The organism is Bradyrhizobium sp. AUGA SZCCT0222 (assembly GCF_018130205.1).
GTDB lineage: Bacteria > Pseudomonadota > Alphaproteobacteria > Rhizobiales > Xanthobacteraceae > Bradyrhizobium.
This window is the reverse complement of sequence record NZ_JAFCLX010000048.1, coordinates 1-54,812: the sequence shown is the minus strand read 5'-3', so window position 1 is coordinate 54,812 and position 54,812 is coordinate 1. Positions and strand designations below refer to the sequence as shown.

At 62.9% G+C, this 54,812-nt stretch carries 47 protein-coding genes; 22 read left to right on the top strand and 25 right to left on the bottom strand.

Features of this window, described 5'->3' with window-relative positions:
- Positions 1-494: 494 nt before the first annotated feature.
- Entirely contained in the window at positions 495-2,816 is a 2,322-nt protein-coding gene (locus JQ629_RS30005; RefSeq protein ID WP_212415676.1) for a xanthine dehydrogenase family protein molybdopterin-binding subunit, read from the top strand.
- A gap of 224 nt (positions 2,817-3,040) precedes the next feature.
- Positions 3,041-3,913, top strand: a complete 873-nt coding sequence (locus JQ629_RS30000) for a division plane positioning ATPase MipZ (RefSeq protein ID WP_212415675.1) — start codon at positions 3,041-3,043, stop codon at positions 3,911-3,913.
- A gap of 92 nt (positions 3,914-4,005) precedes the next feature.
- On the opposite strand, the gene JQ629_RS29995 is transcribed toward JQ629_RS30000, so the two are convergent.
- From JQ629_RS29995 to JQ629_RS29985, 3 genes are read right to left on the bottom strand one after another with little or no spacing between them, the layout of a single operon-like run.
- Positions 4,006-5,202 (bottom strand): acyl-CoA dehydrogenase family protein, encoded by a 1,197-nt coding sequence (locus JQ629_RS29995; RefSeq protein WP_212415674.1) that lies wholly within the window; start codon positions 5,200-5,202, stop codon positions 4,006-4,008.
- Positions 5,203-5,214: 12 nt separating this feature from the next.
- Complete coding sequence (locus JQ629_RS29990; protein WP_212415673.1) at positions 5,215-6,360, bottom strand: acyl-CoA dehydrogenase family protein; 1,146 nt, start codon at positions 6,358-6,360, stop codon at positions 5,215-5,217.
- Between the two features lie 4 nt (positions 6,361-6,364).
- On the bottom strand, positions 6,365-7,216 hold the full coding sequence (locus JQ629_RS29985; protein WP_212391412.1) for an enoyl-CoA hydratase: 852 nt from the start codon (positions 7,214-7,216) through the stop codon (positions 6,365-6,367).
- Between the two features lie 199 nt (positions 7,217-7,415).
- On the opposite strand from JQ629_RS29985, the gene JQ629_RS29980 reads away from it, so the two are divergent.
- The 3 genes from JQ629_RS29980 to JQ629_RS29970 are packed head-to-tail and all read left to right on the top strand — an operon-like array spanning position 7,416 to position 9,436.
- A complete protein-coding gene (locus JQ629_RS29980; RefSeq protein ID WP_212415672.1) occupies positions 7,416-8,027 on the top strand; it encodes a LemA family protein in 612 nt (203 codons plus the stop codon).
- A 20-nt stretch (positions 8,028-8,047) separates the two neighbouring features.
- A complete protein-coding gene (locus JQ629_RS29975; protein WP_212415671.1) occupies positions 8,048-8,938 on the top strand; it encodes a TPM domain-containing protein in 891 nt (296 codons plus the stop codon).
- Positions 8,939-9,436, top strand: coding sequence for a TPM domain-containing protein (locus JQ629_RS29970; protein WP_212415670.1), 498 nt, complete (start codon positions 8,939-8,941; stop codon positions 9,434-9,436).
- Between the two features lie 137 nt (positions 9,437-9,573).
- Here JQ629_RS29970 and JQ629_RS29965 read toward each other — a convergent pair whose 3' ends face one another.
- The 3 genes from JQ629_RS29965 to JQ629_RS29955 all read right to left on the bottom strand — a co-directional run bounded on the left by JQ629_RS29965 (position 9,574) and on the right by JQ629_RS29955 (position 11,550).
- Positions 9,574-10,185, bottom strand: a complete 612-nt coding sequence (locus JQ629_RS29965) for a glutathione S-transferase family protein (RefSeq protein ID WP_212415669.1) — start codon at positions 10,183-10,185, stop codon at positions 9,574-9,576.
- Positions 10,186-10,366: 181 nt separating this feature from the next.
- Positions 10,367-11,179: an MBL fold metallo-hydrolase gene (locus JQ629_RS29960; RefSeq protein ID WP_212032766.1), complete on the bottom strand. Its 813-nt coding sequence runs from the start codon at positions 11,177-11,179 to the stop codon at positions 10,367-10,369.
- Positions 11,176-11,550: a Crp/Fnr family transcriptional regulator gene (locus JQ629_RS29955; RefSeq protein ID WP_212415668.1), complete on the bottom strand. Its 375-nt coding sequence runs from the start codon at positions 11,548-11,550 to the stop codon at positions 11,176-11,178. The genes JQ629_RS29960 and JQ629_RS29955 overlap by 4 nt, the downstream gene beginning before the upstream one ends.
- A gap of 251 nt (positions 11,551-11,801) precedes the next feature.
- On the opposite strand from JQ629_RS29955, the gene JQ629_RS29950 reads away from it, so the two are divergent.
- The 3 genes from JQ629_RS29950 (at position 11,802) to JQ629_RS29940 (ending at position 14,715) form a co-directional block, all read left to right on the top strand.
- Complete coding sequence (locus JQ629_RS29950; protein ID WP_502753460.1) at positions 11,802-12,821, top strand: hypothetical protein; 1,020 nt, start codon at positions 11,802-11,804, stop codon at positions 12,819-12,821.
- 90 nt (positions 12,822-12,911) lie between these two features.
- Positions 12,912-14,468 carry a hypothetical protein gene (locus tag JQ629_RS29945; RefSeq protein ID WP_212415666.1) on the top strand — a complete coding sequence of 519 codons (1,557 nt, stop codon included), beginning with the start codon at positions 12,912-12,914 and terminating at the stop codon, positions 14,466-14,468.
- A 79-nt stretch (positions 14,469-14,547) separates the two neighbouring features.
- Positions 14,548-14,715 carry a hypothetical protein gene (locus JQ629_RS29940; protein ID WP_212415665.1) on the top strand — a complete coding sequence of 56 codons (168 nt, stop codon included), beginning with the start codon at positions 14,548-14,550 and terminating at the stop codon, positions 14,713-14,715.
- A 130-nt stretch (positions 14,716-14,845) separates the two neighbouring features.
- Here the strand turns inward: JQ629_RS29940 and JQ629_RS29935 are convergent, their stop codons facing one another.
- The 4 genes from JQ629_RS29935 to putA all read right to left on the bottom strand — a co-directional run bounded on the left by JQ629_RS29935 (position 14,846) and on the right by putA (position 20,949).
- A complete protein-coding gene (locus tag JQ629_RS29935; RefSeq protein ID WP_212415664.1) occupies positions 14,846-15,490 on the bottom strand; it encodes a glutathione S-transferase family protein in 645 nt (214 codons plus the stop codon).
- Between the two features lie 53 nt (positions 15,491-15,543).
- Positions 15,544-16,500 carry a phosphotransferase gene (locus JQ629_RS29930; RefSeq protein WP_349631347.1) on the bottom strand — a complete coding sequence of 319 codons (957 nt, stop codon included), beginning with the start codon at positions 16,498-16,500 and terminating at the stop codon, positions 15,544-15,546.
- A 133-nt stretch (positions 16,501-16,633) separates the two neighbouring features.
- Positions 16,634-17,839: a CaiB/BaiF CoA transferase family protein gene (locus JQ629_RS29925; protein ID WP_212391391.1), complete on the bottom strand. Its 1,206-nt coding sequence runs from the start codon at positions 17,837-17,839 to the stop codon at positions 16,634-16,636.
- A 98-nt stretch (positions 17,840-17,937) separates the two neighbouring features.
- Positions 17,938-20,949: a bifunctional proline dehydrogenase/L-glutamate gamma-semialdehyde dehydrogenase PutA gene (putA, locus tag JQ629_RS29920; RefSeq protein WP_212415662.1), complete on the bottom strand. Its 3,012-nt coding sequence runs from the start codon at positions 20,947-20,949 to the stop codon at positions 17,938-17,940.
- Positions 20,950-21,063: 114 nt separating this feature from the next.
- Between putA and JQ629_RS29915 the strand changes: the two genes are divergently transcribed.
- Together JQ629_RS29915 and JQ629_RS29910 are read left to right on the top strand one after the other, a co-directional pair.
- Positions 21,064-21,525: an Lrp/AsnC ligand binding domain-containing protein gene (locus JQ629_RS29915; RefSeq protein WP_212415661.1), complete on the top strand. Its 462-nt coding sequence runs from the start codon at positions 21,064-21,066 to the stop codon at positions 21,523-21,525.
- 141 nt (positions 21,526-21,666) lie between these two features.
- A complete protein-coding gene (locus JQ629_RS29910; protein WP_502753456.1) occupies positions 21,667-22,317 on the top strand; it encodes a hypothetical protein in 651 nt (216 codons plus the stop codon).
- 137 nt (positions 22,318-22,454) lie between these two features.
- On the opposite strand, the gene JQ629_RS29905 is transcribed toward JQ629_RS29910, so the two are convergent.
- The 4 genes from JQ629_RS29905 to JQ629_RS29890 form a co-directional block, all read right to left on the bottom strand.
- Entirely contained in the window at positions 22,455-22,655 is a 201-nt protein-coding gene (locus JQ629_RS29905; RefSeq protein ID WP_027539571.1) for a cold-shock protein, read from the bottom strand.
- 480 nt (positions 22,656-23,135) lie between these two features.
- Entirely contained in the window at positions 23,136-23,396 is a 261-nt protein-coding gene (locus tag JQ629_RS29900) for a hypothetical protein (RefSeq protein WP_212263461.1), read from the bottom strand.
- A 462-nt stretch (positions 23,397-23,858) separates the two neighbouring features.
- Positions 23,859-24,104: a hypothetical protein gene (locus JQ629_RS29895; RefSeq protein ID WP_212263462.1), complete on the bottom strand. Its 246-nt coding sequence runs from the start codon at positions 24,102-24,104 to the stop codon at positions 23,859-23,861.
- Positions 24,105-24,454: 350 nt separating this feature from the next.
- The gene (locus JQ629_RS29890) at positions 24,455-26,188 is read right to left on the bottom strand and encodes an adenylate/guanylate cyclase domain-containing protein (RefSeq protein WP_212415660.1); all 1,734 of its coding nucleotides are present in this window, start codon (positions 26,186-26,188) and stop codon (positions 24,455-24,457) included.
- A gap of 315 nt (positions 26,189-26,503) precedes the next feature.
- Here JQ629_RS29890 and JQ629_RS29885 point away from each other — a divergent pair, with 315 nt between their 5' ends.
- A complete protein-coding gene (locus JQ629_RS29885) occupies positions 26,504-28,153 on the top strand; it encodes a glycosyltransferase family 39 protein (RefSeq protein ID WP_212415681.1) in 1,650 nt (549 codons plus the stop codon).
- A 3-nt stretch (positions 28,154-28,156) separates the two neighbouring features.
- Here the strand turns inward: JQ629_RS29885 and JQ629_RS29880 are convergent, their stop codons facing one another.
- Positions 28,157-29,188: a YcjF family protein gene (locus JQ629_RS29880; protein ID WP_212415659.1), complete on the bottom strand. Its 1,032-nt coding sequence runs from the start codon at positions 29,186-29,188 to the stop codon at positions 28,157-28,159.
- On the bottom strand, positions 29,185-30,648 hold the full coding sequence (locus JQ629_RS29875; protein ID WP_212415658.1) for a YcjX family GTP-binding protein: 1,464 nt from the start codon (positions 30,646-30,648) through the stop codon (positions 29,185-29,187). Before JQ629_RS29875 ends, JQ629_RS29880 begins: the two co-directional genes overlap by 4 nt.
- A 232-nt stretch (positions 30,649-30,880) precedes the next feature.
- Here JQ629_RS29875 and JQ629_RS29870 point away from each other — a divergent pair, with 232 nt between their 5' ends.
- A complete protein-coding gene (locus tag JQ629_RS29870) occupies positions 30,881-31,675 on the top strand; it encodes an SDR family oxidoreductase (RefSeq protein ID WP_192736602.1) in 795 nt (264 codons plus the stop codon).
- 114 nt (positions 31,676-31,789) lie between these two features.
- On the opposite strand, the gene mdlC is transcribed toward JQ629_RS29870, so the two are convergent.
- From mdlC to JQ629_RS29850, 4 genes are all read right to left on the bottom strand, one after another.
- Entirely contained in the window at positions 31,790-33,409 is a 1,620-nt protein-coding gene (mdlC, locus tag JQ629_RS29865; RefSeq protein ID WP_212415657.1) for a benzoylformate decarboxylase, read from the bottom strand.
- Positions 33,410-33,523: 114 nt separating this feature from the next.
- On the bottom strand, positions 33,524-34,378 hold the full coding sequence (locus JQ629_RS29860) for an HTD2 family dehydratase (RefSeq protein WP_212415656.1): 855 nt from the start codon (positions 34,376-34,378) through the stop codon (positions 33,524-33,526).
- The gene (locus JQ629_RS29855) at positions 34,375-35,502 is read right to left on the bottom strand and encodes a CaiB/BaiF CoA transferase family protein (protein ID WP_212415655.1); all 1,128 of its coding nucleotides are present in this window, start codon (positions 35,500-35,502) and stop codon (positions 34,375-34,377) included. Before JQ629_RS29855 ends, JQ629_RS29860 begins: the two co-directional genes overlap by 4 nt.
- 9 nt (positions 35,503-35,511) lie before the next feature.
- Entirely contained in the window at positions 35,512-36,681 is a 1,170-nt protein-coding gene (locus tag JQ629_RS29850; protein WP_212001354.1) for an acyl-CoA dehydrogenase family protein, read from the bottom strand.
- A gap of 110 nt (positions 36,682-36,791) precedes the next feature.
- On the opposite strand from JQ629_RS29850, the gene JQ629_RS29845 reads away from it, so the two are divergent.
- The gene (locus tag JQ629_RS29845) at positions 36,792-37,715 is read left to right on the top strand and encodes a LysR family transcriptional regulator (RefSeq protein ID WP_212415654.1); all 924 of its coding nucleotides are present in this window, start codon (positions 36,792-36,794) and stop codon (positions 37,713-37,715) included.
- Between the two features lie 165 nt (positions 37,716-37,880).
- On the opposite strand, the gene JQ629_RS29840 is transcribed toward JQ629_RS29845, so the two are convergent.
- The 4 genes from JQ629_RS29840 to JQ629_RS29825 all read right to left on the bottom strand — a co-directional run bounded on the left by JQ629_RS29840 (position 37,881) and on the right by JQ629_RS29825 (position 41,872).
- Positions 37,881-38,471 (bottom strand): thiamine pyrophosphate-dependent enzyme, encoded by a 591-nt coding sequence (locus tag JQ629_RS29840; protein WP_249135372.1) that lies wholly within the window; start codon positions 38,469-38,471, stop codon positions 37,881-37,883.
- Positions 38,471-39,037, bottom strand: a complete 567-nt coding sequence (locus JQ629_RS29835) for a thiamine pyrophosphate-binding protein (protein WP_212415652.1) — start codon at positions 39,035-39,037, stop codon at positions 38,471-38,473. The genes JQ629_RS29840 and JQ629_RS29835 overlap by 1 nt, the downstream gene beginning before the upstream one ends.
- A gap of 173 nt (positions 39,038-39,210) precedes the next feature.
- The gene (locus tag JQ629_RS29830; RefSeq protein WP_212263472.1) at positions 39,211-40,482 is read right to left on the bottom strand and encodes a cytochrome P450; all 1,272 of its coding nucleotides are present in this window, start codon (positions 40,480-40,482) and stop codon (positions 39,211-39,213) included.
- 103 nt (positions 40,483-40,585) lie between these two features.
- A complete protein-coding gene (locus JQ629_RS29825) occupies positions 40,586-41,872 on the bottom strand; it encodes a cytochrome P450 (RefSeq protein ID WP_212415651.1) in 1,287 nt (428 codons plus the stop codon).
- 233 nt (positions 41,873-42,105) lie between these two features.
- Between JQ629_RS29825 and JQ629_RS29820 the strand changes: the two genes are divergently transcribed.
- The 3 genes from JQ629_RS29820 to JQ629_RS29810 all read left to right on the top strand — a co-directional run bounded on the left by JQ629_RS29820 (position 42,106) and on the right by JQ629_RS29810 (position 45,639).
- The gene (locus tag JQ629_RS29820; protein ID WP_212415650.1) at positions 42,106-43,278 is read left to right on the top strand and encodes an isovaleryl-CoA dehydrogenase; all 1,173 of its coding nucleotides are present in this window, start codon (positions 42,106-42,108) and stop codon (positions 43,276-43,278) included.
- Positions 43,279-43,350: 72 nt separating this feature from the next.
- On the top strand, positions 43,351-44,511 hold the full coding sequence (locus tag JQ629_RS29815) for a DUF898 family protein (protein ID WP_349631346.1): 1,161 nt from the start codon (positions 43,351-43,353) through the stop codon (positions 44,509-44,511).
- 3 nt (positions 44,512-44,514) lie between these two features.
- Positions 44,515-45,639 carry a M48 family metallopeptidase gene (locus JQ629_RS29810; RefSeq protein WP_502753450.1) on the top strand — a complete coding sequence of 375 codons (1,125 nt, stop codon included), beginning with the start codon at positions 44,515-44,517 and terminating at the stop codon, positions 45,637-45,639.
- Positions 45,640-45,660: 21 nt separating this feature from the next.
- Here JQ629_RS29810 and JQ629_RS29805 read toward each other — a convergent pair whose 3' ends face one another.
- A complete protein-coding gene (locus JQ629_RS29805) occupies positions 45,661-46,659 on the bottom strand; it encodes a LysR family transcriptional regulator (protein ID WP_212415649.1) in 999 nt (332 codons plus the stop codon).
- 159 nt (positions 46,660-46,818) lie between these two features.
- Here JQ629_RS29805 and JQ629_RS29800 point away from each other — a divergent pair, with 159 nt between their 5' ends.
- From JQ629_RS29800 to JQ629_RS29775, 6 genes are all read left to right on the top strand, one after another.
- Entirely contained in the window at positions 46,819-47,820 is a 1,002-nt protein-coding gene (locus tag JQ629_RS29800; RefSeq protein ID WP_212415648.1) for a Bug family tripartite tricarboxylate transporter substrate binding protein, read from the top strand.
- A 13-nt stretch (positions 47,821-47,833) separates the two neighbouring features.
- Positions 47,834-48,676 carry an alpha/beta fold hydrolase gene (locus JQ629_RS29795; RefSeq protein WP_212415647.1) on the top strand — a complete coding sequence of 281 codons (843 nt, stop codon included), beginning with the start codon at positions 47,834-47,836 and terminating at the stop codon, positions 48,674-48,676.
- A gap of 171 nt (positions 48,677-48,847) precedes the next feature.
- The gene (locus JQ629_RS29790; RefSeq protein WP_249135370.1) at positions 48,848-50,605 is read left to right on the top strand and encodes an adenylate/guanylate cyclase domain-containing protein; all 1,758 of its coding nucleotides are present in this window, start codon (positions 48,848-48,850) and stop codon (positions 50,603-50,605) included.
- A gap of 674 nt (positions 50,606-51,279) precedes the next feature.
- Entirely contained in the window at positions 51,280-51,990 is a 711-nt protein-coding gene (locus JQ629_RS29785) for a class I SAM-dependent methyltransferase (RefSeq protein ID WP_502753463.1), read from the top strand.
- Between the two features lie 343 nt (positions 51,991-52,333).
- Positions 52,334-53,572 (top strand): acyltransferase family protein, encoded by a 1,239-nt coding sequence (locus JQ629_RS29780; protein ID WP_349631345.1) that lies wholly within the window; start codon positions 52,334-52,336, stop codon positions 53,570-53,572.
- A gap of 213 nt (positions 53,573-53,785) precedes the next feature.
- Positions 53,786-54,739 (top strand): alpha/beta hydrolase, encoded by a 954-nt coding sequence (locus JQ629_RS29775; protein WP_212415645.1) that lies wholly within the window; start codon positions 53,786-53,788, stop codon positions 54,737-54,739.
- Positions 54,740-54,812 lie beyond the last annotated feature (73 nt).

Below are 54,812 nucleotides of genomic sequence, written 5' to 3'. Positions count from 1 at the left end.
ACGGTGGCAATAGAGGCCGTCTCACCGGGGAGAGCGCGTTATAAGCCGTAAAGCCATTGCGCAGGGAATGTCGGATGTTCTCCGCTGCCCTGTATGCTCATGTGCAGCTTCTTAGCACAATTCGCACATGAGACCGCGGGTGCAGCGCGCATCCGGCATTCCCTGCGCCCTCTGATTGGAGGGCAAGGAATTTCTGACAAAACTCGGGCGCAATGTGCCGCGAGATCGTGAGCGCATGTTTTCGTCGTCCCGGCGAAGGCCGGGACCCATACGCCGCGGCCCATCGATAGAGACACCGGCGTCAAAGACCTTCTGCAACAACAACCGCCGCGGAGTATGGGTCCCGGCTCAAGGCCGGGACGACGATCGTAGGGCCGGGACGACATCGAGCACGAAGAATGCCTATTTCCCAGGCGCTTCCGTAGGGTTGGCTCACCCCCCATCTATCCGCTAGAACCCATCCAACTTTACCAAGAAGCTCGAAGGACCAACTGTTGAACATTCTTCCCGGCAATATGCGTTTTGGTGCGGGCCAGCCGGTCAAGCGTTTGGAAGACCAGAGACTGCTCACCGGGAAGGGGCAGTTCATCGACGACAAGCCGGAGGAGGGCGCGCTGTGGCTGCACGTGCTGCGCTCGCCCCATGCCCACGCCAAAATCGTCGCGATCGATACCAAAGCCGCGGCGGATCTGCCGGGCGTGGAAGCGATCTATACCGGCGCCGACCTGGTCAGGGACGATATCGGCACCATCCCGACGCTTTCGATCTTCAAGCGGCCGGACGGCACGCCGATGACGGTGCCGCCGCGCCGGCTGCTGGCGCATGAATTCGTGCGCTTCGCCGGCGAGCCGGTCGCGGCCGTGGTTGCGACCTCGCGGGTGCTGGCGCAGAACGCGGCCGAAGCGATTGTGGTGGACTACGAAGTGCTGCCGTCGGTGGTCGATCCCGTCGAGGCGGTCAAGCCGGGCGCGCCTGTGGTATGGCCCGAGGCGCCCGATAACATCGTCGGCGCGATGAGCTATGGCGACGCGGCCAAGGTCGAAGCTGCCTTCGCCAGCGCCGCGCATACCGTGTCGCTCGATCTGGTCAGCCAGCGGCTGATTCCATCCGCGATGGAGCCGCGCTCGACCATTGCCGAGATCGAGAAGAAATCCGGCCGGCTGATCCTGCACGTGCAATCGCAAACGCCGGGCTCGACCCGCGATTTGCTCGCCGAATCGATTTTGAAGCGGCCGAAGGAAAGCGTGCGCGTGCTGGTCGGCGATATCGGCGGCGGTTTTGGGCAGAAGACCAGCCTTTATCCGGAAGACGGCGTGGTGGCCTATGCCGCGACCAAGCTGGCTAAGAAAATCCGCTGGCGCGGCGATCGCACCGATGAATTCGTCGGCGGCACCCATGGCCGCGACCTGACCTCGACCGGCGAATTCGCGCTCGACGCCAAGGGCCGCGTGCTGGCCTATCGCGTGCGTTCGATCGGCGGCACCGGCGCGTATAGCAGCGGCGCAGGCAACATCATCCCGCTGGTACTGGGGCCGTTCGTGCAGACCGGCGTCTATGATCTTCCGCTGGTGCATTTCGAAGTCAAATCCGTGATGACCAACACCGCGCCGGTTGGCGCCTATCGCGGCGCGGGCCGGCCGGAAGCCGTGTTCATCGTCGAGCGGCTGATGGACGCCGCCGCGCGCCAGATCGGGATGGACCCGCGCGCCATCCGCAAGGTCAATTACATCAAGCCCGCGCAACTGCCCTACACCAACGCCGCCGGCCAGGTGTACGATTCCGGCGCGTTCGCGCACATGATGCAACGCGCCTCCGATCTTGCGGATTGGGACGGCTTCAATGCGCGCAAGAAGGCCGCGAAGAAGAAGGGCCTGCTCTACGGCCGCGGCCTCACCAGCTACATCGAATGGACCGGCGGGCGCGCGCACACCGAAAAGGTCTCACTGCACGCGACGGCTGAGGGCCGCATCATCCTGCATTCCGGCACCATGGCGATGGGGCAGGGGCTGCAGACCACCTACACCCAGATGGTGTCGGATACGCTCGGCATTCCCATGGACAAGATCGACGTCGTGCAGGGCGACACTGATCTTGCGACCGGTTTCGGCAGTGTCGGGTCGCGCTCGCTGTTCGTCGGCGGCACGGCGGTGGCGGTTTCCACCAACGACATGATCAACAAGGCGCGCGAAAAAGCTTCCAGCGTGCTGGAGACCTCGGTCGAGGATATCGAGTATCAGGGCGGCTTCCTCACCGTGGTCGGCACCGACAGGCGCATCAGCCTGTTCGAGATCGCCAGGAAGGAAGACGGCGCGCGGCTCAGCGTCGACAGCGAGGGTGAAGTCGACGGTCCGAGCTGGCCGAACGGCACGCATATCTGCGAGGTCGAGATCGATCCCGAAACCGGCGTCAGCAAGGTGGTGCGCTACACCACCGTCGACGACGTCGGCATCGCCGTCAATCCGATGCTGGTCACCGGCCAGGTGCATGGCGGCGTCGCGCAGGGCATCGGGCAGGCGCTGTATGAAGGCGTGTCCTACAACGAGGAAGGCCAGCTCCTGACCGCGAGCTATCAGGATTACTGCGTGCCGCGCGCCGACGACATTCCGCCGATCGAGGTGACGCTGGATGATTCCGCACCGTGCCGCACCAATCCGCTGGGCGCCAAGGGCTGCGGCGAATCCGGCGCCATCGGCGGCCCGCCCTGTATCACCAACGGCGTGATGGATGCGCTCAGCGAGCTCGGCATCAAGCAGCTCAACACCCCGCTGACACCGGCCAAGGTCTGGCAGGCGATCAGGGATGCGAGGGTGGGGTAGTTAGTTGTCATTCCGGGGCGCGTCGAAGACGCGAACCCGGAATCTCGAGATTCCGGGTTCGATGCTTCGCATCGCCCCGGAATGACAGGTGATTGTCGCAAGCTGCGACTCAAAGCAGCACGCCTCAAAAATCAGCAGCCCGCACCGTTGCGGGAATCCGTCGAATCAAGCCCAATGAGCCCTGCAAGAAGCAAGAACGTAATCAGACTCTCGGGGGCGATCCGATGTCGATTGAAGGTGCGATGCGCGCGCTGTCTGCTCGTGTGATCGTCGTCGGCAATGAGAAGGGCGGGTCGGGAAAATCCACCGTCGCCATGCATATCGCGATCGCCCTGATCAAGTCGGGCCAGCCGGTTGCCACCATCGATCTCGACACAAGGCAGAAAAGCCTCACCCATCACATCGAGAACCGGCGCGCCTGGGCGCGGCATGTCGGCCGCGACCTCGGCATGCCCCAGCATTTCTGCTTCCAGCAGCTCGATTATCCCTCGGCTGATGAACAGGCCGCCGGCTGCCGGGCGCTCGAGAAGACCGTCGAGACACTCGCCGGCCGCTATGGCGTCGTTATCATCGACACCCCCGGCCATGACGATTATCTGACGCATGTCGCGCATGCGATGGCGGACACCTTGATCACGCCGCTCAACGACAGCTTCGTCGATCTCGACGTGCTCGGCACCGTCGATCCCGAAACCTTCCGCGTCACCGGCACCAGCCATTATGCGGAGATGGTGGAGGAAGCGCGCGGCAGGCGCCGCGTACGCTATCTCGGCGTCACCGACTGGATCGTGTTGCGCAACCGGCTCTCGACACTCGGCTCGCGCAACAAGCGCCTTGTTGGCGAGAGCATCCAGCAGCTGTCACAGCGGCTGAACTTCCGCTGCGTCGAGGGGTTGGCCGAACGGGTGATATTCCGCGAATTCTATCCGCGTGGACTGACGGCGGTCGATGATCTCGACGAGATAACGCTCGGCAGCCGCCCCACCATGTCGCACGTCACCGCGCGGCTGGAGATGCTGAAGCTGCTCACGGCGATCGGATTGGGCAACGCCGCAACGGCCCACGAGATTGTGGGCCGCCGGCAGGAGGTGGCGTAAGTCGTCATTCCGGGGCGCGCGTCAGCGCGAACCCGGAATCTCGAGGTTCCGGGTCTGGTGCTAACGCACCATCCCGGAACGACGGTGCACATTCAAAGCCCCAGCACCATCTTGGCGATAATATCGCGCTGGATCTCCGACGAGCCGCCGAAGATCGTGTACGCCCGACTGTTGAGATACTCCGGCACCACCGGCAGCATCTCCTCGGGAATTCCTGGCGCCTCGTTGAGCCTGTAGAACGGCCGCATCGGCTCGACATAGAGCCCGTCATGGCCGATCACCTCGACGCCGAGCCGCGTCACCGCTTGCCTAATTTCGCTGTTGCGCAACTTGAGCAGCGACGATACCGCGCCGGGATTCTGCCCGGTCTGCAGCGCCGACAGCACCCGCAATTCGGTCATCTCGAGCGTGTCGATATCGACCTCGATCTCCGACATCCGCATCGAAATATCGGGATCGTCGATAGCGCGGCCGGTGGCCTCGGATTCGGCGAGGTCGGATACCGTCTTCAGCGCTTCGCGCAACTTGGCCGAGGCGATGCCGGAGCCGCGTTCGAATTCGAGCAAATATTTGCCGTAAGTCCAGCCCTTGCCTTCCTCACCGACCCGGTTGGCGACCGGCACGCGGACGTCGTCGAAGAACACCTGGTTGACTTCGTGATCGCCGCCGATCGTGAGGATCGGCCTTGTCGTGATGCCCGGGCTCTTCATGTCGATCAGGATGAAGGAGATGCCGTCCTGCTGCCGCTCGGTCTCATTGGTGCGCACCAGCGCGAACATGCGGTTGGCGTGATGCGCATGCGTGGTCCAGATCTTGGTGCCGTTGATGATGTAGTCGTCGCCGTCGCGCACCGCGCGCGTCTTCAGCGAGGCGAGATCGGAGCCGGAGCCGGGCTCGGAATAGCCCTGGCACCAGTAATCCTCGCCGGAGCGAATCCGCGGCAGGTAAAAATTCTGCTGCTCCGGCGAGCCGAAGCCGATGATGACGGGGCCGACCATCTTGACGCCCATCACATTGACATTCGGCGCCCCGGCACGCGCGCATTCGGCTTCAAAAATCCAGCGCTGCGCCGGGGTCCAGTCCGGCCCGCCATGCTCGACCGGCCATCCCGGCGCGCCCCAGCCCTTGGCATGCAGCGCCTTCTGCCAGGCGATCCCGATATCCGGATCGGAAAACACCGATGGGGTCAGCGACTGCGCGTGCTTCATTTCCGCCGGCAGATTCTGCGCGATGAAGTCGCGGACTTCCTGTTCGAAGGCGCGCTCCTCGGCGCTGAAGGTGAGATCCATGTGGCGCTCCCGCTAGGCTTGAATGGTTCGGCCGCCGAGGGCGGCGTGGCGGCGATAATGATGGGCGCTGCCGCCGAACAACGTGTCGAAGGCGAGCAGCCGCTTGAAGTAGGAACCGATGTCGAGCTCTTCGGTGACGCCCATCGCGCCGTGCAGCTGCACGGATTGTTCGGCGACGAAGCGGGCGCATTTGCCGATCTTGGCCTTGGCGCCCGAGGCAGCGCGGCCGCGCGCGATAGGTTCGGCATCGATCATCAGCGCGGCGCGCAGCGCCATCGAGCGGGCCTCGTCGCAGTTCATCGCCATGTCGGCCAGCCGATGGCGGATCACCTGATTGGCGGACAGCGGCCGGCCGAACTGTTTTCGAATCTTGGTGTATTCGAGCGTCTGATCCAGCAGCGTCTGCATGATGCCGACGGCTTCCGCGCCGAGCGCGGCCATTGCGCGGTCGACCACGGCCTCGATAACAGGCAGCGCATCGCTGCCGTCGCCGAGCACGGCGTCGGCGCCCACGTGGACGCCGCGAAGTTCGAGGTTGCATGCGCGGCCGCCGCCGAGTCGCGGGAAATCGCGCTTGGTGAGACCAGCCGCCTCCGCCGGCACCAAGAACAGGCCGAGCTCTCCCACCCCATTGTCGTCGGCGACCTGCGCCGAAACAATGATCTGCCCGGCGGCATTGCCGTCGAGCACCGCGGTCTTGCGGCCGTCGAGGCGCCATCCCTCTGCCGTCTTCCACGCCTTGGTCGCAACCTCAGCCAGATCGAACCGCGCCGCGCGTTCCGAATGCGCGAACGCCAGATAGAGCGAACCGTCCGCCACCTTGGGCAGCAACGCCTGCTTCTGCGCCTCGCTGCCGCATGCACCGATCAGCCCCGCGCCAATCACCACCGTCGAGAGATAGGGTTCGGACACCAGTCCCCGCCCAAAGGCTTCCATCAGGATGCCGATCTCGACCGCGCCGCCGCCGAGCCCGCCATGCTCCTCGGCGATCGGCAACGCCAGCCAGCCGAGCTCGGCGAACTGCTTCCAGATTTCGGCGCTGAAGCCGAGCGGTTCGCTCGCCATCCGGCGGCGATGCTCGGCGTTATAAGTTCCGGCCACAAAACGTTCGGCACTCTCTCGCAGCAACCGCTGCTCATCGCTCAATGTAAGGTCCATAGCTCTACTTCACCGATGCCTGCTTCCTGACGGAAGGATGAAGCCCCGCGGGGTCCACCACCATTCCGAATTCCTGAAGATTATGCGCATGGCAGAGCTGATGCAGCGCGAACGCCTGGTCGATCGCCGCGGGCTGCCCCATTACGTCGACCGAGCGGTTGACGGCCTCCTTGGTCAGCTTCAGCGCGAACGATGGCTTCGCCGCGATCTTCTGCGCCAGCGCCATCACGAACGAGGAAAGCTCCGCGCGCGGCACGACGTGGTTGACCATGCCGAGCCGGTGCGCCTCGTCCGCGCTCCAGGTGTCCGCCGTGAACAGCAATTCCTTGGCCTTGCGCGGGCCGAGTTCCCAGGGATGCACGAACCATTCGACGCCGCACACGCCCATGGTGACCACGGGATCGCAGAACTCGGCATCGGCGCTGGCGACGATCATGTCGCAGGCCCAGGCCAGCATCAGGCCGCCGGCGATGCATTTGCCGTGCACTTCCGCAATGGTCGGCTTGGCCAGGTTGCGCCAGCGCCGCGTGATCTGCAGATAGATCTCCTGCTCGCGGGCAAAGCGGCCATGGGCGTTGGGTTCGGCAAAGCCGCCCCAATTTCCGACCGGCGGAAAATCCACCCCGGCTTCGTTTTTGCTGCCCGGCCGCAGATCGTGGCCTGCGGAAAAATGCGGGCCGCTTCCTGCGAGGATGATGACCTTGACCGCGTCGTCCTGCACGGCCGCATCGAAGGCGGCGTTGAGGTCGTAGGTCATTTGCAGGTTCTGCGCGTTGCGCGCCTCGGGCCGGTTCATCACGATCCGCGCGATGCGCGGCTCCGGCCGCTCCACGACGATGGTTTCGAATGCGGTCATGGGCCCTCCAGGTTATTATTATGCGGCCATGTGACTATTTCAGCCGACGATAGGCAAGAGCCATCGGAACGAAAGCGGCCCGAAGTTCATTCAATCACCGCCGTCATTCCGGGATGGGCCATTAGGTCCAGCCCCGGAATGATTGTGTGAAAGCACGACATTCTGATACCGTGACACGAAATAATACCGGGAGTGTTTTATGCGCAAATTATGGACCGTTCTGGCGGCGCTGGCGACGCTGAGCCTGACCAATTGCGGCTACAACGCCATCCAGACCACCGACGAACAGGTCAAGGCGGGTTGGTCGGAAGTGGTGAACCAGTACCAACGGCGCGCTGATCTCGTGCCCAATCTCGTCAACTCGGTGAAGGGCTTTGCGCAGCAGGAAAAGGACGTGCTGCTCGGGGTCACCAACGCCCGCGCCAAGGTCGGCAGCATCCAGGCCACACCCGAGGTGCTGAACGATCCCGCCGCGTTCCAGAAGTTCACGGCCGCCCAGGGTGAACTCTCCAGCGCGCTGTCGCGCCTGTTGGTCGTGACCGAAAACTATCCGCAGCTGAAATCCGACGCACTGTTCAAGGATTTGATGGCGCAGCTCGAAGGCACCGAGAACCGCATTACCGTGGCGCGCAACCGCTACATCAAGGCGGTGCAGGACTACAATGTCGGTATCCGCACCTTCCCGAACAACATGACGGCGATGATGTTCGGCTACAAGGAAAAGCCAAACTTCGCGGTCGAGAACGAGAAGGAAATATCCACGGCGCCGAAGGTGGATTTCAATCCGGCACCAGCCGCGCCCGCGAAGTAGCGGATCAAAGATCAATCGCAATGAACGCTGCAAGAGTTTCCATTCTTGCGCTGCTCGTGTTCTGGGCTGCTTCAGCCCTGGCCGTCGTCGCGGTGCCGCCGCTCGTCGGGCGCGTGGTCGATCCGACCGGGACGCTCACCAGCGGCGATATCGCTTCGCTTAACCAGACCATCCGAAGTTTCGAGGCGCGAAAGGGCAGCCAGATCGCCGTGCTGGTTGTGCCGACGACGGACGGCGAGGCGATCGAGCAGTTTTCACTTCGGGTGGCGGAAGCCTGGAAGATCGGCCGCAAGAAGATCGACGACGGCGCCGTGCTCGTCATCGCCAAGAACGATCGTCATCTTCGCATCGAGGTCGGCTATGGCCTCGAAGGCGCGCTGACCGACGTCACCACCAAGCGCATCATCGACGAGGAGATCACGCCGAAATTCAAGTCCGGCGATTTCGCCGGCGGCGTCTCGGCCGGCCTCAACAAGATGATCCGGATCATCGACGGTGAGAAACTGCCGGAGCCGGAGCCGCCGCATTGGCAACATCAGTCAGGGCTGTTCGACGTCGATGCCATGTTCAATCCGTTTCTCCTGATCCCGGTGTTCCTGTTCGGTGGGTTGATGCGGACCATGCTCGGCCGGCTGGTCGGCGCGGGCGTCGGCGGCGGCGTGGTGACGCTGATCGCCTGGTTCCTGTTCGGCTCGCTGGCCGCAGCCATATTCGCAGGGCTGATCGCAGTGTTTTTCGTGCTGTTCAGCGACTCCATTGTGTCGTCGTCGCCGGGGAGCAGTGGAAGCGGCGGCTGGTCCGGCGGCAGCAGCGGCGGCTCATGGTCCGGAGGCAGTTCGAGCAGCAGCTCGAGCGATAGCGGCGGCGGGGGTGGCAGTTTCGGCGGCGGCGGCGCGTCGGGGAGCTGGTAGATGGCAGATATCAAACGCATCGGCAGGCATCTGCTGCAACACCGCTGGCGGGAGCGACGCGACTTTCCGCCGAAGGTGCTGGCCGCGATCGAGGCAGCGATCAAGGCGGGTGAGGCCACGCATTCCGGCCAGGTCCGCTTCGTGGTGGAAGGCGCGCTCGACGGCGCGCCATTGTTCCGGAACCAGCCGGCGCGCGAACGCGCGCTCGACATTTTCTCGCAACTGCGGATCTGGGACACCGCGCACAACAATGGCGTGCTGATCTATCTCCTGCTGGCCGACCGCGACGTCGAAATCGTCGCCGACCGCGGCATCCACGCACACGTCGGCACCGCCGGCTGGGAGAAAATCTGCGTCGAGATGGAAACGGAATTTCGGGCGGGACATTTCGAACGCGGCGTGATCAAGGGGATCGAGGCCGTGTCGAGGCAACTGGCAGTGCATTTTCCGCAGGGCGGCGGGATGAATGAGCTGCCGGATAAGCCAGTGGTGATTTAGACTTCGCTATTAGCGATCGTCATTCCGGGGCGATGCGCAGCATCGAACCCGGAATCCATTGGGCGGCAGCGTGTGGAGGTCAATGGATTCCGGGCTCGCGCTGCGCGCGCCCCGGAATGACGGTGCGTGTTGAACCTCTACGCCTTCACCGACGGCCGCTCCGCAACCCGCGCCATCCACGCCACAATATTGCCGTTGCTCTGATCCAGCGGCTGGCCGACCGTGCCGCCGAAATCGAGCCAGCAATAAAGCAGGACGTCGGCCATCGTGAAGCGCTTGCCGCAGATGTAATCCTTCCCCGCCATCTGGCCGTCGAGCCATTGCAGGCGGTTGGCCGCGATCATCTTCAGGCCGGGCGAGGCTTCGGGCGCGCAGAGGATGCGTTTTTCGAAAAACTTCAGACCCTCGCCGAAGCGAAAGCCATTGGCGAGATGCTCGCAGATGTTGAGATCGACGCGGCGCGTCCACATCCGGCATTCGGCGCGCTCTTCCGGCGTCGTCCCGATCATCGCAGGCGTCGGGTTCTTCTCCTCGAGATATTCGCAGATTGGGATGACTTCCGAGAGATAGCTGCCATTGTCGAGTTCAAGTGCCGGCATCTGGCCGTGCGGGTTACGCTTCAGGTGCTCGGCCTCGCGGTTTTCGCCCTTGCGCAGGTCGACCGTCTGCTTCGGCATCTCGATGCCCTTCTCCGCCATGAACAGGCGGACAATGCGCGGATTCGGTCCGACCGAGTCGTAAAGTTTCATGGTGCTCTCTCCCCATGCCTCTTGGAGGCGTCGTTGTTGCTGTTGTTGAACAGGCCGCCATAAATTTTGTCAAATGGATGGGGCGCAGCCGAAGGTCAGCAAGTGTGGTTTTGCATCACGTCAACATTCGCGCGGGGGGAATAATTCCGGATGGCGCAATTTATTTGGTAGCGTTGGCAGCTTAGCCGTCATCCAGCTTGTTGAGGTCGCGTACCGACTGCATGATCGGTTCGAAATTCGAGCGAGCATCCAGCGCGTCGAACAATTGCGCGGTGTCGGACAGCAAATTGTGCGAACGTTGAATGGCGACCCGTACATCGTCCTGCGGCGTGTCGGAGAGGCGGCCGTGGCCGGACAGCAGGATCTTCGAGTTCAACCCCTTCAGCCGCTCCAGCGACTGGATATAGTCGGCGATGCTGCCGGAACCGAATACGCCGCCCATCACGCCGCCCGGCATCAGCGTGTCGGAGGCGAACAGCAGGCCCTTGTCCTGGTCGAACAGCGTGATGCAGGCCGAGGTATGGCCGGGCGTGTACATCACGTTGAGGCGGAAATTGCCGAGGTCGAGCAGATTGCCTTCCTCGAGCCAGATGTCGACATTGATCGGGATATTCGGTTCGTTGAACATCTTGCGCAGCATCGAGAAATCGTCGCGCAGCATGATCTTGTTGGCGGCCAGCCGATGCGCGGCGATGAAGGCGCGGCCATTGAAATGATAGGCGGCGCCGATATGGTCGAGGTGCTCATGGCTCAGCACCACCATGTCGATTTTCTCGGGCGGACAATCGACGTGTTGCAGACATTTCAGCAGATGCGGATAGTTCGATGACAGGCCGACATCGATCATGATGGTCCGCGAGCTGCCGCGCACCAGATAGGCGTTCGCCGCGCGGTTCTTGAAACGAATCTGGTACACGTCCTCGGCTGCCTCGATCAGCGTGCAGACGTCGCTTTCGAGCAGGGTCTTGAACGGGCTTGGCCTGCGCTCGCTCATGGATTGGCCGCGGCTTTGAACGTGATCGCGTTCGCGGCACGCAGCCGCTTGCTGAGCGCATCCATGATCATCAGCGCAAACGCCGGCTGCTGGCTGACCAGATAGACGAAGCGGGCGTGATTGATCCGCATCACGCGGGTGTGCGCCGCTGCGGCAATCGCGGTCGCCGAGCGGGACGAGCCGTCGATCACGGCCATCTCGCCGAAGAATTCTCCCTTGCCGAGCGTGACGATCACGGTCTTGCTGGCGCCGTTAACCTTGGCGATCTCGACCTTGCCGTCGAGCACGACGAACAGTTCGCGCCCGGTCGAGCCTTCCTCAAAAATGACGTCATCTACATCAAACTCGTTGATGCATTTTTCGATGGTCATGGCGGCCTCCTGCCTTCTGGCTGGATGGTCAGGCCATGTTAGTCGGTAAATGAACGGGCGCAAACGGAGCTGTCGGGGATTGCCGCAGGGCAGCATGGGCGAGCGGGCGGAGTCGCCGGCCCCGCAGCCGACGCTTTGCGGCCGCAAACAGGCCCGGATGACCTTCTAAAATTTCGGTAAGGCGGAACCCGGTAACGATTTCGCAAGCAATAAAAGTTACCAAAAGGTCAACCCATTCTGGAGAATTGAACGTGAGCGAACAGCAGTCCGAGGCCACCAGCGGTGAAACCGGTTTCGTCGGCACCGGGCCGGCCGCTCCCGATATGTCGGCCGCCAGCGAGCAGTTGATGTCGGCGACACCGGCCCTGGTCGCGTCGCCGATGCTGGCGCCCGATCAGCAAGAGACTTCTCCCAAGCCGGACGCGCCCAAGGTGGAAGTGCCCAGGGTCGAGGCTTCCAAGCTTGAAGCAACCAAAGTTGAACCGGCGAAGGTCGAAGCGGCCACATCTGAAGCTCCGAAAGTTGAACCGCCGCGGATTCCCGGCAAGCTGTTGATCATGTCGCCCGGCGAGCGTGCGTGGAACGGCGACGAAGCCGATGCGAAGCCGGAGGCCGTTGCAGCTGACGGCGTGTCCGGCAAGCGCCGGATGTCGGCGATGGCGGCTGTGGTGGCGCTGGCGACGGTCGCCGGTGCGCTCGGTGGCGCGCTGGCAACCGCGGGTCTTGGACAGATGATGGCCGGAAATTCCGCCGTGGCGAACAACAACAGCGCACTCGAAGCCTCGGTGGCGCGGATCGACGCCGATATCCTGGCGCTGAAGGCCAGCGTCGAGCACACCTCCAAAACCGGGGTGAGCCAGTTCAACAAGACCAGCGACCGCCTCGACAAGGTCGAGAAGGCGCAGGCCGAACCGACCGCCAAGCTCGCCAAGCTCAGCGAGGCCGTCGAAAAACTCCGCACGCAGGCTGCTGCACCCGCACCCGTCGCCGCTGCAACGCCGGCTGCCGCAAGGGACGTCACGGGAACGGTGTCGCCGGCCGCGGCGGTGCCGCTGCCCGCGCCCAAGCCCGAGATTGCACGGCTGCCGACCGTGGACGGCTGGGTGTTGCGTGACGCCGCCAATGGCAGCGCGCTGATCGAAGGCCGCCAGGGCATCTTTGAAGTCTACGCCGGCGATCCTGTCCCGGGTCTCGGCCGCATCGATGCCATCCGCAAGCAGGACGGCAAATGGGTGGTCGTGACCAGCAAGGGTCTGATCGTCGCCCGCTGATTACGCGAAATCTGAATGACGAAGGCGCTTCACCGGGATGTGAAGCGCCTTTTTACTTGAATAGGCCACTTCGCGCGGTGTTAGTGGGGCATGAGCCGCGCGCTGCGATTTCTTGTCATCATGCTCGCCCTGGTGTGCGGCGCATTGCCGGCGTCTGCCGCGCCACTGGAGCGTGGGACCGCGATAACGGATCCCCTGGTGCTGCGCGAACTCGACAGCGGCAGGTTCGGCATCGGCCGTCTGTTGTGGCCGGAGCGGTCGGCCAATATTCCGCTCACGAGCGGCCAGCTATTCACCCTGCCGTCGATGCTCCCGGTGCGCCAGGCGATCGACGCCGAGTTCGACCGTTATATTGTGCGACACAAAAGGAGCCTGCCGAGCGAAGCCATCGGCGTGGGTGATGGCTTTGCCCTTCAACTGTTCGATCGCATCCAGCTCGATTCCGGCGACACCCGTTTCGTGCTGGCGGGCATCGTCAACCGCATGGATCGCGCCTATGTCGACGAGGCCAGCTGCGGCGACATCCGGCTGATCTACCGGCTGACGCGGATGAAAACGCCGGGGACCGACGACAGGGCAGTCTTGCCCCGTCTGCCGATGACGCTGAATCTCGTGCTGAAAGCCAAGGCCGGTCATGGGATCGACCGTAACGGCAAACCCGTCACCTGTTCCGAAATCGCAAAGCGATGGCTCGCCGCAGGCGAATTTTCGCTGACCGGTGCGCCGCTCGCGGAAAAGCTGCTGGATGAAAACGGTCCGCTCGATCTGCTCGGTTATGAAAACATCGATCGCATCGAGACCAACCTTCAGATCGCGCATGCGCCGAAATCGGCGGTGCGGGATTTCCGCACCGATTACCTGTTGAAGGTGTTTCGCTACGACGCCGCGGCGCGGGAATTTCGGGAAGCGCCGATGGAGAACCAGATCGATCGCGACCGCATTCTGGCTGACGACGCGCTCGGGCGCGAGTTCAAGTCATGGCTGCTCGATCCCAAACACCTCGCCGAGTTCGATTCCGGCGCGGTACTGATCCCGGAAAAATTCCTTGCCAACGGCGCGATTGCCGCAACGCCGGCCGGATTTGAAGCTTCCGACCTGCAGCCTGAATTCGGCCTGATGCAGGGCGAGGGGGCCAAGGCGGTGTTCAGCGAAGCGGACGTCGTCACGGCGCTGAAGAAGGCCGCGGCTGGCGGTATGAAGTTGCAAAACATCCGCTCGGCCGGCGGCTTCGAGCGGCGGCTGAACGATGTCACCTGTTCCGGGTGCCACCAGACGCGCGGCATCGGCGGATTTCATTTTCCCGGCGTCGACTGGATGGCGGTCAATCCTTCCAACTCGACGGTCGTTCCGGCCTCGCCGCACTTCTTCGGCGATCAGGTTCGCCGCCGTGACATCCTCACCGCAGTACGGGATGGCAAGGCGCCGGATTATTCCCGCGGCTTTGCCAGCCGCCCGCAATTGCGCGGCAGCACGGAACTGGTGGGGACTGAATATAGCGATGGTTGGGGCGCACATTGCTATGCTCCCAGCAATACCACGGCCAGCAACGACGCGAGCTTCCGTGCCTGGACCTGCGCTGAGGGGCTGGCCTGTCAGGTCAGCGGCAAGAACGCGCGCATGGGCATGTGTTTTGTGAAAAGCCGGTAGCCGGCCGGCACGAGCACCGATGCGCCGTCATCGTTTAATGCTAGGATGCCGGCAATGACCAATCGAGCGGGGACCGGCGATGAGCTCTTCCGACCAGGAGAACAGGCAGCGGAATCGCGAAATCGCCGAGAACGAAGCCAAACGCGAGGCGGTCAGCAACGTCCGCGTCAGCACCTGGGCGATCGCGCTCACCGTCCTTGCCGGTGTGATCGTCTTTGGCATCGTCTGGGCCTGGCTCAACCGGTGAGGTCCCGTCATCCTGAGGTGCGCGCTCTTGCGCGCCTCGAAGGACGGCGGCCCGGCTGTGGCCGATTCATCCTTCGAGGCTCGCTGCGCTCGCACCTCAGGATGACGGGAGACAGTACGAACGCGTCGCACTACGCGTAATGCGTCAGCCGCTTGCCGGGCAGCAAATCGTAGGCTGACTTCCAGCCGGGCAGATCAGCCATACGGCCAAGCCAGGCGCTGATGCCCGGGTGGCTCACCGCAAGATCATATCCGGTCTCGTCGCTCGGATAATGCAGATAGGCCATCATGGAAATATCGGCGATGCTCGGCCGCGCGCCGATCGCGAACGCATTGCGTTGCAGGTGCGTTTCCAGAATGCCGAGGAAATCGTCGAGTCGTTTGCGGTAATATGTCAGCACCGCGGGATCGCCTGAGGGGATGAACGTCCGCATGAACCGGTATGAGGCCATGTAGCTGGTGAGCTTGTGGTTATCCCAGAACAGCCAGCGCAAGAGTTCGAACTGTTCTTGTTCAGTCTCGCCGCCGAATTGCCCGAACTGCCGCGCCAGCTTCAGCAGGATCGGCGCGGTCTGGGTGAGGCGGACACCGTCCTCCTCCAACACCGGGATTTCGCCCATCTCGTTGACCGTGCGCCGCCATTCCGCTGACCGCGTGATGCCGCCGCCGAAATCGGTCCAGACCGGCTCAAAGCTCCGGTCGCACAGCGTCAGCATCAGCGCAAGCTTGTAGCTGTTTCCGGACTCCGGGAAATGATGCAGGCGGTAGGTGGGCATTTGGGGGCTCCTTGTTGCGCGCGCTGGTGCGGCCGTCGTGTGGCGTTATCGTCTCAGGTGAGGAGATCGCGGCAGCGGAGATCGTCGACCGCCAGAAAAATTCGCTCGAGGTTGGGCCACCAGACCCGTGGCGGGATATTGAACGCAGCCTGACCGACGGGTCGAAGGATCAGCCACAGCACCGACAGGCGGTAGTCATCATCGAGTGCCCGACGGTCGTAGCCGCGCACGCCCCGCGCGAGCAGCGCGGCATGATAGCGGTCGAGCAGCGGTCGCTCCAACCGGCGCCGCATGTCCGGATACCACAGCATCGCCATCATGTAGGCGATATCCGATGTCGCGGTGTCGACACTCCAGCCCTCCCAATCGATCAACCGAACGTCGCAGCCACCGTCGCGCGGCACGAAGCAGTTCCACCAATGGGCATCGCCGTGAACGAGCGTGAGGTTGCGGCGCGCATGAAGCCGCGCCAGCAGACGAGGACCCTGGTCGAGCAGCCGTTGGTACAGCTCACGTCGATTGGACGACATCACCTGGCCATACTGGTCGGTGAACGCCGCGAGCTCGCCGGCAAAGCTCGGCAGATATTGCTCCCACTCCGCGGTGGGCCAGGTTCCGACTGAAGCGCCGAGGCGAGGATCGTCCCACCACGCGGCGTGGAATTTCGCCCATGCCACCATGATGCTCTCGCATTGCGCTTGCGACGGCGGCAGCGGATGCTCGGTGGCGAGAAAATGCGAATCCGAGAGGTCTTCGAGCAGTAGATGCCAGGGGGTTGTGTCGGTACTCTCGACGGCCTCAAAGCAGCGTGGCACGACGCCTGCCGGCAGCGACGGCGCAATGTCGCGATAGAACCCAATTTCGCGGCGATTCGCATAAGCCGAACGGCCCGCGCTAACGAGATGCCCCATCTTGAGGATCAGGAATTCCGGAGCGTCTCCGGCAGTGCCTTGATAGCTCAGCCGAAGCCGGCGCGTATGGGAACGCTGTTTGACAAATGTGTCAGCCACAGTGACCCCGTCAACGCGCGCCAGCCCCAGTGCACCGCAATGACGAAGCACGTCGGTGAGGTGGCCGGCTTGAGCTGCTGTCGGAATGGAGTCCGCTGTCATTCACCCACTGACTGGATTAGCCGATCAAGCGTCACGCCACCGCGCCGGACGCGCGCAGCTTCTTGATCGCGGCTTCGTCATAGCCGGCGTTGCGCAAAATCTCGTCGCTGTGTTCGCCGAGGCCGGGCGGCTTGCGCGGCTGGACCTTCTTGCTGCCGTCGACCCAGATCGGGCTGCTGATGGTCATCATGGTGTCGTTCTCGAACGGCACCAGCACTTCGTTCTCGATCATCTGCTGGTCGCCCGGAATGTCGTCGAGAATGCCGACGACGCCGAACACCAGCCCGTTGCCGTCGAGGATCTTGCGCCATTCAGCGAGGTCTTTGCCGGCAAAGATTTCGTCGAAGATCTTGATCAGTTCCAGCGAGCGCGCGTGGCGCTCCTTCCTGGTTTCAAAGCGCGGGTCGGTCACCAGATCCTCGCGCTCGAGGCAGCGCGCCAGCGTCGGCCATTGCCGGTCTTCGTTCAGCAGCGACAGGATCAGCCAGCGGCCGTCCTTGCACTGGTAGTGATTGGTCACCGCGTTCAGCGCGCGCTCGCGCGGCCGTCGCTCGCCGAACTTGGCGCCGACCAGTTTGGCCTGTGCCAGCACCGAGGCCGCCCAGACGCCGTTGGCCATCAGGTTCGAGCTGACATGCGAACCCTTGCCGGTCTTTTCACGCTTGAACAGCGCGGTCACGATCGCGCCGTAAAACGCCATCGCGCAGGGGTGATCGCCCATGCCGGCGATCGATCGCGCCGGCGTGGTGTGCTCGTCGGCGCGGACAAGGTCCATCAGGCCGGAGCGCGCCCAATAGGCGTTAGAGTCGAAGCCGGGCTTGTTGGCTTCCTCGCCCTTTTCGCCATAGCCGGTGAACGACGCATAGATCAGCCGGTCGTTGAGATGCGCCAGATGGTCCCAGGTGATGCCGAGCTTGGTGCGGACCTGCGGCGGCATGTTGGTGATGAAGACGTCGGCCTCGGCGACAAGTTTGTACAGCACCGCCTGCGCTTCCGGCTTCGTCAGGTCGAGCGCCAGGCTCTTCTTGTTGCGGGCTTCCAGCATCCACGCGAAATTGTGTTCGCTGTGCGGGTAGCCCGGCAAATTCGGCAAATTGCGATAGGGATCACCGGTAACCGGCGGTTCGATCTTGATCACGTCGGCGCCGAAATCGGACAGCACGGTGGCGGCCGCTGGGGCTGCGATGAAACTCGCGCAGTCCAGAACCTTGAGGCCGTCAAAAATGCCTTTTTCCATTGTTGTGCCGCTCCCGTAACCCTGCTGATTTTTCTTCCGCTGGAATATTGCATGCCGTGCGTGCTGAAACTTCAACGCCATTTGGGCGCGGGATGCAACTACTCCCCGCCCGACAGCAGGGCTGCATTACCGCCGGCGGCGGCGGTATTGACGGTCACCGTCTGTTCGGTGGCAAACCGCGCCAGATAATGCGGCCCGCCGGCCTTGGGTCCGGTGCCGGAGAGGCCATGGCCGCCGAACGGCTGCACGCCGACGACGGCGCCGATCATGTTGCGGTTGACGTAGATATTGCCGACCTGAACGGCGTCGATGATGTTTTCGACGGTATCGTCGATCCGGGAGTGGATACCGAGCGTCAGCCCGTAGCCGGAACGCTCGATCGATTGCAGCACGGCAGTGAGCCGGTCGGCCCGGTAGCGCACCACGTGCAGCACCGGACCGAACACTTCTTCCTTGAGTTGCCCGGCATCGGATAGTTCGAAGATATGCGGTGCGACGAAATTGCCTTCCGGCGCGGTGCCCGCAAAGTGCACCCGCGTCTCCTGCTTCATGCGCTGGATATGCGCATCCAGGCGTTGTTTGGCCTCGGCATCGATCACCGGCCCGATATGGGTTGCGGGATCGGAGGGGTCACCAATCCGGAGTTCGCGCGCGGCACCTGCGATCATCTCAATCATGCGGCCGGCGACGTCGTCCTGGAGAAACAATAGGCGCAGCGCCGAGCAGCGCTGGCCGGCCGAGCGAAACGCGGAGGTGACGACGTCGTCGGCGACCTGTTCGGGCAACGCGGTAGCATCGACGATCATGGCGTTGATGCCACCGGTCTCGGCGATCAGCGGCACGATCGGGCCGTCCTTGGCCGCCAGCGTCCGGTTGATTGATCGTGCCACCTCGGTCGAGCCGGTGAAGACGACGCCCGATATATCGGGATGCGCCACCAGCGCCGCGCCGATCCGCCCGTCGCCTTGCACCAGATGCAGCGCGGCAGGCGAAACGCCGGCTTCATGCAACAGCCGCACGGCTTCGGCCGCAATCAGCGGCGTCTGCTCGGCGGGTTTTGCGATGACGGCATTGCCGGCCATCAGCGCCGCCGTGACCTGGCCCAAGAAGATCGCGAGCGGAAAATTCCACGGCGAGATCGCGACGAAGACGCCGCGGCCGCGCAAGGCAAGCACATTGCTCTCGCCGGTCGGACCCGGCATGGCCTTGCCGTCGCCGAACTGTTCGCGGCCTTGCGCGGCATAGTAGCGGCAGAAATCGACGGCTTCGCGCAACTCCGACAGCGCGTCATCCAGCGTCTTGCCACCCTCGCGTTGCAGCAGCGCGATGAAATGTGCTGTGCGTTGTTCCAGCAGGTCGGCGGCTTTCTCCAGCGCGCGCGCTCGCGTCCCGGCCGGCGTTCGGCTCCAGCTCCTGAATCCGGCACGCGCGGCCGATATCGCTGTATTCACCGCGGCCGGCGTCGCATCGGCGATGCTGCCGGCCGTTTGCGTGGTCTCCGCGGCAACACCAGCAACAAGTCGGCCCAACGCCGCGCGCTCCCCGAATTCCAGCCCGCGCGAATTCGTCCGCTGCGGCGAAAAAAGATCGCGCGGCAATGGGATGTTCGGATGCATGGCCTTGTCGGCACTGCCGATCACATCCGCTGGACGCCGTAGCAGCGTTGATACGGGAATAGCTTCATCGGCGGCGAGCGCGACGAACGACGAATTGGCGCCGTTCTCGAGCAACCGCCGCACCAGATAGGCGAGGAGATCGCGGTGGCTGCCGACCGGTGCGTAGGTCCGGCAGGCGATATCGGGGTGATCCTCGCTGAGCTGGGCATAGAGCGCCTCGCCCATGCCGTGCAGGCGCTGGAATTCGAAACCGCTTTTGTCCTTTGCCAGTTCGAGAAGCGTCGCGACCGTCAGTGCGTTGTGGGTCGCGAATTGCGGAAAGATCCGCGGCCGCAAGCCCAGCAATTGCTGCGCGCAGGCGACGTAGTTCAGGTCCGTCACCGCCTTGCGGGTGAACACGGGATAACCGTCAAGGCCGCGCTCCTGCGCGCGCTTGATCTCGGTGTCCCAATAGGCGCCTTTCACCAGCCGCACCATCATGCGGCGGTTCAGGTTTTTCGCGAGGCCATCGACATGGTCGATCACCTCACGGGCGCGCTTCTGATAGGCTTGGATCGCCAGCCCAAATCCGTCCCAGCCCGCCAATGATGGATCGGCGAATGCCGCTGCGACCACGTCGAGCGACAATTCCAGCCGGTCGGCCTCCTCGGCGTCGACGGTGAAATTCAGGTCGAAGGTCTTGGCCTGCCGCGCCAGATCGATCAGGCGCGGCACCAGTTCGCTCATCACACGTGAATGGCTGACCGCCTCGAAGCGCGGATGCAACGCCGAGAGCTTGACCGAAATGCCGGGCCGGTCGGGCAGGGGTCGATTGTTGGCGGCGCGGCCGATCGCATCGATCGCGCGTGCATAGGAATCAAAATAGCGCGCGGCGTCGGCGGCGGTGCGCGCGCCTTCACCGAGCATGTCGAAGGAATAGCGCCGGTGGCGCGATGCATGCGCTTCGGCCCGCGCCAGTGCGGCCTCGATGGTCTCGCCGAGCACGAAATGGCTGCCCATCAGCCGCATCGCCTGGCGTGTCGCGGCGCGCACGGCGGGTGCGCCCAGCCGCTTGGTCAGCCGTCCGATGGTGCCCTGCGGCGTCTCGCCGGGCTGGATCACCCGCGCCGACATGCCGAGCGCCCACGCCGAGGCGTTGACCAGGAAGGCGCTGGACTTGGTCTCGTGATGCACGAAGTCGCCCTGGCCGAGCTTGTCCTCGATGAACTGGTCGGCGGTGCGGGCGTCCGGGACGCGCAGCAGCGCTTCCGCGAGCACCATCAGCGCGAGGCCTTCCTTGGTCGACAATGCGAACTCGCGCAGCATGTCCTCGACTCCGCCGAGCGGATCGTCATTGGCTCTGACGGCTTCGATCAGGCGCGTGGCCGTGCGGTCGATCCGCCCCTCCTGCTCGCCGCTCAGTTTGGCGGTGGCGAGCAGCCGGGCGGCGATTTTCGAATCATCGGGCGCATAGGTCGCGTTGAAGGGCGGGAGAGGTGGCGGTTGGTCCGGCATAATGATTCCCTCGGGTCTAACCCAATTTAACGCTGCTCCAACCGTAGTTCGATAGACAAATTCGCTATTTTGCCTTATAAAACTTGTGACAATGTTATATTGACCGGATAAACAATGGAAATTGACAAGATAGACCGTAAAATCCTCTCCATTCTTCAGGGGGATGGCCGTATTGCGAATGTCGAACTGGCCGAGCGGATCGGGCTGTCGCCGACCTCGATCGGCGAGCGCCTGAAGCGGCTGCAGCGCGATGGCTTCGTCGAGGGTTACGGCGCCCGGCTCAATCCGCATCTCTTGGGATTGGGCTTGCTGGTGTTCGTCGAAGTGATGCTCGACAAGACCACGCCCGACGTGTTCGAGCGCTTCGCTGAAGCGGTGCAATCGGCCCCCGAAGTGCTGGAATGCCACATGGTGGCGGGCGGCTTCGATTACCTGGTGAAGGCCCGTCTCGCTGACATGACGGCCTATCGGCGCTTTCTCGGCGAGACCCTGCTGGCGCTGCCGGGGGTGCGCGAAACGCGGACCTACGCCGTCATGGAAGAGGTCAAGCGCGACGCGCCGTTGCCGGTCGGGTAGCGCAAACAAAACGACCGTGACCAAAACGCACCACGCCAAAAATAGCCGTGGCCTGTTCCACAGGTGGCGGTCTTGCAACTTGGCAGCGTGAAAGGCACGCGCTAATTCTCGGGCACCGCCGTGGTTTGGATAGCAGGGATCATGAGAGACGCCGATCGAGCGTTACGCCAGACGTTTGCCCGCCTTGCGGGCGTGCTTGGCGTTGTCGGGGCGGCGTTGTCTGGCGCGCCTTCCGAAGCGGCCGAAATGAGTTCGGCGGTCGCATACCTCTATTCGTCGGTCTCGATCTATCCGCCGTCGGCGAAATCGATGACGGTCTGCTACGGCTTCGTCTGCCGCCGCCGCGAGATACTGGAATTCACGCCGGGAGACCGCAACGCGCTGGCGCAGATCATGGCTGCGGGCCGTGCGTCGGCCGTGGCCGAACGCGCGGCGGTGCAGAAGGCCGTGGTGTGGTTCGACCGCCGTATGGGACCGATCCTCGGCACCAACAAGCGCGTGGCGAAAGCGGATTTCCGCTATTTCGACGACAAGCACAATTACGATTGCTGGGACACCACCCGCAACACTACCAGCCTGTTACTGGTGCTGCGGGATTGGGGGCTGCTGAAACATCATGCGATCGGTGATCCCCGCTATCGCGGCAATACGCTGGTGCTGCAGACGCCGCACAACACCGCCGTGCTGGTCGAGCGCGCAACCAGGGCCGAATGGGCCGTCGACCTCTGGCCGCGGGGCTATCTGCAGCCCCCGGACGTCATGCCGGTCGACAAATGGGTGAAGGAAGATTGAGCGGCCGGTCGGCCCAAAGAGAGTACGAGCAACTACGGTGCTCGCTCCGCCGAACGCTCACAGTTTTTTGAGAGTTTTTTCAAGCCCGGCTCCCGGATTACTTCCGAGAGCGCGCCGTTGCCGATCGCGCGGTAGCGCTAAACCTTGAGGTTTTCGGCCGAAGTCTTGCCGCGATTGGCAATCTCTTCGTATTCAACGGTCTGCCCTTCGTTAAGCGTCGAAAGCCCAGCTTTCTCAACTGCCGAAATGTGAACGAAAACGTCCTTGCCGCCGTTGCTGGGCTGGATAAATCCATAACCCTTGGTCGGGTTGAACCACTTCACCGTACCTTTAGCCATTCACGTCGTCTCCGCGGAATCAAAAAAATATCCGAGCCGCCGGTCCCCGCACATACCGGGCATGCCCGAGACTTCAGGATACGCGGGTTGTGGCGGACTGGGTAGCGCAAAACGGCACCACGGAATCCGCAAAAATCCGCCATATCGCACCGTATTTCCGCCGTTTTGCCCGTTTCGCGCTCATTTGACGCGGCGAAATCGTGGCCGGCGTCAGCCTCGTCGATGGGAGGATTGACCAGATAATCCTCCCTCGCCTGGCGTGCGGGGGAGGGGTTGTTCACAAAATAGACGCGCCGAGGGGGGCATCCGCGCCTTCATCCGCCGCTCGTTTTTGTAGTTCGCGTTGAGACATCCGCATCGTTAATCGGCGCGCCATAGCGGCGTCATCGGTTGCACCTCCTTCTCACATTTACATTGCAACAACAGAAAACCCCGGTCGCGCTGGGCGACCGGGGTTTCTGAACCGAGCTTGTGGTTCGATTAGTAGCAGACGTTGACGGTGCGGAACACAACGCCATACGGGGTGTACACGCGGCGGCTCACGTAGCAGCCGTCGTAACCGCCGCCGACGTATCCGACGTTGAAGCCGAAGCCATGGTGGTGGTGGCCGTGGTGGTGATGGCCATGGTGGTGATGGAAGTTCGGCCAGTGCACCGGCTTCGCCGAAGCGGCGGTCGGAGCCAGCGCGATGGTGCCGAGGGTGGCGGCGGCAGCGATAGCGAGAGTAACTTTACGAAGCATGGTCTTTCTCCTTGAGTGAAGCGCGGTCGACATCTTGTCTTGGCGCGGGTTGATCGTTCAGGTTTCAGTCTTACCCATCGCCCATCAGTCGTGCGTGGGAGAAAGCCGGTTCGAGAAAGCCGCATTACATTGCGGACAACTACCTGAATGGCTGTTCAGATGTGAAATGGATCACAAAACGGAAAGCCGCGATGGGCTAGGCGGCTCGGTTTGCGCCGGATTTCACGTCGTTAACGGGAGCGTTGCGCGAGGACTGAAATTCGTCATTGCGAGGAGCGAAGCGACGAAGCAATCCATTCATCGTCTCGCACGCCGCGAGATGGATTGCTTCGCTTCGCTCGCAATGACGACAGACGTGGTAGCTGGGAGACCGGTCGGCCACATGGTCCTGAACAGCACCCACAACAGAAAACCCCGGCCGCGCTGGGCGACCGGGGTTTCTGAACCGAACGTGTGGTTCGATTAGTAGCAGACGTTGACGGTGCGGAGGACAACGCCGTACGGGGTGAACACCCGGCGGGTCACGTAGCAGCCGTCATAACCGCCACCGATGAAGCCGACGCGGAAGCCGTGGCCGTGGCCCCAGTGACCGTGGTGGTGGTGATGGTGGTGATGCGGCCAAAACCCTCCCGCCGAAGCGGTGGTGGGAGCCAGCGCCATAACACCGAGGGAAGTGGCGGCGGCGAGAGCGAGAGCAACTTTACGCATGGTCTTTCTCCTTCAATGATGCGCGTTCGACATCTTGTCCTGGCGCGGGTTGATCGTTTCAGTTTCAGTCTGGGTTTCAGTTTCAGTCTGACCCATCGCCTATCAGTCGTACGCGCCAAAAAGCGGGTTCGAGAAAACTGCGTCTCGATCGGGCAGAATTTTCTGAATGCCTGTTCAGGGAAAGGTTGCGCGAATGGAATGGTAGGGTGGACAAAGCCAGCGGGTCGCGCGAATGCGCGCCCGATGACAGGCTCCGCGTGCCCACCATCCTTGTGGCATTCGTGCAAGAGAATGGTGGGCACGGCGCAAGTGCGCCTTTGCCCATCCTACGACTTCGGCTGACGCCGCCATCACGCCGCGGCGGCGTTCTCGTCGACCAGCGCCGTCAACTCCCTCGCATCCGAAACGCTGCGCACGATCATCGGCTCGTTGCGGCCGCGGATCTCGACTTCATGTTGCGGCAGCGCGTCGGCGGACAGGCCTGCGGCGGCGCGAACCTCGTCCGAGATCACCACCTCGCAGGCAAGGCTCTTGGTCATGTCCTGCAGGCGTGCGGCGACATTGACTGGGTCGCCGAGCGCGGTGAACACCATATGGTCGCGGTAGCCGATGTCGCCGACGATCACCTCGCCGCCATTGATGCCGATACCGAAACGGATCGGTTCGCGCAGGTCATGTTCCAGGAACCTGTTCACCTCGTCGACATTGGCGGCGATCATGGCGGCGGCCCGCAGCGCCTGCCGGCAGGCCTCCTGCCTGTTCGTGGCAAGCCCGAACAGGGCCAGCATGCCGTCGCCGACGAACTGGTTCGGCCGGCCGCCGCTTTCGATCACCGCCTGCGACACCGCGCCGAGGAAGCGATTGACGATGAAGACGGTGTCGAAGGGCAGGCGTTTTTCCGCAAGCTTGGTCGAGCCGCGCATGTCCACGAACATGCTGACGAGATAACGCTCCTGGCCGATCCGCGTCGGACTGGACGACGGTGCGTCGGCCGACTCCGTGTGCGGCAGGAAGAGCTGGAAAAAGGAGAGATCGTTCGCCGGTCGCAGCTGACAGGCGAGGCGGATCGACGGATCCGACGTGCCGACGCGGCCGAGCACGAAGGCTTCGCGCTGCGAGGGTTCGGGCAGGTCGTGGTGGTCGCCGATGATGCGGATACGGCAGGTCGAGCAGCGCGCCCGGCCGCCGCACACGCTGGCATGGGGCACGTTGTGGCGCAGGCTGGCCTCGAGCACGCTGAGGCCCTTGGGCACCCGGATCGTTCGGCCGTTGCCATAGGACAGGTTGATCATGCCGCCGCGGCGCTCGTGGATGGCACGCGCGCCTTTTGCCAGCAGGACAATAACGAGCAGGCCCCAATAGCCGATCAGAAGATAGTCCGTGATTTCGTTCAGCACGGCTTTTTCGGCCGGTGTCCCCGTCTGGGATGGTTTGAGGTTCTCCGCCCGCCATTCGACACTGTCGCTGTCGACGACGATGCGTCCGCCCTGATAGAGGCCGAGCATGGCAAGCGTCGGAATCAGCACCGCGATGGCCAGCAGATAGGGCGCGGCGGTCTTGTAGAACGCCTTCATGCGCAGCCACAAATACAGACCAATGCAGCCGTGCGTCCAGGAGATCACCAGAACCGCAAACAGCAGCCACATTTTGAGCGGCGGCCATGAGATCCAGTACGCAAAGAACACCTGCGGGTAGAGTATTTCGAGGCCGTACAGCGAATAGCCGAGCCTCACGCCGATCACGTGGGTGATGATCATCGCGGGAATGCTGAGGCCGAGGACAAGCTGCAGCGGCTCGATTGCTTTCCAGCGGAATTGCCGGCGCTCGTACAGCGCCCAGATGCCGAGCCCGGTGTGAATGAGGCAGGCCGCATAGAACACCAGCGTGACCGGCAGAGAATGCCAGAACAGCGTGTGCCAGTAGACGCCGCTGGCCAGCGCCTCCATCGAGATATTGCCGAGCGCGTGGTTGACGAAATGGCTGACCAGATAGGCAAACAGCACCACGCCGCTGGCCAGACGGATTTGCCGCAGGCTGGTGCCGCGCAGGGCGGCTGTGATTTGATTACGGGACAGGGAGGCCATGCGGTCCATAGGATGAGTAATAGCGATGATACCTTCCGGCGTCGTCCCGGCGAAGGCCGGGACCCATACTCCGCGGCCCATCGATGGGCGCGGAGGCCGGAGTCATTTTCCTTACCACAATCGGTGGCTATGGGCCCCGGCCCCCGTGCGCAATTGCGCACTAGGCCGGGGCGACCCGCCTTTTCCGCCTGGAAACGTTGACACCCCCTCGGGAGTCGAAGAAAAAGCGCCGTGACGAACGCCCCCGACAACAGCCACAAGCCGGACAGCGCCGGCCGTCGGCCATGGCTTGCCGTGGTGGCGTTGATCGCCGCGATGACGGCGATGCGGCTGATCTATGCCGGGGTAATCGAGCTGCGCACCGACGAGGCCTATTACTGGACCTGGTCGAAGGAGAGCGCGCTGGCCTTTCTCGACCATCCGCCCGGGATTGCCTGGCTGATTCGATCAGGCACTGCGATTTTCGGCGACACCAATCTTGGCGTGCGGTTCGGCGGCATCGTGGCGATGCTGATCACGCAGCTGCTGCTTGCCGATATCGTCCGTCGCGTCACCCATGATTTTCGCGCCATCGTGTTCGCCCTGCTGATGCCGGAGGCCGCGCTTTATTACGGGCTGCTGATGGCGAAGGTGGCGCCCGATACGGCGATGATCCCGCTCGCGGTCGCGATGCTGTGGTCGCTGGTCCGGCTCCATGAAAGCGGCAATGCGCGCTGGTGGCTCGCCGCCGGGCTGTTCGCCGGCCTGGCGATGCTGTCGAAATTCACCGTGATCATGCTGCTGCCCGCAGTGCTGGCGTTTGCGCTGGTGCCGGACTGGCGGCGGCGCTGGCTGCTCAGTCCCTATCCGTGGGCAGCGGCGCTGATTGCATTGATCGTGTTCGCGCCGGTGCTGATCTGGAATTACCAGCACGACTGGGCCTCGTTCCGCTTCCAGTTCGTGCGCGCGGTCGCGACCCATCAATTGTCCTTCCGCACCGTTGGCGATTATCTCGGCCTGCAGTTCGGCCTCGTCGGCTTCGTGCTGTTGCCGGTGGTGCTGTCGGGCGTGGCGCTGACGGCGTGGCGCGGCTATCGCCATCGCGAGCCGGTCGCGATCCTGCTCTCGACCGCTGTCATCGTGCCGTTCGGCTATTTTTTCTGGAAGTCGCTGACATTGCGCGTCGGCGATACCTGGCCGATGTTCCTGTGGCCGGCCGGATTTGCCGCCACCGCCATCAACCTTGCGATGCTGCCGCGCGAGGGCTGGCCGGAATGGATGATCACATCCACCGTCAAATGGGCGAGGGTGGCGGTGATCTCAGGCATCGCCTTCGTCGTAGGCGTGTTCTTCTATTATGTCGCGGTCCCCTGGAACCTGATCGGCCGCGCCGATCCGGTCGGCGGCGAGGCCGGTTATGAGCAGGTGGTGGCGCGCGCCCAGGATCAGTTGCAGAAGACCGGCGCGACCTGGATCGCCACGACGGACTATCGCACCTACGCGATGCTGCGCTGGTATTTCAACGGCCGCGTGCCGGTCATTCAAATCAACGAGCGCGGCAGGTTTCAGGACTTTCGCGATCCCGGCATGAACCTCATCCGGGATCACGCCGGCCTCTACGTCGCGCGCGAGCCGGACAACCGCCTGCCGATCTGGGATCTCACGTCAGCCAAGCGGCAGCCGCTCGAACGGGTCGAGCGCAGCTGGCGCGGCGTGGTGATGGATACCTATGCGCTGGAGAAGCTGACCGGCTGGACGCCCGAACTCTCGCCGCCGCCGGACACGCCGCTGTTCCGCTGGCGCGTGCTGGCTGGGTACCCTTCTCCCCTTGTGGGAGAAGGTGGCGCGAAGCGCCGGATGAGGAGTCTCTCTCCGCGGAGAGAGGTGTGCCAGTGGAGCGAACCCCTCACCCAAGCGAGCGAGCTGCTGGCACCGGAGCTGCCCTCTCCCACAAGGGGAGAGGGCGCAGCAACTGGCACTGTCTAGAATTCACTCCTCGCCGTCGCGCTTGCGCAAAAGGTCTTTTGCGAGATCGCCGAGTGCGGGCCGCGGCAGCGCGGTGAAGGGTAGTGGCCGCGTCACGTCGATGGCGGCGAGGCCGAGCCGGGCGGTGAGCAGCCCGTTGAGCACGCCTTCGCCGAGCCGTTGCGACAGCTTTGCCGCGATGCCATGGCCGAGCATCTGCTGCACCAGGCTGTCGCCAATCGCCATGCCGCCGGTGATGGCGAGATGGCCGATCACATGGCGCAGCAGGCTGAGCATGCCGAGCGTTCCCGGCCGGCCGCCATAGAGCCGCGCCAATTGCCGGATCAGCCGCATCGCGGCGACGAACACGAACAGCACGTCGATCAGCGCGCGCGGGCTGACCGCGGTCACGACCGAGACGCGTTGCGCCGCCGTGGAGACCAGCCGCCGCGCCTCCTCATCGAGCGGCGCCATCAATTCGCGCTCCGCCAGCTTGATCATGTCGGCGCCGTCGATGATGTCGTCGGCGTGACCCACCAGCGTGGCGCGGGCGCGCGCCAGTTGCGGGTTCTGATGCGCGAGCTTCAAGAGGTCATTGACGATGGCGCGGCTGGCGGCGCGATCGTCGCTGAGCAACACCGCGGCGGCGCGCTGGTGCAGCTTCTCGATGGCGGCAAGCCTCGCCAGCCCGAACGCTTCGCGCGCGATCACAACCGTCAACGCCAGCGCGGCGGCGACGGCAAACGCCAGCGCGACGTAACCCATTGTCTGGCTGCGCGCGAACAGATCCTCGATCAGGTTGACAACGCCGAGCCCGAGGCCGAGCAACACCAGCCCGCCGGTGGCGGTCCAGAACAGCGTGCCCCAGCGGAAGCCGCGCCTGGCCGGGACCAGCGGCCTGTCGATCGGCACCGGCAATTGCGCAGGGTCGGGCTCCGGCGTGATGTGCACCGTGCCGCGCGCGGGGCGGCTGGCATCATCCGGATCCATCACGATCACGCCGGGATCGTCGAGCTTGAACGTCGCCGGCCGCCGATGGGGCGTCTTCTCGCTCATTGCAGTTTGTCTCCGATCAGGAACTGGAGGGCGCGGTCAAGGCGGATGTGAGGCAGAGCCGGTTCTTCGCCGCCTTCGCGCTGCAGCAGCGGCGGCCGGAAGCGCAGGAAGCGATAGTCGGCCTTTTCGGAAGGCGTGCTGGAGAGGCCGCGGAACGTGCCCTTGAACAGTTCCTCGGGATCGCTGGGCAGGTCACCCGGAAAGGTCGCCACCTCGGTCTCGCCGTCGAACGTATCGCCATTGGCGACTTCGCCTGAGGCGGGCGTGCCGAGCAGCGAGGGCAGTTTTTCCCGGCCGCGCGCGACCATCGCCTCACGGGTGGCGCGCACCGCGGCCAGCGCGACAACGTCGATGGCGGCACCGGCATATTCGGCGCGGTCGGCCGCCTTGGCCACGGCACGGCGCAATATGGCTTCGAGCCGGTCATGGCTCGAATGATGCAAATGATCAGCCTTGGTCGCGGCAAACAGAATGCGATCGATCCGCGGCCGGAACAGATTGCTCAGAATCGTGCTGCGGCCGATCCGGAAACAATCGAGAATACCGGCGAGCGCGGCTTCCAGGTCGTGCAGCGCCTCCGGTCCGGCGTTGAAGGCGGCGAGCGCATCGACCAGCACGATCTGGCGATCGAGCCGCGCGAAATGATCGCGGAAGAACGGCCGCACCACGACGTCCTTGTAGGCCTCGTAACGCCGCCGCATCATCGCCCACAGCGAGCCGTCAGGCGCAGTGCCGTCGATTGGCACGTCGAGCGGCGCAAAGGTCAGCGCCGGCGAGCCTGCGAGATTGCCCGGCATCAGGAAACGTCCTGGCGGCAGCAGGCTCATCGCAAAGCGCTCGTCGCGGCAGGCGCGTAAGTAATCGGTGAACAGCTTTGCAGCCATGCGCGCCGCCGGTTCGTCCTCGCGGGCCTCGGCGTTCAGCGTCGCCAGCTGTTCGTGCCACGGCGTGGCGAGCTTTTCGCGCGGTCCCTCGCGCGAGAGGGCAAGACTCTCGGCAGACCATTGCTCGAAACTCTTGTTGAGCAGCGGCAGGTCGAGCAGCCATTCGCCGGGATAGTCGACGATATCAAGCGTCAGCGTGCGGTCGGATCCGTTCTGGCGCTGATAGTCCATCACCAGTCGTAACTCGCTGATGTCGACGGTGGAGGCCGGCCAGCGCCGCTCCTCGATCAGGGTGCGGACGTGGTTCTCGTAATCGAAGCGCGGCACCGCATCATCAGGCTGCGGCTCGAGCCGGGCGCGGGCGATGCGCCCGGTCGCATACGCTTCGAACACCGGAAAACGGCCGCCGCGGGTGAGGCCATGGATCAGCGCCGTGATGAACACGGTCTTGCCGGCGCGGGACAGGCCGGTGACGCCGAGCCGCACCGTCGGGTGGAAGAAGCTGTCGCCGTAATCGAGCAGCGCCCGCGCCGACAGCCGCGCTTCCTCGACGATATCCTGAAAACTGGGGGCCATGCGGTCGTGGAAGGCTCGGTGAGAGGGCAATGAGACAATGGGCGGGCGATCACCCGCAAAAGTGGCGATTGGCGGGCCAAAATCAAGCTTCAGTTGCGATGGCGGCCGAGGGATCGGGCAGCGCATTGACGATCCTGGGGGCACGTTTTATCGCTCCGTGACAATTTTCCGGGCGAGGCTTACGTTTCCGATCCGGGTTCAGTTGAAAACAGTAATCAAGGGGAGAACGGCCATGCAGGTGACCGGAAAAGTCGTGGTTGTCACCGGCGGCGCCAGCGGCATCGGCCGGGCGCTGTGCGAAGCCTTCCACCGTGCGGGCGCGGCCAAGGTCGTGGTCGCCGACATTAATCCGGACGGCGCGCGAACCGTCGCCACGCCGATCAATGGCGCGGCCTTCAAGTGCGATGTCGGCAAGGAAAAGGATGTCCTGCACGTCATCGAGGAGACCGAGAAGCAATTCGGCCCGATAGCGTTGTTCTGTTCCAACGCCGGCATCGGCGGCGGCTTCGATCCGCTGTCCACCAACGCGGGCGGAACTTCGGATGAGCCCTGGTCGCGAAGCTGGGCCGTTCACGTCATGGCGCATGTCTATGCCGCGCGGCACCTGATCCCGCGCATGAAGGCGCGCGGCGGCGGCTATTTCCTCAACACGATTTCTGCGGCGGGACTTCTGTCGCAGGTCGGTAGCCCGGCCTATTCGACCACCAAACATGCGGCCGTGGGCTTTGCGGAGAATCTCGCGATCTCGCACAAGGCCGACGGCATCAAGGTGTCGATCCTGTGTCCGCAGGGCGTCGATACCGCGATGCTCAGGTCGATTCCCAAGGGCCCGCAATCCGGCGACGGCGACCTGTCGGCGGAACAGGTGGCGCAGGATGTGCTCGCGGGCCTGGAGCAGGAAACCTTTGCGATTTTGCCGCACCCGCAGGTGCTGGGTTACATGCGCAAGAAGACGGAGAACTACGATCGCTGGATATCAGGCATGGCGAAGATCCAGGCCAAGATGCGGGAAGCGTATGGGAAGTGAGGGAGGTCTTCCTCCGTCATTGCGAGCGCAGCGAAGCAATCCAGAGCTCGGCAAAGAAAGAATGGATTGCTTCGTCGCAAGTGCTCCTCGCAATGACGCGGAGAGAGGGGCGCCCTAATCCTTCTTCGTGTAAAGCAGCGGCACCGCCGAATCCACCATCACCTCGATCAGGCTGGCACCCTCATGCGCCAGCCCGCGCTTCAGCGCAGCGCCGAGCTCCGATGCCTTGCTGACGCGGACCGCGTGACACCCCATGCCCTCGGCGATTTTCACAAAATCAATGTCGGGCAGTTCGAGGCCGGGCACGTTGCGGACCTGCATCACCTGACTGAACGAGCGCATCGCGCCGTAGCCGGAATTGTTGATCACCACCACCGTTAGCGGCAGCTTGCGCTGGGCCGCGGTCCACAGCGCCTGGATCGAATACATCGCCGAGCCGTCGCCGATCAGGCAGACGGTGCGCACATCGGGACGCCCCAGCGATATTCCGACCGCGGCGGGCAGGCTGTAGCCGAGGCCGCCGCTCGCCATGGTGTAGAAACTGTCCTGGCCGCGCATCGGCATGAATTTCTGCATCGCCGGGCGGTGCGACGGCGCTTCCTCGACCAACGCGGCATCCTTGGGCATGGCGTGGAACAGCGTATCCAGCAGGAATTCGGTGGGGATCGGATCCGCAGCCAAAGGCGCGGGAAGCAGCGCGCGGCCGGCAGGGATCACGCGCTTGGTCTCGGGCAACAGTTCCAGCAGCATCGTCAGCGCCGGCTTCATCGTCGCGACGATACTGGTGCCTGACGGCGTCACCGCCGCCGCGGTCGGATCGTCGGTGATCTGGAAGATCGTGGTGGCGCCATCGAAGATCGCGGCGTGGCCTTCGACATGGAAGGTGAAAATTGGCGCGCCGATCACGACCACGAGGTCGTGGTCGCGCAGCGCGTCGGAAACCTGTCCCGGCGAGGCATGCAAAAAGCCTGCGAATTGCGGATGACGCTCCGGAAACGAACAGCGCGCCGAGAACGGGCTGACCCACACCGCGGCGCGGGCTTTCTCCGCCACGCGCACCATCAGGTCGACGGCCTCCGCGCGATCGACGCTGGGGCCAACGACGAGGGCAGGGCGTTTGCTGTCGGCGAGCGCTGATACCAGCGCCTTCATCGCAGCCGGATCAGGCCCGAGCTCGCGGCTGACCTGGCGCGCCTCGACCGGCTGTGTCGGGCGCGTCCAGTCGTCGACCGGCACCGAGACGAAGGTCGGTCCGCACGGCGGCTGCATCGCGACGTAGTAGGCGCGCGCGATCGCGGCCGGCACGTCCTCGGGCCGCGCCGGCTCGATGCTGTATTTCACGTAAGGCTGCGGAAACTCCGTCGCCCGTTCGGCAAACAGGAACGGCAGCATCGGCATGATCGAGCGCGCCTGCTGGCCGGCGGTAATGACGATCGGCGTCTGGTTGCGGTAGGCGTTGAAGATGTTGCCGAGCGCATTGCCGACGCCGGCGGCGGAATGCAGGTTGACGAAGCCGGCATTGCGGGTCGCCTGCGCATAGCCGTCGGCCATGCCGACCACGGAGGCTTCGTGCAGCCCCAGCACGTAATCGATGTCGTCAGGCCAGTCGCTCAGGAACGGCAATTCGGTCGAGCCGGGATTGCCGAACACTTTCTTGACGCCGAACGCGCGCAGCAGGTTGAAGGTGGCGTCCTTGACGGTGGTGGATTTGGTCTTGGAAGAATTTTGAGACAACGTCGGGCCCTCAGAAAGGGAAACCGTCATTCCGGGATGGTCCGCAGGACCAGACCCGGAATCTCGAGATTCCGGGTTCGATGCTTTGCATCGCCCCGGAATGACGTCAACCCTTCACCACGTCGCCGACCCCTTCATGGTCGGCTGGCCGTCCGAATTGGCGGTCCACAGTTCCAGGCCGGCGCCGGTGTCGTTGGCATTGACCGAGAATTCGCTGCCTTCGAACAGCGGCTGCACGCCGCGATAACCAAGTTTCTTCGGCGCCGCCCCGCCGTGCAGTTTGGCGGCGAACTCCACGATCAGGGCCGCCTGCAGCGGACCGTGGAACACCAGCCCCGGATAGCCCTCGACCTTGGTGACGTAGTCGCGGTCGTAATGGATGCGGTGGCCGTTGAAAGTCAGCGCCGAGTAACGAAACAGCAGCACGGGATCGGCCATGTGGCTTTCGCGGTGCTTTGCGACCGGTGGCGGCGAAGGGGCCTTGGCAGAGGCGGCCGGCGCCGCGCCCGACAGGTCGCGATAGACGATGTCCTGGCGCTCGCGGATCGCAACGCCGCGCGAGGTTGTGATGATGTGCTCGACCGCGACAAAACATAACGCGCCGGTGCTGCCGGTCTTCATGGTGACGTCGGCAATACGCGAGGTACGCTTCGCGTCATCGCCGACGCGCAACGCATCAAGGAATTCGAGTTCGCCGCCGGCCCACATCCGGCGCGGCAGCGGCACCGGCGGCAGGAAGCCGCCGCGGGTTGGATGGCCGTCCGGGCCCAGCTGCGACATCGGAAACACCGGCTGCGCCAGGCACCAATGCGTGGTCCAGGGCGCGGCGTCGCCGGTTTTGGGTTCGCCGATCTCCTGAAACAGCGTCGCGCGCAAACCCTTGACGAGTTGCCCGGTGACGATGTCGGAGGCTTCGGTGGTTTTTCCGATCCAGCCGCGCAAATGATCGAGGTCGAGTTTTTCCGTCATGACGATTTGGCCCGTGCAGAAGCTTTGGGGAGTTCGACGTGCTCGCCGATCGCGGGCACCGCGCCGTAACGCCTGTTCTCGCCGACGAAGATCGCGGCGGGCGCGGCGTAGCTCACCTTGCCCTTCGGCGTATCGACCTCGATGCGGCGCAGATGGGGATGGGTGGCAAGGTCGGCCATGGTGTTGACCTCGGCAAACGCGATGTCGGCGTCGGCCAGCCGCTTCAGGAGATCGACGCGATCCATCGTGGCAAAACTGTCGGCCACGATCTGGTCGGTGACGGCGCGATTCCTGACGCGCTCGACCATGTTGGCCAGGCGGGGATCATTGGGTAGGTCGGGCTGGTCCAGCACCTCGGCGCAGAGCTTCTTCCACTCGCGCTCGCTCTGGATCGAGATCAGGATGCCCTTGCCGTCCTTGGACTGGAATACGCCGTAGGGCGCAATGGAAGGATGCGCCAGCGCCATCCGTTTCGGCGGATTGCCGGCTTCCGAATTGATCAGCGGCACCGCCATCCAGTCGGCCATCACGTCGAACATCGAGATCCTTATATCGGCGCCCTTGCCGGTGCGCCCCCGCGCGATCAGCGCTTCAAGGATGGAAGCATGCGCGGTGGCGCCGGTCGCGATATCGACGACGGAAATGCCGACGCGGGACGGGCCTTCCGGCCCGCCGGTGATCGAGGCGAGACCGCTCTCGGCCTGGATCAGGAGGTCATAGGCCTTGCGGTCGGCGTAAGGGCCGTCATCGCCATAGCCTGATATGGTGCAGCAGATCAGCGCCGGATAATCTTTTCGCAGGCGCTCCAGCGAGAAGCCAAGCTTGTCCATCGAGCCGGGCTTGAGGTTTTGCAGCAGCACGTCGGCGCTCGCGATCAGCTCTTCCATCGCCGCACGGCCCTCCTTGGTCGCGAGATCCACGACGACGGAATTCTTGCCGCGGTTGAGCCAGACGAAATAGCTGCTCTGTCCCTTCGCCGCGGCGTCATAGCCGCGGGCAAAATCACCCTCGGGGCGTTCCACCTTGATGACATGGGCGCCGGCATCCGCCAGCCGCGAGCTGCAAAACGGCGCAGCGACCGCCTGTTCGACGGCGACGACGATCAATCCCTCTAACGGCAGCATTATGTGTTCTCAGTAGGAGCGGGGCATGCCGAGCACGTGCTCGGACACGAACGACAGGATGAGATTGGTCGAGATCGGCGCCACCTGATAGAGCCGCGTCTCGCGGAACTTGCGCTCGACGTCGTATTCCTCGGCGAATGCAAAGCCGCCATGGGTCTGCACGCAGGCATTGGCGGCTTCCCAGGAGGCGTCGGCTGCCAGCATCTTGGCCATGTTGGCTTCGGCGCCGCAATCGAGCCCGGCTTCATATTTGCGGGTGGCTTCCTTCACCATCAGTTCGGCCGCGCGCATCTGCGCATAGGCCTTGGCGATCGGGAACTGAACGCCCTGATTCTGGCCGATCGGACGGCCGAACACCACGCGCTCCTTGGCATAGGCGGTGGCTTTCGCGATGAACCATTTGGCGTCGCCGATGCATTCCGCGGCAATCAGGATGCGTTCGGCGTTCATGCCGGACAGGATGTAGCGGAAACCCTTGCCTTCCTCGCCGATCAGGTTTTCGGCGGGCACCCGCATGTCCGTGAAGAACACTTCTGTGGTGGCGTGGTTCATCATGGTGCGGATCGGGCGGATTTCCAGGCCGTTGCCCTTCGCTTCGCGCATGTCGACGATGAACACCGACAGACCATCGGTGCGCTTCTTGGCATCCTCCTTCGGAGTGGTGCGCGCCAAGAGGATCATGAGGTCGGAATATTCGGCGCGGCTGGTCCAGATCTTCTGGCCGTTGACGATGTAGCCATTGTTGCCGTCGCGCTTGGCAAAGGTCTTCAGCGAGGAGGTATCCGTGCCGCTGGTGGGCTCGGTGACACCGAACGCCTGCAGCCGCAATTCGCCGCTGGCGATCTTGGGCAGCCACTTTGCCTTCTGCTCGTCGCTGCCGTGCCGCAGCAGCGTGCCCATCGTGTACATCTGGGCGTGGCAACCGCCGCCATTGCATCCGGCGCGCTGGATTTCTTCGAGGATCGCGGCCGCCGCGGACAGTTTCAGCCCGGCGCCATTGTATTCCTCGGGGATCAGCACCGAGAGGTAGCCGGCCTGCGTCAGCGCATCGACGAACTCGCTCGGATATTTCATCTCGCGGTCGAGCTTGCGCCAGTATTCGCCGGGGAACTGGGCGCAGAGTTTCGCGACCGCATTGCGGATGTCGGCGTACTCGTCGGGTTGTTCGTGTGCGGTCATTTGAAGTGCCGTCGTTGTGATTGGGGATGGGCTTGCAGTTGTGAAACCACCGTGAAGTCCCTATGCTCAATTGTTATAGCGTATTAACTTGCATTCCAAGATTGGCAAGCATGGATTTCCGACAGCTGAGGACGTTCAGTTGCGTGGCTGAACTCGGAAGCCTCAGCAAGGCCTCCGACACGTTGCGGGTCGCGCAGCCGGCGCTCAGCCGCCAGATCAAGCTGCTCGAACACGAACTGCGCGCCGAACTGTTTACCCGCAACGGCCGCGGCATGGTGCTGACCGAAGCGGGCCGTCTGCTGCTGGCGCGGACCGCCGGCATCGTCCGTCAAATCGATCAAATTCGCGACGATATCCAGTCCTCCGGCGGGCCGCCGTCCGGGCGGGTGGTGCTGGGGCTGGTTCCAACGGTGAGCTGCGTGATCTCGGCGCGCCTCGCCCGCCGCACCGTCGAAAGCTATCCGGGCATCTCGCTTTGCATCGTCGAGAGCTACAGCGGACATCTGATCGAGTGGTTGCACCGCGGCCAGATGGATCTCGCCGTGATCTACGGACCGTCGGCCGATCTGCACCTCACCGTGCAACACCTCGGCCGCGACAAGATCGTCGCCGTCGGCCCGCGCGGTTGCGGGCTGACGCGCAAAAAGCAAGTCGATATCGGCTGGCTGCTGCGGCAGCGGCTGGTGTTGCCCAGTCATTCGCACGGGCTCCGGACGCTGATCGAGCATGCGGCGGCAAAGAAGAAACTGAAGCTCGATGTCCAGGTCGAGGCGGATTCCTTTCGCGTCCTGACCAGCCTGGTCGAGGAGGGCCTCGGATACGCCCTGCTGCCGCCGTCCTCGCTGCGCGCGGAAGTCGCCGACGGCCGGCTGGAAGTCGCCACCATTTCCAAACCGGCGCCGATGCGCGAACTCACCATCGCTTCCCCTATCGAGCATCCCGGTTCGACCGCCATCACGCTCGTCACTGATCTGCTCCGCAAGGAAGTCGAGGCCTGCCGCAAGGAAGGCCTCTGGGATATCCAGGTCGGCTGAACCACTGGCACCTCCGTCATCCTGAGGTGCGCGCTCTTGCGCGCCTCGAAGGATAGACGGCCCGTGGCCCATCCTTCGAGGCTCGTCCAGCGGTGCAAGTGCACCGCTGGGCTCGCACCTCAGGATGACGGCGAGCGCGCTGCTAGCACCAAGCGGCATCACCACCTACGTAACCGCAAACCCCAGATTTTCCCGGAACCGGTTTTTCAGGAACACGCCGTCGCGCGGTGGCAGCGCGCGATCGACATGGCCGGTGGCTATACGAATGCGCGCCAGCCGCGGCCCGGCGTCGATGCGCTGCAGCGTGGGCCGATAATCATTGATGCCCTTGATGTCGGTAATCTCGGTGACCGAGCGAAAGCCTGCGCCGGTCGCGATCACGTCGAGCTGGGCGCCGAGGCCGGAATGGCTGACCTGCATGCCGGTCTCGCCAAAATGGCCGTTGTCGAGAATGACGATGGTCAGATTGCCAGGCGTCTTGGTCGCGATCGTCAGCAGGCTGCCGATCCCCATCAACTGCTCGCCGTCGCCGGTGACGACGGCGACCGGCCGCTTCGGCTGCGCGAGCGCAAGCCCAAGGCCGACCATGCCGGCTCCGCCCATCGCGCCCCACAAATAGAAATTGCCGGGATGCTCACCGGCATCGAACACGTCATAGGATGCCGAGCCGAGCCCGGTCACCAGAAGCAGATCCTTGCGATCGGCGAGCAGTGCCTTGACGGCCTCGCGGCGACCAAGCGTGAAATTCTGGACCATCACTTCGTCTCCGTCCATTTCTTGCGGCCGAGCATACGCTGCGAAATCAGCACCGCGATCTGCTGGTCGCTCTCGAACGCCAGCGAGCAGGCTGCCGAAATAACCTCTTCCGCGTCTTCAGGCCGCTCGAGCCGGAACACGGTGATACCCATGATTTCGAACGCCTGCGGCGTCGCTTTGCCCATCGGGATCTGCCACGGGTTGAATTCGGCCCATTCGCCGCGCATCGTCACCAATGTCAGGAACGGCAGGCGGCAGCTCGCGGCCAGCGAGAACATGTTCACGCAATTGCCGACGCCGCTCGACTGCATCAACAGCACCGAGCGGTCGCCGCCGAGCCAGGCGCCGGCGGACAGCGCAACGCCTTCCTCTTCGGTGGTCAGCACGGTGGTCTGGATCGCGGGATCGGCGTGGGACAGCTCGATCAGCCGGGAGTGGCCGGCATCAGGAACATAGGAGATCTGTGCAACGCCATGCGCTTTCAGCGTCTTGTAGATCTGCAGCGGCCAGCTTTGGCCGGCCTGGGTATCGTCTTTGGTGTCATCGCTGACAGCAACATCGTTCATGGCAGCCTCGGTTCAGGGTCACGTCTCCCGCGTGACCACGCCCAAGGTTTAGCCCAGAAGAGCGCGGTGCGGCCTTCTCATCTGGTTCAAGCTGCCATGCCGCGATGTTATAGGGGCGCCGGTAAAGCCTTTGGCGTTGGTAGCCTCGGCGAGATCAGGCGAATTGAGCTCGTTCAGGAAATCCGCACCGGCAGGGATTCGATGCCGCGCACAAAACTGGAATAGACCCGCTTCGGCTCGCCGACCACCTCGATGCGATCGAACCGCTTCAGCATCTCCTGCCACACGATTTTTAGTTGCAGCTCGGCCAGCCGCATGCCGACGCAGCGGTGAATGCCGAAGCCGAACGAAAGGTGGGTGCGGGGCCGGGCGCGGTCGATGATGAACTCGTCGGGCTTCTCGATGCCCTCTTCGTCGCGGTTGCCGGAGACGTACCACATCACGACGCGGTCACCCTTTGCGATCTTCTTGCCGCCGATTTCGGTATCGACCAGCGCGGTGCGCCGCATATGCGCCAGCGGCGTCTGCCAGCGGATCACTTCCGGCACCATGCTGTCGATCAATGCCGGATTGTCGCGCAGCTTCTGATACTGCTCGGGATGCTCGTTCAGCGCCAGCACCGAACCGCTCATGGTGTTGCGGGTGGTGTCGTTGCCGCCGACGATCAAGAGGATGATGTTGCCCATCAGATTATCGGGGTCCATGTGCCGCGTCGCTTCGCTATGGGCCATCATGGAGAGCAGATCGTTGCGCGGCTCGCTGTTGACGCGCTCATTCCAGAGCTTTGAGAAATAGGCGTAGCATTCGTCCATTTCCTGGCGTCGCTGTTCCGGCGATTCCACAACGCCGCTCTTGGGCAGCGCGGTCGAGACGTCGGACCACCGCGTCAGCTTGCGCCGTTCTTCCCAGGGGAAGTCGAACAGCGTTGCCAGCATCTGGGTGGTCAGTTCGATCGAGACGCGGTCGACGAAATTGAAGGTCTCGTTGCGCGGCAGATTATCCAGCACCTTGCAGGCGCGCTCGCGGATCAGTTTTGCCAGCTCGTCGAGATGCGTCGGCGTGAACATCGGCGACACCGTCTTGCGCTGCGCCGAGTGCCGCGGCTGATCCATCGCGATGAAGCTCGGATAATCATAGCCGGGCGGCACGTCACGGATCGAGATGCCGCCGAGGGTGGAGTCCGAGGAGAACATGCCGTGGTTGGTGTCGACATGCATGATGTCGTTGTATTTGGTCACCGACCAGTACGGCTCGATCGGCGCGTTAGTGCAGTAATGCACCGGCTCTTCCTTGCGCAGCCGCTCGAACCACGGCCACAACGTATCGTTCTGGAACAGCTTTGGCGCACCCGGGTGAAATTCGCTGAGCGGCGTCGAATAGGCCTCCTCGCGCGCGGCGCGCAGGAGCTCTTGTCTGTCGCCTCGGATCGCGGTCAGGACGTTCATCGTAATCCCTGGGTGCAAGGAAACGCAATAGGAAATGTATTAGACTATAACTTGCAGACGCTCGATGCGCAAAGCCCGTGCCGATTTGGGCGGAACTGCTGGCCTAGCCGACGATACGGGCGGGCAGGGTCTCGTAACCCTTGACAAAGCTTGAATAAACCCGCTTCGGCTCATCCATCACCTCGATCTTGTCGAAGCGCTTGAGAATCTCTTCCCAGATAATCTTCAATTGCAGTTCCGCCAGCCGCAAGCCGACGCAGCGGTGGATACCGAAGCCGAAGGAGATGTGGGTACGGGGCCGGGCGCGGTCGATGATGAACTCGTAGGGGCGATCGATCACCTCTTCGTCGCGGTTGCCCGAGACGTACCACATCACGACCTTGTCGCCCTTCTTGATCTGCTTGCCGCGGAACTCGATATCCTCGAGCGCGGTGCGCCGCATATGCGCCAGCGGCGTCTGCCAGCGGATCACCTCGGGAACGAAACTGTCGATCAGCGCGGGATTGTCGCGCAGCTTGCTGTACTGATCCGGATTCTTGGCGAGCGCATAGATGCTGCCCGACAGCGTGTTGCGGGTGGTGTCATTACCGCCGACGATCAAGAGGATCAGGTTGCCGAGGAAATTCTTCGGGTCCATGTCGCGCGTGGCTTCGCTGTGCGCCATCATCGACAGCAGATCGCTCTTCGGCGGCTGGTTGATCCGGTCCTTCCAGAGCGTGGCGAAGTAGGTCGCACATTCCAGGAGCTCGGCCTGCCGCGCCTCTTCGGTGGCGACGAGGCCGCCGGGCCCGGGTATCGTCGTCGCAATGTCGGACCAGCGGGTCAGCTTGCGGCGGTCCTCCCAGGGGAAGTCGAACAGCACCGCGAGCATCTGCGTGGTGAGCTCGATCGAGACCCGGTCGACCCAGTCGAACACTTCGCCTCGCGGCAGATTGTCGAGGCATTCGGCCGACCGCTTGCGGATGTTGATCGCAAGCTGGTCGAGATGGGTCGGCGTGAACATCGGCGCCACGGTCTTGCGCTGCGCCGAGTGGCGCGGCTGGTCCATGGCGATGAAGCTTTCGCGGCGCAGATCGGTTGCGACGTCGCGGATGGTGATGCCGCCGAGATAGGCCGCCGACGAGAACACCGCGTGGTTGGTCTCGATGTCCATGATGTCGTTGTATTTGGTGATCGACCAATACGGCCCGAACATGCTGTCCTTGCAGTAATGCACCGGCGCTTCGCGGCGCAGCCGGTCGAAATACGGCCAGAACGTATCGGTCTTGAACAATTCGGGATCGCCGGGGTCGAACTCGGCCAGCGGCAGCGAATAAGCGCGCTCGCGTGCGGCCTTTTGCCGGGAGTCCAGTTCAATGGAATCCTGGGTGAGTTCGATGGTTCCCTGCATGGAGCGGCTCCCTGATTGTTCTCCGCGCGCCGGGATTCGCCCGGTGGCGGTAGTTTGGGCCGATTACAGCCGTTCGTACGTGCCGGAGCAAGGGACAGTTTTGATGCTTCGGCCGCATTGAACTTTACACCCGGTCGGGTCCGATACGGAGCCGTATCATTCCCCGTGACAAGCGCGCCTGCAGGGGTTAAGGCTTATCCCAATAACGATATTTCGCCGGAGGTCGCCCGACCATGATTCCCAATTCGTACCGGATGTTCAATTTCGATCTCGGTGAAACCGCGGATGCCATTCGCGAAACCGTGTTTGCCTTTTCGAGCAAGGAGATCGCGCCGCGCGCGGCCGAAATCGACAAGAGCAACCAGTTTCCAAGGGATCTCTGGCCCAAGATCGGCGCGCTCGGCCTGCACGGCATTACCGTCGAGGAGGAATATGGCGGCACCGGGCTCGGCTATCTCGAGCACTGCATCGCGGTCGAGGAAATGTCGCGGGCATCAGCGGCGGTCGGTCTTTCGTACGGCGCGCATTCCAACCTCTGCGTCAACCAGATCCGCCGCAACGGCAACGACGCGCAGAAACGCAAATATCTGCCGAAACTGATCTCGGGCGAACATGTCGGATCATTGGCGATGTCGGAGCCGGATTCCGGCTCCGACGTGGTGTCGATGAAGACGCGCGCGGACAAGAAGGGCGACCGCTTCGTGCTGACCGGCAGCAAGATGTGGATCACCAACGGCCCGGTCGCCGACACGCTGGTGGTCTATGCCAGGACCGACGCCAATGCCGGCCCGCGCGGCATCACCGCTTTCATCATCGAAAAGGGCATGAAGGGATTTTCGACCGCGCAAAAGCTCGACAAGCTCGGCATGCGCGGCTCCGATACCTGCGAACTGGTGTTCGACAATTGCGAAGTGCCGGAAGAGAACGTGCTCAGCGAAGTCGGCCGCGGCGTCAACGTCCTGATGTCGGGCCTCGATTATGAACGCGCGGTGCTGGCCGCAGGTCCCATCGGCATCATGCAGGCCTGCATGGACGTGGTGCTGCCTTACGTGCATGAGCGCAAGCAGTTCGGCCAGCCGATCGGCACCTTCCAGCTGGTGCAGGGCAAGATCGCCGACATGTACACCACGATGAACGCCTCGCGCGCTTATGTGTATGCGGTGGCGAAAGCCTGCGACCGCGGCGAGACCACGCGCGAGGACGCCGCCGGCGCCATCCTCTATGCCGCCGAAAAGGCGACGCAATGCGCGCTCGACGCCATCCAGCTGCTCGGCGGCAATGGCTACATCAACGACTATCCGACCGGCAGGCTGTTGCGCGACGCCAAGCTCTACGAAATCGGCGCCGGAACCAGCGAAATCCGGCGCATGCTGATCGGGCGGGAGCTGTTCGACAAGTCAGCGTAAGTGAACCGGATCACACTCCAGCCGACAAATTCGTGTAAACCGACTTGTTGCCCGCTGCCTTGGAGTTGACCCGTGAACGAGATGAGTTGGACCCCGCTCGGGCCGCCATCGCTACCGCCGCTGCCGAAACCGCCGCCGATGCCAGTGGGGTTTTCCGGCAAGCGTGATGAATTCTTTCACCTGGTGAAGCGCGGCGCCGGGCTGGAATTGGTCACGCTGGGCTTCTACCGCTTTTGGCTCACCACCGACGTCCGCCGCCATCTCTGGAGCAATACCCAGATCGACGGCGATGGCGCCGAATATACCGGCCGGGGCCGGGAATTGTTGATCGGGTTCCTGGTTGCACTCGCGATCCTGGTGCCGATCTATCTGGCCTACTTTCTCGCCGGCCTCGAAGCCGAGCATTACAAGGCGTTCGCCAGCATTCCCCTGGTCGCCTTCTTCTATCTGTTCGGGCAGTTTGCGATCTTTCGCGCCCGCCGCTATCGCCTGACGCGCACGGTGTGGCGCGGCGTTCGGTTCTGGATGAGTGGCTCGGGCTGGATCTATGCCTTGCAGGCGTCGCTGTGGGGCCTGCTGTCGATGGCGACCCTTGGCCTGGCGCTGCCATGGCGCACGGCGGCGCTCGAGCGCTACAAGATGCGCCATTCATATTACGGCGATCTGCAGGGAAGCTTCCAGGGAAGCGGCTGGGAGTTCTTCAAACGCGGCTGGTGGCTGTGGTTGCTCGCACCGATGGCATTCCTGATGCCGCTGCTCGCACCCTTCATCTACGGCGCGTTCAAGGCGGTGGAATGGCGCTGGTGGCTGTCCGGCATCCGGATCGGCGGGGTGCGCCTCGAATCGGAATTGCCGCGCAGCCGGCTGATCGGCCTGTACTGGAAGGTGGTCGGCTGGATCGTCCTGCTCGGGTTCGTTTTCACGGTCTACCTCGCAGCTGCCGCGGCGCTGGTTGCCAGCATGAGCGGCGAGGGATTTGGCGAGTTCTTCAAGTCGCAGGAATTTTCGCAGAGCATCCTGTTGCTGGTGCTCGCAGGCATCGGCTACCTGATGTTCGCACTGGCGCTCAACGTCGTGATCCGCGTCTATCTGATGCGCGATCTCTGGGTGCGGGTGTTGGAATCGATCAACATCCACGGCATTGAATTGGTCGCCAATGTTTCGGCAAGGGGTGAACTGGCCAATGCGCTTGGTGAAGGTTTTGCTGATGGCCTCGACGTCGCGGGCTTCTAGCTCATGACTGGTATGGCTATGGATAGCGACGCTCCCGGTACCCCGAAATCGCCATCGGGCGGTTCGGCGATCTATTTCGACGGCAAGTCGAACCAGCGGCGCGCGGTCATGCTGCATTTTGCTGACCGGCTGGAAATCCGCGACGGCGAAACGACCCTTGCTGCATGGGCTTATGCCGATATGCGCCGCGCCGACGGTCCCTCCGGCGTGCTGCGCCTCAGTGCCCTGACGGGACCGGCGCTGGCGCGCCTGGAGGTTCGCGATGCCGCGGTCGCGGCCGACCTGGTCTCCCGTTGCGCAACGCTGGATGACAACACGCCGGGCCGCCGCGGTGTCGCCGCGATCGTCGGCTGGTCGCTCGCCGCCACGGTTTCGATCATCGCGGTGGTATTGTTCGGTGTCCCGCTCGCCGCCGATCGTTTGGCGCCGCTGGTGCCGGAGGCCTTTGAACGGCGGCTCGGCGAGGCCGCCGACAGTCAGGTCAAGACGCTGTTCGACGCCAAGGTCTGCGACAATGCGGCCGGACAGAAAGCCTTCGTCAAGCTGATGACCGCGATACGCGAATCCGCCGGGATGGATACGGCCGTTCAATCCAGCGTGCTGTCTTCGGCGGTGCCCAATGCCTTCGCGCTGCCGGGCGGCAGGGTTTACATGTTCAACGGATTGCTGGCGAAAGCCGAGAACGCCGACGAGATCGCGGGCGTGCTGGCGCACGAACTCGGCCATCACAAGCATCGCGACAACATGCGCGGATTGATCCGCGATGGCGGCACGTCGTTTCTGATCGGGTTGCTGTTCGGCGACATCACCGGCTCCAGCGCCCTGATCTTTGCCTCGCGCTCGCTGGTCACCTCGTCGCATTCGCGCGAGGCCGAGCAGGATGCCGACGGCTTCTCGATCGACGTCATGCACAGGCTGGGCCGGCCGACCAAGCCGATGGGCGAGTTGCTCGTCCGCGTCACCGGCAAGGGAGGCAAGGGCCTCTCCATCATCTCCAGCCATCCGATGAGCGAGGATCGGCTGACGCGGATGACCCGGGAAGACCGGCCGGCCAGCAAGCCGCCGCTGCTGACGCCGGAGGAATGGCGAGCGCTGAAATCGATCTGCGATTCCGATGGCAAGATCTGACGGCTAATTCGGCGGGGCTGGTTATCTTCGCGCGCTTTTCCGCGACCTTGGCACGGCCACCGGCGCGGGCAGGGCATTGGTCGGCTTCAAATCCCACACCGCCTGCATGGCCGAGAAGGCGTGCGAAATCACCGGTTCGTTCCGCCGCGATGTCAGGCAGGCGAAGCTGAGGTCGCAAATCACCGTCACCTTGTCGGCGATCACGAAGTTCCGCTTGCGGGTGATGCGATCGAGGGTGCAGTCGCGCGCGAGGCTGAGGCAGATGCCGGATTCGACGAAGTCGATCATGGCCTCTTCCTGGTCGGCATAGGCCACGCGCTTCGGCAGCGAACCCATGGGGCGAAAGATGTTGTCGAGCAGGCGCCGATGCGCCGAGTGCGGTGGCGTCGCGAGCCACGGCAGGCCGATCAGGTCGGGCCAGTCCTTGCCGATCACCCGGTCGCTCCATTCCGCTGGGGCAATCACCCGGTACGGGTAGCTCATCAGCGGCGCGAGCTGGTACTTTCCGTCGTCGATGTGGCGCTCGGAGAAGCTCGGGAACGACAGGGACTCCGGAGGTGTGGCGTCGACATAATATCCGACGTCGAGGTCGCCCCTGCCGATCTGCGCCAGCACGTCGTCGCTCATGCCGTAGCGCAGGAAGACTTCGGTCTGTTTCAAGGAAGTGGCGAGGCTCCGCACGAAAGGTCCAAGCCGGATGAACTCGGGATCCAGGATCGTGCCGACCCGAAGCGATCCCCGTACCGACTCGCGCAGGGAATCCGCCATCGTCTTGAAGTCCGACGAGGCCGATATCGCCTTGTGCGCCAGCGGCAGCAGGGCGGCGCCGGCTTCGGTCAGGGTAAAGCCGCCCGGTGTTCGGTTGAAAAGCAGCAGGCCGGTACTTTCCTCCAGCCCTTTTAGCTGCAAACTGACGGCCGGCTGGGTCAGGTTCAGCAAACCGGCCGCGCGCGACACAACGCCCTCGCGCGCTACGGTAATGAAGCAGCGCAGGGCCTGGGTACGGGGGAGGTCATTCATTTGAAAAGCTTATACACGATTTCCTTTAACTCATTAGACAAGATTTGCTCCCGCAAGTCACAAGTTTTCGTAGGCAAAACCCAGCGTTGTCGCTGGCCGGAACTCAGATCACGGCGCTTGCCGGCAATTGGGGAGGGCGCGACGGAGAAATTCGCTGACATGATGTGGTGGCCCTGGTCGCGCCGTTTTGCCGGGCTGGCCCGAATCGGCGCGGTAGCCGTAATAGCTGCCCTCATGGCCGGCGTAGTTTCGCCGGCGTCGGCCGACAACTATCCCGAGCGGCCGGTTCAACTGGTGGTGCCCGCCGGGCCCGGAAGCAGCACCGACACCATCATGCGGTCGCTGGCCCAGGTCGCAGCGCCGATGCTCGGCCAGCCGATCGTGATCCTGAACAAGCCCGGCGCCAGCGGCACCATCGGCGTCGGCTTTGTGACGAAGTCCGAGCCGGACGGCTACACCATCGGCGGGGTGCCGAGCGGCGCCATCACCATGGCCCCGCATGTTGCGGCGCAAAGCTTCCAGCAGGCCGACTACCGCATTGTCGCGATGATCACGCAGGCCGCCGGCGTGCTCTGCGTCCACCCGGATTTTCCGGCGAAGAACGCAGGTGAGTTCCTCGCCGAGCTAAAGAACAACCCCGACAAATACACCTATGGTTCGGACGGCGTCGGCGCCTTCGTGCAGTTTTCGACCGCTCGGATTTTTCAACCCGAGGGCATCCGCCAGCGGATCATCCCCTTTACCGGCGCCGACCAGACGGTAACGGCCTTCCTTGCGCGCACCATCGACATTTATGGCGGCGCCATCGCCTCGATCGCGCAATTTGTCGCCGAAGGAAAAGCAAAGTGCCTGCTGCTGACCACGGCGCGGCGCTTTCCGACGCTGCCCGACGTCGAAGGCCTTGATGACGTCAAGATGGCGCCATCCCAGACATTGCTGTGGCGCGCGGTCATCGCGCCACGCGACATCCCTCAGGATCGCTTTGAAAAACTGCGCGACGTTCTGACCCGGGCGGCGCAAAGCCCCGAATTCAAGGCGATGGCGGCCAAGCGCGGCGAGGAGGTCTGGGTGATCAGCGCCGAAGACGCCGCCAAATACGCGCAAAGCGAATTCGTCCAGATGGAGCAACTCGCCAGAGAACTCCGTCTGAAACCGAACTGATGGGAGCGCCGCGATGCCGACCGTCGAAGCCGGTGACGGGACACCGTTGCACTACGCCGTTCACGACTACACCGACCGCTGGCGCAAGGCCCAGACCATCATCCTGATCCACGGCTTCGCCCGCTCGGGCGAGTTCTGGTTCAACATGGTGCCGTATCTGGCGCGGTTCTACCGGGTGATCTGTCCGGACTTGCGCGGGCTCGGACAATCGACGCCGCTGAACGATCCGGCGCACGCGCTCTCGCTTGCTGCCTATGTCGGGGACATCGAGGCGGTGGCCGATCACGCGGGCGCCACGAATTTTCACCTGGTCGGGGAGGCGATCGGCGGCGCGATCACGCTGATTTTCGCCGCCGAGCGGCCGCAGCGCCTGCGTACGCTGTCGGTGCTGGCGCCGGCGGTGTGGGCCAATGACTGGATCCGCAACGCCTATGCGGTCGGCTTTCCGAGCTGGGTCGAGGCCATCAGGGCGCTCGGCGTCGAGGGCTGGGTGCGCAAGTCGAACACGCTGGCGCGGTTTCCCGCCGGTTTCGATCCGGCCTTCATGGACTGGTACGCCAGGGAAGTCGGGAAGGCCGACATCGACGTCGTCGCTGCGATGGTCGAGTTCGCCGGCTCCGTCGACGCCAGGCCTTATCTGCAGAAGATCAAGGCTCCGACGCTCGCACTCTATCCGACCGGCAGCAACATCTCGTCCGCCGATCAGGAAGCCGCGCTGCGCGACAACATCGCCTCCGTGCGCGTGACGCATCTCGATACGCCCTACGCGATGCTGGGAATGCTGCAACCGCGGGCCTGCGCCGAACAGATCCTGAATTTCGTAGGCGCCCATGACGGGCTCGTTTGCCGCGAATAGCCGTTTCGCCAACCATGAATCCGAGCGGTCGGCTGCTGTCCGCCCAGGTGCCTATTCCTGACCCAATTCGGACACCGCATCAGGTACGAAGGGTGCCCAGAAGCAGACGTTAGCCGAGTAGTCCGGTCACTCAATCCGTCGTACAATATGTTGTCGGTTAGGGTGCGAACCATGGTGCAGGATCGGCCAATTCGGGTCGAGCGCAGGTTGTCGGCCATAATGGCCGCCGACGTGGCTGGCTATTCGCGGCTCATGCACAATGATGAAGAAGCTACGCATGCCAAAGTTGCGGCACTTTTGATTGACGCTGTCACCCCCGCAATTGCCGAACGCGGGGGCCGGATCGTGAAGAACACGGGCGACGGGTTCTTGGCAGAGTTTCCGAGCGCGGTCGAAGCGGTTCGCGCTGCTGTCCAGTTCCAGGCCCGCATCAGGGAGCTTACAGTCGATGACTCGGAAGACAGCCGCATTATGTTTCGTGTGGGCATCAACGTCGGAGACGTAATCATCGAACCTCACGACGTTTTTGGAGACGGCGTCAATATCGCGGCTCGACTCGAAAGCATCGCAGAGGCCGGTGGGATCTGGATCTCATCGTCCGCCTACGATCATGTCCAGGACAAGATTCAGGCTGAGTTCATCGATATGGGTGAACAAAGCCTCAAAAACATCGATCGCCCGGTTCGCGCTTTTAGAGTTCTCGACGTTGCGATGCCGCGAAAACCCGAGCTTCCACGTCGGGACAAGTCCTCGATTGCGGTGCTGCCTTTCCAGAACCTTTGTGCGGACGCTGAGCAGGAGTACCTGGCTGACGGCATCGTGGAGGACATCACGATGGCGTTGTCGCTCTTCCGTTGGCTGTTTGTGATCGCGCGAAACTCAAGCTTCACGTACAGAGGCCGGACAGTCGACGTAAGGCAAGTTGGTCGCGAGCTTGGCGTACGCTATGTCCTTGTCGGTAGTGTGCGCAAAGCGGGAAACCGTATACGTATCGCAGGACAACTTATAGACACCGAAACCAGAGCGCACCTGTGGGCCGGCCGTTTCGAGGGTCCGCCCGAAGATATGTTTGACCTTCAGGACCGCGTGACAGAGGGCGTTGTGGGCGCAATCGCCTCCAAATTACAGATTGAGGAGATCAAGCGAGCCAACCGAAAGCCAACCGAGAATCTCCTGGCGTATGATTACTACCTGCGCGGAATGGCCAAGCATGATTTTGAGTCGATGGCCGCCAATCAAGAAGCGCTCCGGCTTTACCGCAAAGCGATCGATGTCGATCCCAAGCTAGCCTGCGCCTACGGCATGGCAGCATGGTGCTACGTGCACCGAAAGGCGCGCGGATGGATGATCGAATCTGTCCGGGAAAGTGCCGAAGCCACGAGTTTGGCTTGGAAAGCAGTGCATCTGGGTAGCGACGATTCCGTGGCATTGTGTATGGGCGGTTATGCACTCGCTTTCATAGCGCACGAGTTCGACGCGGCCGCGACTTTCATGGACCGGGGACTGGAAGCTAATCCGAATCATGCGTCCGCCTGGACGCTCGGTGCGTGGCTGAGGGTATGGAGAGGTGAACCGGATGTGGCGCTCGAACATGTCGCACATGCCGTTCGCCTAAATCCTCGCGATCCCGCTGGTGTTCATGGTGCAGCGGCATATGCGCATTTTCTGTTAGGCGATTACGACAGCGCGTCAGCCTGGGCCGAAACGTCCATGCGTGACAGTCCGCCTTTCCTGCTGCCAATTTGTGCGTATGCGGCAAGCAATGGGCTGGCTGGACGTCTGGAACCGGCACAACACGGCGTGGAGTTGGTACTGAAACACAGGCCCGGTTTGTGCATATCAAACTTGAAAGATCTCGCGTCATTCCGCCGGGACGAGGATTTCGCTTTGTTCAGCGCTGGCCTGCGAAAGGCTGGCCTTCCAGAGTGATCGGAGGCGAAACTTGAACCAGCCCGCCCATGTCCGCTTCGGGTTAATCGCGTCGGCTTGTCCGGACATCATGATTTCTCGCCTTCTCCCGGGAGCGGACATCGTCCACGGCCGGTCGGCATGTCTAGTGCCAACAACCGACATTAGCTATGGTCAGGCATCCTGTTGCAGTGTGGGAACGAATGCTAGTTGGATACAGCCGGGAGACACTGGTTGGCCTCATCGTTGCAAGCTTTGGGGTGGCCTTCATGTTTGAAGGCACGCCGTTATTGCCACGATGCTTCTGCTTCTGGCCTGGGTGCTGGTGATACTGGACGAAGACTTGAAGTCTGGTTGAGCGAGTCAAACATTTTGAACATAGCCTTCGAGCTGTGGCGCGCAGTCCGATGGCCGTAGCGAAGTGACAGCCTGCGCGGGACTTTCGGCACGCGGGCCGGCATTCTGATGATGTTGCCGACCGTCAGCCGGGCTTACTTCGAGTACTCAGCATCCTCACTTGGGCTTCGTTGGGTGCTCCAGCGCAAGGCGAACAGATGGAGTTGGCTGTGACGTTCAACCCCGTTGACATCACGGTGAGCCCACCTATTGAGCTCACAAAAACTCGACGACCGCGCCTAAACCGGCTGCGCCTGCTCGGCAGGCGCGTGATAACACTGGCCCGTGCAGCGACGCTAGTGGCGTTTGCCGCAACTCGCGCATACGCCGCTGACATTGGTAATCTGGCTCCCCCCGGAGCCGCTGCAAACGAGTTTCCCTTACCTCAGCGCCCTGTTGCGCAGATTGTCAGCCCACGCCGCTCTGCCGAAGAGCACCGCGACGCCCTGAATGAAACCGGTCAAATCGCCCGTCTTCTTGAACTAAAGCCAGGCATGACGGTCGGCGACATTGGTGCAGGCAGCGGTTACCACACGGTTAGGATCTCGCGCCTCGTCGGGCCCGGAGGCTCTGTCGTTGCCCAGGACGTTACGCGGGATTACCTCGTCGAGCTCGCCCGCCGAATAGAACGCCTGAAGTTGACGAACGTCAAATTCGCGCTCGGCGAACCACACGACCCGCGCCTGCCCGCTTCCTCGCTGGATGCTGCAATCCTTGTGCACATGTATCACGAGATAGCCCAACCCTATGCCTTCCTCTACAATCTCTCGTCCGCCTTGAAGCGGGGTGCGCGGGTTGGAATTGTCGACCTTGAGCTTCCGACGTCGAAACATGGCACGCCAATAGAGCTCTTGCGTTGCGAACTGACCGCCGTCGGCTATCGCGCGGTCGCCACATATAAGCTCGCAGGGGGCAGCGGATACCTGGCGGTGTTCTCTCCGCCGGAGGGGGCGGGTCGAAAATCTCCCAGGGATATCGTTGCTTGTGGGGATCGTGCCGGCACGCGCTGACCACCCGATGGACGCCGGCAGCCCGCCTAAGAAGCCACTCAAGCGCAATCCGAACAAACGTCGCTGTCGGCATCTCCAAATCGCAAGTTCACCTCGTCGGCATGGGCACGGAAAAACGGCCGGCTTCCAGACTAACGTTTCGGTTCACGAACGCAGGATCCCGGCGCGAGGAGAGGCCGCACCGAGGCCGGTGAGGGTGTCCTGGGCGGAAGAGCGCTCGTTGATCCATGCGACGATCGGGGCATTTGAACCGTGGGCGGGGAAAATGTGACTAACCGCACAGAGCTCGGCGCGGGAACCCAATATCTGCAACGGGATCGATTGCTGGATTGGAAGCACTCCCGTGAAGAACCATTTTCCCCTGCTGGATCCGCTGCGCTTCGGGACAGCCCTCGGCGTCGCCATTTTTCACCAGATGTTCTGGTCCTGGGCCTGGGTCTCGATCGGCGTCCCGGGTTTCGAGCGCCACGTTGCCGCTGATGTTCTGTACCCGTCCGCCGCGCCCTACACCTGGTTCGGCTGGGTGGGTGTCGAAATATTCTTTGTTATTTCCGGTTTTGTCATCGCGAATTCCGCGAGCACGTCTTCACCGAAAGAGTTTCTTCTCGGCCGCGCGCTCAGGCTTTATCCGGCGATCTGGGTTTGCGCCACCGCGACCCTCCTCGTTCTGGTTCTCTTCGGCAGCGGACGAGCATCCGAATACATCGTGCCCTACATCCACGCCATGCTGCTGGTTCCCAAGGGAGTCGTGGGTGAATGGCTCGACGGCGTCTATTGGACACTGGCGGCCGAGATGGCGTTTTACGGGCTCGTATTTTGCGCGATGTGCACGAAGAAGGTCACCCTTCGGCACGTGGCCTTCGGCCTCACCATCTACAGCGCGGTGTTCAACGCCGTCGCGTTGCTGGTGCTGTCAAGCACGACGCCCTCCGACCTGCCCTATCTCGTGATCCTGATGTTCCGGGTGCCGTGCGCGGCATTCCTGTTGACCCATGGCTGCTTTTTCGCGCTGGGCATCTGGCTTTTCATTTCCGCAAACAGAAAATTGACGGCGCTCGAACGGGTCGCCGTCGCCGTCACCTGTCTTTCGGGGGCCGCAGAAATCTACTTTTTTGCCTCTTTCTTCTTGACCTCCATACCCGCCATCTCGGGTCAATCGGCCCTTGTGCCGATCATGGTCTGGGCATCGGCGGTGGGCCTCATTGCCTGGTGCGCGAACAGGAAGAGGCGCTCTGAACCTACCGTCTCGTGTGAAGCGCCGGCTTACTTTAGAACGCTCGGGCTGATCACCTATCCGCTCTATCTCACCCACAACGTCATTGGCACAGCAATCATTCGTGCCCTGGTCAATATTGGCCTGGATGCCACCTCGGCCGTTTGGGTGGAGTTGGGCATGCTTGTCCTGATGTGCTGGCTTATTTGCACGAAGGTCGAGCCGGCCATCCGAGGTGCGATGATGCAAACCATTGCGTATTTCGGACAGCTTCCGGAGAGACTGCCAGCTTCAAAGCGCCCGCGGTTTTCCCGGGGTCTGGGCCTCCGGCTGCCCATGCCGGCAAAGATGACCGTCGCGTCGCAATAGCCGGTGCCTGCCGGACCAGAGCGGGATGAGATCACGATGGATCCTCATCGCGCTTTGGGTTGTTGTTGGAGCATGATAATTCGGAAAAGCGCTTCACACTCTTCCGGATCATGCCTTAGCTTCCTGAACCTGTTGCATCTGCTTCAAGTGAAGAAGCGGACTTCGGCCGATCTCCCTCACACAGAAATTTGCGAGTAAGGCAGGAAGTATCGCATGAAAGTCACCAGGGACATGGTGAACAAGGATTTGCGCGGCAGATATGCCGTTGGGCGTATTATGGCGCGCTCTTTTCACACGAGATGGTTCTCGCTGCTCGTGTTCCGCTTCAGTGGGGCCATCCTGCGGGGAAAAAACATCAGAGGACTTGTCTGCCGAGAGCGGCATATTCCGAGCAGAAATGGTGGATCGCCAATTCGTGTGAGAGTCTATGGGCCAACCGCGGCGATTGGACCACTGCCGGTCATGCTGTATTTGCACGGCGGCGGTTATGTTCAAGGGGTGCCCGAGCAATTCGGCGCAATCATCAAGGACTTCATCGAGACAGAGCCATGCATCATCGTCGCGCCGGATTACAGAAAGGCCGTTGAATCTCCGTACCCGGCCGCATTCAATGACTGCTACGACACCCTGCTATGGGTAAGGGATCACGCGGCCTCCATCGGCGGAAGAACTGACGGATTCATCGTGTCAGGCCATAGCGCGGGCGGAGGGCTTGCGGCGGCCGTCTCGCTCAAGGCTACCGATACCGGCGATGCAAAAATAGCATTTCAAATGCCGCTATACCCAATGATTGATGACCGCCAGAACAGCGCCTCTGCCGTTGGAAACGACGCACCAGTCTGGGATGAAAAAGCTAACAGGCTGGCATGGTCGCGTTATCTCGATGGCGTGAAGAACGTTACGCCCTACGCAGCCGCGGCACGCTGCACAGACTATACGAAATTGCCGCCGACGATCACTTATGTCGGAAGTTTAGAGCCATTTCGAGATGAAACGAAAATCTACGTCGAGAACCTTCGCCGGGCCAATGTTCCGGTTGAATTCGAGGTATTCGACGGCGCTTTTCATGGTTTTGACGTGATGGTGCCAGAAGCTCCCATCAGTAAACGAGCAAATCAGTTTCTAATGGGAAATTTCCAAAAGTTTGCTCAGCGGTATTTCCGCTAGAGCCTTTTCCGTTCCGATGGAATCGGAACGGGGCTCTAGTGTCCTGAACCAAAAGTTCGGGGCATTTTAGACC

Coding starts and splice junctions, on each gene's coding strand:
- JQ629_RS30000 (WP_212415675.1), top strand. CDS start 3,041: ATGTCGATTGAAGGTGCGATGCGCGCGCTGTCTGCTCGTGTGATCGTC.
- JQ629_RS29995 (WP_212415674.1), bottom strand. CDS start 5,202: ATGGATCTCACCTTCAGCGCCGAGGAGCGCGCCTTCGAACAGGAAGTC.
- JQ629_RS29990 (WP_212415673.1), bottom strand. CDS start 6,360: ATGGACCTTACATTGAGCGATGAGCAGCGGTTGCTGCGAGAGAGTGCC.
- JQ629_RS29985 (WP_212391412.1), bottom strand. CDS start 7,216: ATGACCGCATTCGAAACCATCGTCGTGGAGCGGCCGGAGCCGCGCATC.
- JQ629_RS29980 (WP_212415672.1), top strand. CDS start 7,416: ATGCGCAAATTATGGACCGTTCTGGCGGCGCTGGCGACGCTGAGCCTG.
- JQ629_RS29975 (WP_212415671.1), top strand. CDS start 8,048: ATGAACGCTGCAAGAGTTTCCATTCTTGCGCTGCTCGTGTTCTGGGCT.
- JQ629_RS29970 (WP_212415670.1), top strand. CDS start 8,939: ATGGCAGATATCAAACGCATCGGCAGGCATCTGCTGCAACACCGCTGG.
- JQ629_RS29965 (WP_212415669.1), bottom strand. CDS start 10,185: ATGAAACTTTACGACTCGGTCGGACCGAATCCGCGCATTGTCCGCCTG.
- JQ629_RS29960 (WP_212032766.1), bottom strand. CDS start 11,179: ATGAGCGAGCGCAGGCCAAGCCCGTTCAAGACCCTGCTCGAAAGCGAC.
- JQ629_RS29955 (WP_212415668.1), bottom strand. CDS start 11,550: ATGACCATCGAAAAATGCATCAACGAGTTTGATGTAGATGACGTCATT.
- JQ629_RS29945 (WP_212415666.1), top strand. CDS start 12,912: ATGAGCCGCGCGCTGCGATTTCTTGTCATCATGCTCGCCCTGGTGTGC.
- JQ629_RS29940 (WP_212415665.1), top strand. CDS start 14,548: ATGAGCTCTTCCGACCAGGAGAACAGGCAGCGGAATCGCGAAATCGCC.
- JQ629_RS29935 (WP_212415664.1), bottom strand. CDS start 15,490: ATGCCCACCTACCGCCTGCATCATTTCCCGGAGTCCGGAAACAGCTAC.
- JQ629_RS29925 (WP_212391391.1), bottom strand. CDS start 17,839: ATGGAAAAAGGCATTTTTGACGGCCTCAAGGTTCTGGACTGCGCGAGT.
- putA (WP_212415662.1), bottom strand. CDS start 20,949: ATGCCGGACCAACCGCCACCTCTCCCGCCCTTCAACGCGACCTATGCG.
- JQ629_RS29915 (WP_212415661.1), top strand. CDS start 21,064: ATGGAAATTGACAAGATAGACCGTAAAATCCTCTCCATTCTTCAGGGG.
- JQ629_RS29910 (WP_502753456.1), top strand. CDS start 21,667: ATGAGAGACGCCGATCGAGCGTTACGCCAGACGTTTGCCCGCCTTGCG.
- JQ629_RS29905 (WP_027539571.1), bottom strand. CDS start 22,655: ATGGCTAAAGGTACGGTGAAGTGGTTCAACCCGACCAAGGGTTATGGA.
- JQ629_RS29900 (WP_212263461.1), bottom strand. CDS start 23,396: ATGCTTCGTAAAGTTACTCTCGCTATCGCTGCCGCCGCCACCCTCGGC.
- JQ629_RS29895 (WP_212263462.1), bottom strand. CDS start 24,104: ATGCGTAAAGTTGCTCTCGCTCTCGCCGCCGCCACTTCCCTCGGTGTT.
- JQ629_RS29890 (WP_212415660.1), bottom strand. CDS start 26,188: ATGGCCTCCCTGTCCCGTAATCAAATCACAGCCGCCCTGCGCGGCACC.
- JQ629_RS29885 (WP_212415681.1), top strand. CDS start 26,504: ATGACGGCGATGCGGCTGATCTATGCCGGGGTAATCGAGCTGCGCACC.
- JQ629_RS29880 (WP_212415659.1), bottom strand. CDS start 29,188: ATGAGCGAGAAGACGCCCCATCGGCGGCCGGCGACGTTCAAGCTCGAC.
- JQ629_RS29875 (WP_212415658.1), bottom strand. CDS start 30,648: ATGGCCCCCAGTTTTCAGGATATCGTCGAGGAAGCGCGGCTGTCGGCG.
- JQ629_RS29870 (WP_192736602.1), top strand. CDS start 30,881: ATGCAGGTGACCGGAAAAGTCGTGGTTGTCACCGGCGGCGCCAGCGGC.
- JQ629_RS29860 (WP_212415656.1), bottom strand. CDS start 34,378: ATGACGGAAAAACTCGACCTCGATCATTTGCGCGGCTGGATCGGAAAA.
- JQ629_RS29855 (WP_212415655.1), bottom strand. CDS start 35,502: ATGCTGCCGTTAGAGGGATTGATCGTCGTCGCCGTCGAACAGGCGGTC.
- JQ629_RS29850 (WP_212001354.1), bottom strand. CDS start 36,681: ATGACCGCACACGAACAACCCGACGAGTACGCCGACATCCGCAATGCG.
- JQ629_RS29845 (WP_212415654.1), top strand. CDS start 36,792: ATGGATTTCCGACAGCTGAGGACGTTCAGTTGCGTGGCTGAACTCGGA.
- JQ629_RS29840 (WP_249135372.1), bottom strand. CDS start 38,471: ATGGTCCAGAATTTCACGCTTGGTCGCCGCGAGGCCGTCAAGGCACTG.
- JQ629_RS29835 (WP_212415652.1), bottom strand. CDS start 39,037: ATGAACGATGTTGCTGTCAGCGATGACACCAAAGACGATACCCAGGCC.
- JQ629_RS29830 (WP_212263472.1), bottom strand. CDS start 40,482: ATGAACGTCCTGACCGCGATCCGAGGCGACAGACAAGAGCTCCTGCGC.
- JQ629_RS29825 (WP_212415651.1), bottom strand. CDS start 41,872: ATGCAGGGAACCATCGAACTCACCCAGGATTCCATTGAACTGGACTCC.
- JQ629_RS29820 (WP_212415650.1), top strand. CDS start 42,106: ATGATTCCCAATTCGTACCGGATGTTCAATTTCGATCTCGGTGAAACC.
- JQ629_RS29810 (WP_502753450.1), top strand. CDS start 44,515: ATGACTGGTATGGCTATGGATAGCGACGCTCCCGGTACCCCGAAATCG.
- JQ629_RS29805 (WP_212415649.1), bottom strand. CDS start 46,659: ATGAATGACCTCCCCCGTACCCAGGCCCTGCGCTGCTTCATTACCGTA.
- JQ629_RS29800 (WP_212415648.1), top strand. CDS start 46,819: ATGATGTGGTGGCCCTGGTCGCGCCGTTTTGCCGGGCTGGCCCGAATC.
- JQ629_RS29795 (WP_212415647.1), top strand. CDS start 47,834: ATGCCGACCGTCGAAGCCGGTGACGGGACACCGTTGCACTACGCCGTT.
- JQ629_RS29790 (WP_249135370.1), top strand. CDS start 48,848: ATGGTGCAGGATCGGCCAATTCGGGTCGAGCGCAGGTTGTCGGCCATA.
- JQ629_RS29775 (WP_212415645.1), top strand. CDS start 53,786: ATGAAAGTCACCAGGGACATGGTGAACAAGGATTTGCGCGGCAGATAT.